This window comes from Mesorhizobium sp. B2-2-3 (genome assembly GCF_006442405.1).
Classification (GTDB): Bacteria; Pseudomonadota; Alphaproteobacteria; order Rhizobiales; family Rhizobiaceae; genus Mesorhizobium.
Map to the genome: position 1 here is coordinate 112,489 of NZ_VFWC01000002.1, position 56,480 is coordinate 168,968.

General features: G+C 64.2%; 54 protein-coding genes (2 of these 54 only partly in view). 32 read left to right on the forward strand and 22 right to left on the reverse strand.

The window, feature by feature from the left end:
* On the reverse strand, positions 1-24 hold the start of the coding sequence (locus FJ951_RS03675) for a putative quinol monooxygenase (RefSeq protein WP_140496239.1). 276 nt of this gene lie to the left of the window's left edge; the window shows 24 of its 300 coding nt (coding positions 1-24); the start codon lies at positions 22-24; the stop codon falls past the left edge of the window.
* 114 nt (positions 25-138) lie between these two features.
* Here FJ951_RS03675 and flhA point away from each other — a divergent pair, with 114 nt between their 5' ends.
* From flhA to FJ951_RS03690, 3 genes are read left to right on the forward strand one after another with little or no spacing between them, the layout of a single operon-like run.
* A complete protein-coding gene (flhA, locus tag FJ951_RS03680; RefSeq protein WP_140496240.1) occupies positions 139-2,226 on the forward strand; it encodes a flagellar biosynthesis protein FlhA in 2,088 nt (695 codons plus the stop codon).
* The gene (gene fliR / locus FJ951_RS03685; RefSeq protein ID WP_140496241.1) at positions 2,223-2,975 is read left to right on the forward strand and encodes a flagellar biosynthetic protein FliR; all 753 of its coding nucleotides are present in this window, start codon (positions 2,223-2,225) and stop codon (positions 2,973-2,975) included. The genes flhA and fliR overlap by 4 nt, the downstream gene beginning before the upstream one ends.
* Position 2,976: 1 nt before the next feature.
* Complete coding sequence (locus FJ951_RS03690; RefSeq protein WP_140496242.1) at positions 2,977-3,360, forward strand: hypothetical protein; 384 nt, start codon at positions 2,977-2,979, stop codon at positions 3,358-3,360.
* A 175-nt stretch (positions 3,361-3,535) separates the two neighbouring features.
* Here FJ951_RS03690 and FJ951_RS03695 read toward each other — a convergent pair whose 3' ends face one another.
* Both FJ951_RS03695 and FJ951_RS03700 read right to left on the reverse strand, forming a co-directional pair.
* Positions 3,536-3,994: a nuclear transport factor 2 family protein gene (locus FJ951_RS03695; RefSeq protein ID WP_140513653.1), complete on the reverse strand. Its 459-nt coding sequence runs from the start codon at positions 3,992-3,994 to the stop codon at positions 3,536-3,538.
* 90 nt (positions 3,995-4,084) lie between these two features.
* Positions 4,085-4,447 carry a hypothetical protein gene (locus FJ951_RS03700; RefSeq protein ID WP_140513654.1) on the reverse strand — a complete coding sequence of 121 codons (363 nt, stop codon included), beginning with the start codon at positions 4,445-4,447 and terminating at the stop codon, positions 4,085-4,087.
* Between the two features lie 79 nt (positions 4,448-4,526).
* On the opposite strand from FJ951_RS03700, the gene FJ951_RS03705 reads away from it, so the two are divergent.
* Entirely contained in the window at positions 4,527-5,105 is a 579-nt protein-coding gene (locus FJ951_RS03705; RefSeq protein WP_140513927.1) for a TetR/AcrR family transcriptional regulator, read from the forward strand.
* Positions 5,106-5,554: 449 nt separating this feature from the next.
* Positions 5,555-6,349, forward strand: a complete 795-nt coding sequence (locus tag FJ951_RS03710) for an SDR family oxidoreductase (RefSeq protein WP_140513655.1) — start codon at positions 5,555-5,557, stop codon at positions 6,347-6,349.
* Positions 6,350-6,691: 342 nt separating this feature from the next.
* Here the strand turns inward: FJ951_RS03710 and FJ951_RS03715 are convergent, their stop codons facing one another.
* The 3 genes from FJ951_RS03715 to FJ951_RS03725 form a co-directional block, all read right to left on the reverse strand.
* Entirely contained in the window at positions 6,692-7,585 is an 894-nt protein-coding gene (locus FJ951_RS03715; protein WP_348642787.1) for a DUF1194 domain-containing protein, read from the reverse strand.
* Positions 7,586-7,619: 34 nt separating this feature from the next.
* Positions 7,620-8,261: a hypothetical protein gene (locus FJ951_RS03720; protein WP_246671678.1), complete on the reverse strand. Its 642-nt coding sequence runs from the start codon at positions 8,259-8,261 to the stop codon at positions 7,620-7,622.
* 111 nt (positions 8,262-8,372) lie between these two features.
* Positions 8,373-9,371 carry a DMT family transporter gene (locus tag FJ951_RS03725; RefSeq protein ID WP_140513657.1) on the reverse strand — a complete coding sequence of 333 codons (999 nt, stop codon included), beginning with the start codon at positions 9,369-9,371 and terminating at the stop codon, positions 8,373-8,375.
* A gap of 151 nt (positions 9,372-9,522) precedes the next feature.
* Between FJ951_RS03725 and FJ951_RS03730 the strand changes: the two genes are divergently transcribed.
* The 5 genes from FJ951_RS03730 to FJ951_RS03750 all read left to right on the forward strand — a co-directional run bounded on the left by FJ951_RS03730 (position 9,523) and on the right by FJ951_RS03750 (position 13,761).
* A complete protein-coding gene (locus FJ951_RS03730) occupies positions 9,523-11,496 on the forward strand; it encodes a BTAD domain-containing putative transcriptional regulator (protein WP_140513658.1) in 1,974 nt (657 codons plus the stop codon).
* A 174-nt stretch (positions 11,497-11,670) separates the two neighbouring features.
* A complete protein-coding gene (locus tag FJ951_RS03735; RefSeq protein WP_181172115.1) occupies positions 11,671-12,270 on the forward strand; it encodes a rod-binding protein in 600 nt (199 codons plus the stop codon).
* A gap of 13 nt (positions 12,271-12,283) precedes the next feature.
* Positions 12,284-12,709 (forward strand): hypothetical protein, encoded by a 426-nt coding sequence (locus FJ951_RS03740; RefSeq protein WP_140496250.1) that lies wholly within the window; start codon positions 12,284-12,286, stop codon positions 12,707-12,709.
* A 30-nt stretch (positions 12,710-12,739) separates the two neighbouring features.
* On the forward strand, positions 12,740-13,261 hold the full coding sequence (locus tag FJ951_RS03745; protein WP_140513659.1) for a hypothetical protein: 522 nt from the start codon (positions 12,740-12,742) through the stop codon (positions 13,259-13,261).
* 215 nt (positions 13,262-13,476) lie between these two features.
* On the forward strand, positions 13,477-13,761 hold the full coding sequence (locus FJ951_RS03750) for an SCP2 sterol-binding domain-containing protein (RefSeq protein WP_140513660.1): 285 nt from the start codon (positions 13,477-13,479) through the stop codon (positions 13,759-13,761).
* Positions 13,762-13,844: 83 nt separating this feature from the next.
* On the opposite strand, the gene FJ951_RS03755 is transcribed toward FJ951_RS03750, so the two are convergent.
* Together FJ951_RS03755 and odc2 are read right to left on the reverse strand one after the other, a co-directional pair.
* Positions 13,845-14,402 (reverse strand): N-acetyltransferase, encoded by a 558-nt coding sequence (locus FJ951_RS03755; protein ID WP_226880593.1) that lies wholly within the window; start codon positions 14,400-14,402, stop codon positions 13,845-13,847.
* 267 nt (positions 14,403-14,669) lie between these two features.
* The gene (gene odc2, locus FJ951_RS03760; RefSeq protein ID WP_140513661.1) at positions 14,670-15,803 is read right to left on the reverse strand and encodes an ornithine/lysine decarboxylase; all 1,134 of its coding nucleotides are present in this window, start codon (positions 15,801-15,803) and stop codon (positions 14,670-14,672) included.
* A 685-nt stretch (positions 15,804-16,488) separates the two neighbouring features.
* On the opposite strand from odc2, the gene FJ951_RS03765 reads away from it, so the two are divergent.
* The 3 genes from FJ951_RS03765 to FJ951_RS03775 all read left to right on the forward strand — a co-directional run bounded on the left by FJ951_RS03765 (position 16,489) and on the right by FJ951_RS03775 (position 19,305).
* Positions 16,489-17,388 carry a LysR family transcriptional regulator gene (locus FJ951_RS03765; RefSeq protein WP_140496254.1) on the forward strand — a complete coding sequence of 300 codons (900 nt, stop codon included), beginning with the start codon at positions 16,489-16,491 and terminating at the stop codon, positions 17,386-17,388.
* Positions 17,389-17,476: 88 nt separating this feature from the next.
* Positions 17,477-18,145 carry a DUF1007 family protein gene (locus FJ951_RS03770; protein WP_140496255.1) on the forward strand — a complete coding sequence of 223 codons (669 nt, stop codon included), beginning with the start codon at positions 17,477-17,479 and terminating at the stop codon, positions 18,143-18,145.
* The gene (locus FJ951_RS03775; protein WP_140513662.1) at positions 18,142-19,305 is read left to right on the forward strand and encodes a nickel/cobalt transporter; all 1,164 of its coding nucleotides are present in this window, start codon (positions 18,142-18,144) and stop codon (positions 19,303-19,305) included. Before FJ951_RS03770 ends, FJ951_RS03775 begins: the two co-directional genes overlap by 4 nt.
* Positions 19,306-19,454: 149 nt before the next feature.
* Here FJ951_RS03775 and denD read toward each other — a convergent pair whose 3' ends face one another.
* Genes denD through FJ951_RS03795 form a run of 4 tightly spaced genes read right to left on the reverse strand, consistent with a single transcriptional unit; the run spans position 19,455 to position 22,442 of the window.
* On the reverse strand, positions 19,455-20,429 hold the full coding sequence (denD, locus tag FJ951_RS03780) for a D-erythronate dehydrogenase (protein WP_140513663.1): 975 nt from the start codon (positions 20,427-20,429) through the stop codon (positions 19,455-19,457).
* A gap of 12 nt (positions 20,430-20,441) precedes the next feature.
* Positions 20,442-20,654: a hypothetical protein gene (locus FJ951_RS03785; RefSeq protein WP_140513664.1), complete on the reverse strand. Its 213-nt coding sequence runs from the start codon at positions 20,652-20,654 to the stop codon at positions 20,442-20,444.
* Between the two features lie 60 nt (positions 20,655-20,714).
* Entirely contained in the window at positions 20,715-21,728 is a 1,014-nt protein-coding gene (locus FJ951_RS03790; RefSeq protein ID WP_140513665.1) for a cation diffusion facilitator family transporter, read from the reverse strand.
* A 27-nt stretch (positions 21,729-21,755) separates the two neighbouring features.
* The gene (locus FJ951_RS03795; protein WP_140513666.1) at positions 21,756-22,442 is read right to left on the reverse strand and encodes a GNAT family protein; all 687 of its coding nucleotides are present in this window, start codon (positions 22,440-22,442) and stop codon (positions 21,756-21,758) included.
* Between the two features lie 83 nt (positions 22,443-22,525).
* Here FJ951_RS03795 and FJ951_RS03800 point away from each other — a divergent pair, with 83 nt between their 5' ends.
* Both FJ951_RS03800 and FJ951_RS03805 read left to right on the forward strand, forming a co-directional pair.
* Positions 22,526-23,710, forward strand: coding sequence for a pyridoxal phosphate-dependent aminotransferase (locus FJ951_RS03800; protein ID WP_140513667.1), 1,185 nt, complete (start codon positions 22,526-22,528; stop codon positions 23,708-23,710).
* A 148-nt stretch (positions 23,711-23,858) separates the two neighbouring features.
* Positions 23,859-24,233 carry a YciI family protein gene (locus FJ951_RS03805; protein ID WP_140496262.1) on the forward strand — a complete coding sequence of 125 codons (375 nt, stop codon included), beginning with the start codon at positions 23,859-23,861 and terminating at the stop codon, positions 24,231-24,233.
* An 84-nt stretch (positions 24,234-24,317) separates the two neighbouring features.
* Here FJ951_RS03805 and FJ951_RS03810 read toward each other — a convergent pair whose 3' ends face one another.
* The 3 genes from FJ951_RS03810 to FJ951_RS03820 form a co-directional block, all read right to left on the reverse strand.
* Positions 24,318-25,070, reverse strand: a complete 753-nt coding sequence (locus FJ951_RS03810) for an SDR family oxidoreductase (RefSeq protein WP_140513668.1) — start codon at positions 25,068-25,070, stop codon at positions 24,318-24,320.
* Positions 25,071-25,552: 482 nt separating this feature from the next.
* On the reverse strand, positions 25,553-26,293 hold the full coding sequence (locus tag FJ951_RS03815) for a tellurite resistance TerB family protein (protein ID WP_140513669.1): 741 nt from the start codon (positions 26,291-26,293) through the stop codon (positions 25,553-25,555).
* A gap of 116 nt (positions 26,294-26,409) precedes the next feature.
* Entirely contained in the window at positions 26,410-27,339 is a 930-nt protein-coding gene (locus FJ951_RS03820) for a rhodanese-related sulfurtransferase (protein WP_140513670.1), read from the reverse strand.
* A gap of 187 nt (positions 27,340-27,526) precedes the next feature.
* On the opposite strand from FJ951_RS03820, the gene FJ951_RS03825 reads away from it, so the two are divergent.
* Positions 27,527-28,165 carry a 2-dehydro-3-deoxy-phosphogluconate aldolase gene (locus tag FJ951_RS03825; RefSeq protein WP_140513671.1) on the forward strand — a complete coding sequence of 213 codons (639 nt, stop codon included), beginning with the start codon at positions 27,527-27,529 and terminating at the stop codon, positions 28,163-28,165.
* Between the two features lie 12 nt (positions 28,166-28,177).
* On the opposite strand, the gene FJ951_RS03830 is transcribed toward FJ951_RS03825, so the two are convergent.
* Complete coding sequence (locus tag FJ951_RS03830) at positions 28,178-28,936, reverse strand: SDR family oxidoreductase (RefSeq protein ID WP_140513672.1); 759 nt, start codon at positions 28,934-28,936, stop codon at positions 28,178-28,180.
* Between the two features lie 219 nt (positions 28,937-29,155).
* On the opposite strand from FJ951_RS03830, the gene FJ951_RS03835 reads away from it, so the two are divergent.
* The gene (locus tag FJ951_RS03835; RefSeq protein ID WP_140513673.1) at positions 29,156-30,049 is read left to right on the forward strand and encodes an AraC family transcriptional regulator; all 894 of its coding nucleotides are present in this window, start codon (positions 29,156-29,158) and stop codon (positions 30,047-30,049) included.
* An 86-nt stretch (positions 30,050-30,135) separates the two neighbouring features.
* Here the strand turns inward: FJ951_RS03835 and FJ951_RS28360 are convergent, their stop codons facing one another.
* From FJ951_RS28360 to FJ951_RS03845, 3 genes are all read right to left on the reverse strand, one after another.
* Positions 30,136-30,312 (reverse strand): hypothetical protein, encoded by a 177-nt coding sequence (locus FJ951_RS28360; protein WP_181165230.1) that lies wholly within the window; start codon positions 30,310-30,312, stop codon positions 30,136-30,138.
* A 195-nt stretch (positions 30,313-30,507) separates the two neighbouring features.
* On the reverse strand, positions 30,508-32,334 hold the full coding sequence (locus FJ951_RS03840; protein WP_181165231.1) for a DUF882 domain-containing protein: 1,827 nt from the start codon (positions 32,332-32,334) through the stop codon (positions 30,508-30,510).
* 469 nt (positions 32,335-32,803) lie between these two features.
* The gene (locus FJ951_RS03845; protein WP_140513675.1) at positions 32,804-34,339 is read right to left on the reverse strand and encodes a sigma-54 dependent transcriptional regulator; all 1,536 of its coding nucleotides are present in this window, start codon (positions 34,337-34,339) and stop codon (positions 32,804-32,806) included.
* A 169-nt stretch (positions 34,340-34,508) separates the two neighbouring features.
* Between FJ951_RS03845 and FJ951_RS03850 the strand changes: the two genes are divergently transcribed.
* The 12 genes from FJ951_RS03850 (at position 34,509) to FJ951_RS03905 (ending at position 48,700) form a co-directional block, all read left to right on the forward strand.
* Positions 34,509-36,347: a M3 family oligoendopeptidase gene (locus FJ951_RS03850; protein ID WP_181172196.1), complete on the forward strand. Its 1,839-nt coding sequence runs from the start codon at positions 34,509-34,511 to the stop codon at positions 36,345-36,347.
* Between the two features lie 376 nt (positions 36,348-36,723).
* On the forward strand, positions 36,724-37,449 hold the full coding sequence (locus FJ951_RS03855) for a proton-conducting membrane transporter (RefSeq protein ID WP_140496270.1): 726 nt from the start codon (positions 36,724-36,726) through the stop codon (positions 37,447-37,449).
* 193 nt (positions 37,450-37,642) lie between these two features.
* Positions 37,643-38,788, forward strand: a complete 1,146-nt coding sequence (locus FJ951_RS03860) for an aminodeoxychorismate synthase component I (RefSeq protein WP_140513676.1) — start codon at positions 37,643-37,645, stop codon at positions 38,786-38,788.
* Complete coding sequence (locus tag FJ951_RS03865) at positions 38,737-39,399, forward strand: aminotransferase class IV family protein (protein WP_140513677.1); 663 nt, start codon at positions 38,737-38,739, stop codon at positions 39,397-39,399. The genes FJ951_RS03860 and FJ951_RS03865 overlap by 52 nt, the downstream gene beginning before the upstream one ends.
* A 3-nt stretch (positions 39,400-39,402) precedes the next feature.
* Positions 39,403-40,326: a DUF3445 domain-containing protein gene (locus FJ951_RS03870; RefSeq protein WP_140513678.1), complete on the forward strand. Its 924-nt coding sequence runs from the start codon at positions 39,403-39,405 to the stop codon at positions 40,324-40,326.
* Between the two features lie 109 nt (positions 40,327-40,435).
* The gene (locus tag FJ951_RS03875; RefSeq protein WP_140513679.1) at positions 40,436-41,881 is read left to right on the forward strand and encodes a homospermidine synthase; all 1,446 of its coding nucleotides are present in this window, start codon (positions 40,436-40,438) and stop codon (positions 41,879-41,881) included.
* 186 nt (positions 41,882-42,067) lie between these two features.
* A complete protein-coding gene (locus FJ951_RS03880; protein ID WP_140496275.1) occupies positions 42,068-42,445 on the forward strand; it encodes a hypothetical protein in 378 nt (125 codons plus the stop codon).
* A 203-nt stretch (positions 42,446-42,648) separates the two neighbouring features.
* On the forward strand, positions 42,649-44,673 hold the full coding sequence (locus tag FJ951_RS03885; protein WP_140513680.1) for a bifunctional metallophosphatase/5'-nucleotidase: 2,025 nt from the start codon (positions 42,649-42,651) through the stop codon (positions 44,671-44,673).
* A 133-nt stretch (positions 44,674-44,806) separates the two neighbouring features.
* Entirely contained in the window at positions 44,807-45,871 is a 1,065-nt protein-coding gene (hemH, locus tag FJ951_RS03890) for a ferrochelatase (RefSeq protein ID WP_140513681.1), read from the forward strand.
* Positions 45,872-45,926: 55 nt separating this feature from the next.
* Positions 45,927-47,171, forward strand: a complete 1,245-nt coding sequence (locus tag FJ951_RS03895; RefSeq protein ID WP_140513682.1) for an FAD-binding oxidoreductase — start codon at positions 45,927-45,929, stop codon at positions 47,169-47,171.
* 89 nt (positions 47,172-47,260) lie between these two features.
* Complete coding sequence (locus FJ951_RS03900) at positions 47,261-48,211, forward strand: SPFH domain-containing protein (RefSeq protein WP_140513683.1); 951 nt, start codon at positions 47,261-47,263, stop codon at positions 48,209-48,211.
* 24 nt (positions 48,212-48,235) lie between these two features.
* Positions 48,236-48,700 (forward strand): NfeD family protein, encoded by a 465-nt coding sequence (locus tag FJ951_RS03905; RefSeq protein ID WP_140496280.1) that lies wholly within the window; start codon positions 48,236-48,238, stop codon positions 48,698-48,700.
* Positions 48,701-48,814: 114 nt separating this feature from the next.
* Here FJ951_RS03905 and FJ951_RS03910 read toward each other — a convergent pair whose 3' ends face one another.
* Entirely contained in the window at positions 48,815-49,816 is a 1,002-nt protein-coding gene (locus tag FJ951_RS03910) for a KpsF/GutQ family sugar-phosphate isomerase (RefSeq protein ID WP_140496281.1), read from the reverse strand.
* A 227-nt stretch (positions 49,817-50,043) separates the two neighbouring features.
* Here FJ951_RS03910 and FJ951_RS03915 point away from each other — a divergent pair, with 227 nt between their 5' ends.
* Entirely contained in the window at positions 50,044-51,831 is a 1,788-nt protein-coding gene (locus FJ951_RS03915) for an outer membrane beta-barrel protein (RefSeq protein ID WP_181167716.1), read from the forward strand.
* Positions 51,832-51,887: 56 nt separating this feature from the next.
* Here the strand turns inward: FJ951_RS03915 and galU are convergent, their stop codons facing one another.
* Complete coding sequence (galU, locus tag FJ951_RS03920) at positions 51,888-52,802, reverse strand: UTP--glucose-1-phosphate uridylyltransferase GalU (RefSeq protein ID WP_181165245.1); 915 nt, start codon at positions 52,800-52,802, stop codon at positions 51,888-51,890.
* 201 nt (positions 52,803-53,003) lie between these two features.
* Between galU and FJ951_RS03925 the strand changes: the two genes are divergently transcribed.
* The gene (locus FJ951_RS03925; protein WP_140513685.1) at positions 53,004-54,227 is read left to right on the forward strand and encodes a lytic murein transglycosylase; all 1,224 of its coding nucleotides are present in this window, start codon (positions 53,004-53,006) and stop codon (positions 54,225-54,227) included.
* A 27-nt stretch (positions 54,228-54,254) separates the two neighbouring features.
* On the forward strand, positions 54,255-55,484 hold the full coding sequence (locus FJ951_RS03930; RefSeq protein ID WP_140513686.1) for a DUF459 domain-containing protein: 1,230 nt from the start codon (positions 54,255-54,257) through the stop codon (positions 55,482-55,484).
* Positions 55,485-55,638: 154 nt separating this feature from the next.
* Here FJ951_RS03930 and FJ951_RS03935 read toward each other — a convergent pair whose 3' ends face one another.
* Positions 55,639-56,480: the 3' portion of a glutamate synthase subunit beta gene (locus FJ951_RS03935; protein ID WP_140496285.1), read on the reverse strand. 613 nt of this gene lie beyond the right edge of the window; only the last 842 of its 1,455 coding nucleotides appear in the window; the start codon falls outside the window, past its right edge; its stop codon occupies positions 55,639-55,641.

A 56,480-nucleotide genomic window follows, 5' to 3' on the forward strand; every position in this document is an offset into this window, starting at 1 on the left:
AACCGTGCCGATGACCAGCAGCATGAGATTTCCTTTCGATGGTTGGGCAGGCCACTCTCCCACCCTCGCGCAAGCTTGGCCAGCTACCCTCGCCGGGCTGTCGCATGCTCGGCAGCCCCACGGTTTTCGAGGACTAGAATGGCGATAAGCGAAAGCATCCAGCCCGGCGCCGTGGCCAAGAACGGCCGCGACGTCTTCTTCGCGCTGGGCATCGTCATCATCCTGGCCGTGCTGTTCCTGCCGATCCCGGCTTTTCTCATCGACGTCGGCCTTGCCTTCTCGATCGCACTTTCGGTGCTGATCCTGATGGTCGCGCTGTGGATCCAGCGGCCGCTCGACTTCTCCTCGTTTCCGACCGTGCTGCTGATCGCAACCATGCTGCGGCTGTCGCTCAACATCGCCACCACGCGCATGATCCTGTCGCACGGCAATGAAGGCACGCATGCCGCCGGCTACGTCATCGCCGGCTTCTCCAAACTGGTCATGGCCAGCGATTTCGTCATCGGCCTGATCGTCTTCATGATCCTGATCGTGGTGAACTTCATCGTCATCACCAAGGGCGCCACCCGTATCGCCGAGGTCGGCGCCCGTTTCACCCTCGATGCCATCCCCGGCAAGCAGATGTCGATCGACGCCGACCTCTCCGCCGGCATGATTGACGACAAGACAGCGCAGTTGCGCCGCCGCGAGCTGGAAGAGGAATCCTCCTTCTTCGGCTCGATGGACGGCGCCTCGAAATTCGTCCGCGGCGACGCCATCGCCGGCCTCATCATCACCGCCATCAACATCGTCGGCGGCATCGCCATCGGCTATATCAGGCACGGCATGGGCATGGGCGAGGCCGCCGACGTGTTCATCAAGCTGTCGGTCGGCGACGGTCTGGTCACCCAGATCCCGGCGCTCATCGTCTCGCTCGCCGCCGGCCTGCTGGTTTCCAAGGGCGGTACGCGCGGTTCGACGAACCAGGCCGTGTTCGGGCAGCTCGGCGCGCATCCGCGCGCGCTCTATGTGGCGGCGGCGCTGCTGGTGCTGCTCGGGCTGATGCCTGGCCTGCCCTTCTTCCCCTTCTTCGCGCTCGCCGGCGGCATGGCCGGCCTCGGCTATGTCATTCCGATGCGCCACAACCGGGCCATGGCCGAGGCCGAGGCGCTGAAGAACCAGGAGAAGGCGACCAAGGCCGAGGAAGAGAAGAACTCGGTCAAGGCCTCGCTGGCCACCGCCGAGATCGAACTTCTGATCGGCAAGCAGCTTTCGACCCGGCTGCTGGTCTCGCATCAGGAGCTGGTCTTCCGCATGGCCAAGATGCGCAAGAAGTTCGCCCAGCAATATGGCTTCGTCGTGCCCGAAGTGCGCGTCGCCGACGATTTCGCCATCCCGCCGAAAAGCTATCAGATCAAGGTGCACGGAACGGTGGTCGCCGAATATTCGATGCGCGTCGGCGAGATCATGGTGCTGCTCGGCAACCGCGACGTTCCCGAAATTCCGGGCGAGGAGATCCGCGAGCCGGCCTTCGGCATGCGTGCCTATTCCGTCATGGAAACATTCGCCGAGGATCTGAAGCGCGAGAACTACACCTTTGCCGACAACATGTCGGTGCTGCTCACCCATCTCTCCGAGGTCATCCGCAACAACCTGCCGCAGCTTCTGTCCTACAAGGACATGAAGGCGCTGCTCGAGCGCCAGGATCAGGAATACCGCAAGCTCGCCGACGAGATCTGCACCACGCACATCTCCTATCCCGGCCTGCAGGCAGTGTTGAAGCTGCTGCTGGCCGAGCGTGTCTCGATCCGCAACCTGCACCTGATCATCGAGGCCATCGCCGAGATCGCGCCGCATGTGCGCCGCACCGAGCAGATCGTCGAGCATGTCCGCATCCGCATGGCGCAGCAGATCTGCGGCGATCTTTCGGAGGGCGGCGTGCTCAAGGTGTTGCGTCTCGGCAACCGCTGGGACCTGGCCTTCCACCAGAGCCTCAAGCGCGACGCCAAGGGCGAGGTGCGCGAGTTCGATATCGATCCGCGCCAGCTGGAAGAATTCGGCCAGGACGCCACCAAGGCGATCAAGAAATTCCTCGAAGCCGGCGAGCGTTTCGTCCTCGTCACCGCGCCCGACGCGCGCCCCTATGTGCGCATGATCATCGAGCGGCTGTTCACCACGCTGCCGGTGCTCTCGCATGTCGAAATCGCCAAGGGCGTCGAGATCAGGGTGCTCGGGACCATATCGTGAGCGTTCTCTCGCAAGCGGTCGTCATCGCGGCGTTCCTCGCCTTCTGCCGCATCGGCGCCTGCTTCATGCTGATGCCCGGCCTGTCCAGCGCCCGCATCCCAGTGCAGGTCAGGCTGTTCGTTGCGGTCGCCGCCACCGGCGGCCTGCTCGCCTTCCTGTGGGACAAGATCTTTCCCTTCGTCGATCCGCGTCCGCAGATCCTGGTGCCGATGATCGTTTCCGAACTCCTGGTCGGCGGCCTGATCGGCGCCATGACCAGGCTCTACATGGAAGCCCTGCGCTTCATGGGGTCGGCCATCGCCATGCTGATCGGCTATGGCGGCTCGGGCGGGCCAGCGATCGAGGAGCCCGAACCGCAGGCGGCGCTCGCCGCCATGATCTCGTTCTCGGCACTGCTGCTGCTGTTCGTCTTCGACTTCGACCATGAGATCATACGCGCGCTGGTGACGTCCTATACGGTCGCGCCGGTCAACGTCTTCTTCAACCCGCAGGCGGCACTGGTCGATGTCGCCGACACGGTGTCGGACACCTTCTTCCTGGTCATCCGCCTCGGCAGCCCTTTCGTCGCCTATGCCATTCTCGTCAACCTGACGATCGGCTTCGTCAACAAGCTGACGCCGCAGATCCCGATCTATTTCATCTCTCAGCCCTTCGTCATCGCCGGCGGCATGCTCATCTTCTATTTCGCCGTCGGCTCCATGCTGTCGCTGTTCGTCGACGGCTTTGTCGACCTGACGCTGGCGAGGTGACATGAGCACGCGCAAGGACCGCCTGAAGAAGCTGGTCAAGGTTCAGGAACAGTTGAAGGCGCTGCACGAGACGCGCCACGCCACCCTCCTCGCCGCCGCAAATGCCGCCGAAGCCGAGGCCAAGGAACTGGTCGAGCATTTCGACAAGGACAATTCCCTCTCCGGCCTTTTCCCCGATCTCTACCACCGCCGCATCGCCCAGGCCGTCGTGCGCCAGGAGGCGAACCTCGAAAGCGCCAGGAAGGAGGCCGGCCTCGTCGCGTCGGCAACCGCGCGCACCAACATGGTCGAGCGCGCCTACAAGGACGTGCGCAACCGCGACGAACGCGAACGCTCCGACCGCGAACGCCTCGATCTGATCGCGCAGAAGCGGGGACAGGAGTAGAGGAGGAGGTCTGGACGCAAAGCAAGCCTTCGCAGCGGAATCCTGACTGACCGCTTTGCGCCTCGTACGGGCTATGGATGCAATTTCGCGTCTACCCAGAAGCCGCCCGTACAGCCTGTCGAAGAATGTGCCGAGCCTCCGCATTGCGGAGGATCGTAAAAAGGCGACGTTTCAGCTAGCTTGTTATCTGTTCGGCGGCAGCTTCTTCGAGGCCCGCTGCCGCTTGGAGGGCAAGACCGCGAGCCGCTGCCTGTGAATCGTAAAATTCCTCCAGCGCATGGACCCTGCCCCACCGCAGGGTAAACACGTGGAGACCTCGGTTGATGTACGACGTGTCGCCGTTGAGCAGGGTCGCGGTGCCATCCCACTGGGCAAACACAGTGGTATGCCATGGCCAGCCCTCCACCCAGATGTGATTGACCGTGAGATGGAGGGTGGGCAGAACACGGCCGAGGCGTTCAAACCAGCGGCGCAGGGCTTCCTTGTCGTGGCGCTCTCCACCAAGCGCGTGGGCGCCGCCAACCCGATGATGGACATGCGGCGCGAGTGCTTTCACCGCCGCATCCCAGCGATGATTGTTGACGTCATCGAAGCTCTTTCGGATCGATTTCTCGACAAAATAACTATATAGCATATCACTCTCCTCCAACTCATTCGGTAGCGCGATCGAAGGTACCTGTGGCGAGCTGTTCGGACGCAGCCGACGCCACGCAGGGTCTGCGCGTCAGCGCATTGTCGCGTCGGCTCGCAGGTATGTGTCGGTCTCGGTCGAGATCGTGACCTCCTCGCCCGACCTTGAGAACGCGTAAAGCGAATCCTGGTGGCCCGGCATGGAAAAGGCCACGGAGTCGCCGTCAGCAAGGCCCATGACGAAGCGCAGCGGATCACCTCCGATCTTCGGCGCGAAGGTGGCGGTGACCTCCAGCAGGCCGCCGTTGACCGGGACGTAGTAGACCACCATGTCGAGCTGTCCCTCGTGCAGGCTGGCAGCTTCGATCGGCCGTCCGATGGTCGCTTCCTCGGCAAAAGCCGGGTTCGCAAGAAACATCGCGGCCAGAACGGACGCACTCAGGGCTTTGCGGATCATCTCATATCTCCTTTTTTGGATTGCGTTCGACCTCTATATAATGTATAGATTACGAATGCAATCTAAAAAGGAGATGGCGATGCGCGTAAGTCGCACTCAGGCCGCGGAAAACCGCGAAACCGTGATCAATGTGGCAAGCCGCCTTTTTCGGGAGCGAGGCTTTGACGGCATTGGCCTCAAGGATCTGATGAAGGGCGCCGGGCTGACCCAGGGCGCCTTTTACAAGCAGTTCGAGTCAAAGGACGACCTGGCGGCGCAGGCATCCAGGCGCGCGATGGAAAGCGCCACCGACAAGTGGTCGGCCGCGACAGCGGCAAACCCTGGGAAACCGCTCGACGGGGTGATCTCATTCTACCTCAGTATGGATCATCGCGCGGAAAAGATGGACGGCTGCCCGGTCGTCGCGCTCGGCTCGGATGCGGCCAGGCAAGGCGCCGAGGTAAAGGCCTCATTCGAGGCCGGCATCAGGGAGTATCTCGAGATGCTCGGCAGTTGGGTTGGCGAGGACGACGGCGAAAAGGGCGGCAACAAGGCAATGGCCGTTCTCTCGACAATGGTCGGCGCGGTCATGCTCTCGCGGGTGGTCAACGACCCGGACCTCGCGCAGGCTTTTCTGGATGCGGCGGCCGATCAGGTTCGCGAGACAGTCGCCATCTGAATGATGCGGGCAGCGGCGCCTGATCCATTGCTCGCCGCTCGGACCGAACCGTCGCGCGCGACTGCGAAGAAGTAACGGATACCGTCCCAGTCGATCATGGAGAAGTTCGCGTCGTCACGTGAAGCCTCCGGTGCGATTTCGCACCACCGTAGTGCGTGTCTTCCGACTGCATGGCGCGCCTGGGCATGCCTACCTCTTGGCGTGGGGCAGCGGCGATGCGTCCGCCCGAAGGAGAAGCGCGATGAGCTATTCCACCATGAGATTTGGGGCTGTTGGCCAGGCATTGGCCCGTATGTTCGGCCGCTAGGCAAGCACCGGGCTCGGCATCCTTCGGCACTAGCATCGGAACGCCTGCGTGCGCTCGCGCGGCTTATCTAGCTGAGCGGCATCAGCTGACCTCCGGGCCATCCGTCCGGTCGTCTGGCCACCTATAATCGGAGATCAAGGGCATGAACATCGAACTCAAGGGCCGAAAGGCCATCGTCACCGGATCGACCGCCGGCATCGGTCGCGCGATCGCCGAAGGGCTGGCGCGCGCAGGCTCCGCCGTCGTCGTCAATGGACGTACTGAAGAGCGGGTCGCCGCGACGCTCCGGGAACTGCGCGCGCTGCTGCCTGGCGCCGACCTCACCGGCATTGCCGCCGATCTCGCGACAGCCGAGGGCTCGGCGGCGCTCGCGGCACAGGCGCCGGATGCCGACATCCTCGTCAACAATGTTGGCACTGCGCGTCCCAATGGCTTCTTCGAGCAGGACGACGCCGCATGGCTCGACCTCTTCCAGCTCAACGTGATGAGCGGCGTGCGCGCCGCGCGCCACTATATGCCGGGTATGGTCGAGCGCGGGTGGGGACGGGTCGTCTTCATCAGCAGCGAGTCCGCGCTCGCTATCCCCAAGGAGATGATCGACTACGGCATGACCAAGACCGCGTTGCTGGCCGTGTCGCGCGGGCTGGCCGAACTTGTCGGTGGCACCGGCGTCACGGTCAACGCTGTCCTGCCGGGGCCGACCGACTCCGAGATTCTCGGCGGCTGGATGAAGGCCACCGCGAAGGAGCAGGGCATCACGCAAACGGACGCCGAGCATAATTTCCTGAAATCGCTGCGTCCGACCACGCTCATCAACCGGTTCGCGACAACCGAGGAAGTCGCGAACATGGTCGTCTACACCTGCTCCGAGCAGGCCTCGGCGACCACCGGCGCCGCACTGCGCGTCGACGGTGGTGTGCTCCGCTCGATCGGATGAGCCGCGTCCCACCGCCGCGGTGGCATGAGGGTCGCCGCGGCTGAGCCAGCCTCAAATCGGCGCCGGCTCGGGTGACTCCTGTCGGCAGCGATTGTCGGATCGTCGAGCCGCCTGGGGTGCGCCGCCGATCGACCGGGCCGAGGTCAAGATCGACGAGGGGCCGTGGATCGCCAAGAAACATACCTGTCGGGAGAGCAACGGACAGGTGACCGCCGTATTCAGGTCAGTTGACGGCTCGGCGCGTCGAGCCGAGCAGCCTGGAAGCTGTGTTTGCTGATGCCAGGAGCCGCCGTCTGCTCTCGGCCCTTACGCGTGCGTGCAGCAATGCGCCACTGTCCGGAATTACGGTTGGGAAGAGCGCTCGTCCGCCGGTTGCGGGAATTGCCCTTCGTTGTTCATGCTTACTTCTGTGACCAGCTTGCGGCGAAGCGCCGTGCTGTAATCGTTTGGCCCTTTCGGCGTCATGACGAAGGCCTGGGAACCGCCAATGACCGATTTGGCAAAATAGGATGCCAGCGAATTGCCGGGATCGTCGCCTTCGGTGGGAATGGCGATCGCGTTGATCGTATATCCCTTGGCAATGGCGTTCAGCCTGCTCGGCTGAACAGGAAGTCCGTCGTTGTTCTCACCATTGGAAGAGATATCGATGACCTTCTTGGCGGCATTTCCAGGAAACTGGTCCAACAGAAGACTGCCAATGTCGATAGCCGAGGAAACCGATGTTCCGGATCGCCCTCGACGGATGACGCCGGTATCCCCTTTCCTGCTGATCTCCGCCGCCGCCGCTCTTGCATCTTCCAGTCCGCAAATGCTTGTCCACGGCAGTATGGTGCGTGCGTGTCCGGGGCTCGACCATTCAAAGTAGGCCACGCCGATGCAGCCGACGTAATTCCGGCCGATGGCGGCGATGATCTCGGGCGACGTGAGTGCCGCGGCATGTCCCTCGCGTTGCAGATCGGCGATCTTTGGATCAATCGATGACGAGAAGTCGACCGCGAACACGATGGCGACGTCGACATTCGCTGCATGCGCCGGGAGATTCCAGAACGCAGAAGCTGCAAGTATCCCCCCCAGTCTCAGGAGTGAATTGGCTCGCCTTGCCAGCCCCCTTCCCGATGGCTTTGTGGGCGAAAAAAGATTGGCCCCGCCTATCGGCTGCACCCGCCCGCGAAAGGAGACCGCTCCAGAAGAGGGACCGGCGTCCTGATACATACCTATAAACATGCCATTCTCCATCGCGACAACCGATCGTTGTCAAAGCCGCCCATTTTCAACATGTGGAAATTTGACGAGGGACCTTGGACCCGACGCCGAACAGCAGCAGATCGGCCTTGGTCCACAAAAGATAACAGCCGAGTAACGTCAGCGGCATGATGAGTGCCGCGAAGGACTCGCCCGACCAGACCACCGGCAAAGCCTGGCCGAGGGCGACGGTTGTCGCCACCACTGCCGGCAACCTGCTGGCGAGCACCGCACTGCGGAACGGATCGGGCCAGGCGGTCGGCCACACCGGAACCGGCCTGCCCGGCCTGTGAAAGGTGCTGCCGAACTTGCCGAGCGCATGCAGCAGGCCGGAGGTCGCCGCAAGCAACGGGTCGCCGAGCAGCAAGAGCGCGATGCCGAGCCCGATTGCGCCTAATCCCGAGAGGAAGTCGCCCAGACGATTGAGGGCGGGATCGGGAACATCCGGCTTTGCCCAAGCCCGGTGGTAGGCTTCGCCGCCCCAGAAAAAGACGAGGGTAGCCAAGGTGAGCGCAACAGTGCCATGGCTGCCCGCGAAATAGTCCATCACCGCCGCGATGACAGCGCTTTCCTCATGCTGGCCGACTGGCGCGGCCGCAATTTGGGTTGCAAGACCTACGATGAGGCCAAGCGCGTTGCCACTGTTGTAATAGCCGCCGGGTCCCTTCATGCGGGCACCAAGGGCCGATCTCAAATGTGCGAGCGGAAGAAGGACTGTCCACGCGTTCATCGCAGCGCACCCGCGGCCTGTCCGGCCGCGCTCGATACGGCGACGTTCGCATCAGCGGCAGTGGTCATCGCATTCCTCCACCGGACCTGAACTGTTGACGCGGCGTTCGCCTGCCCCGCTTGCCGGCGCTGTTGCAAAGGCAGGGGCAATGTCGAAGCGTTGGTTCGAAGCGGTCCGCAAGGACGCACGTGCCTGCGGCGCTCGGTTCGATCGTGCCACGGAAAGGATCGCACCGAGAATGATCGCTGCTCCCAAGGCGCCCGGCCACGAACTCCGCTCGCCCAGAAAGATCGTCGCGCCCAGCGCCCCGAAGACGCTTTCGGCACTGACGATCACGGCGGCGTGGCTGGCCGGCGTGAAGCGGAGGGCAGCCGTCTGTATGCCGAAGGCTATCGCGGTGGAGAAGACGCCGAGTATCGCCAATTCCGGGCCGGCTGCGAATGCGGCGGCCAGCGACAGGTTGCCTTGCATTGCCCCGAGCGGCAGGGCGAAGACTGCGGCGCCGAGGAATTGTGCCGCGGCGGCGGTGAACGGCCGCGCATGGGCCTGCATGTGCCGGCCGAGCTCGACCGCCCAGAGCGCATAGCAGGCAGCCGACAGGATGGCGGTGAGATCGCCGCTGCCGAGGCCGCCGATCCCATCCGACAAAAGCAGGGCTCCGACCAGGGTCAGCCCGGCAGCGATCGTGAGGCCAGCTGTCGGACGCTCGCCGACGAGCAACCAGGCGGCCAGAGGTGTCATTACGGTTGCCGTGCTCACCAGAAAGCTTGCATTGGTGACCGAGGCTCCGACATAGCAAAGCTGCTGAAGCGTGATGGAGATGGCGAACAGCGCGCCCACCCTGGCCAGGCTCGGAAAATAGCCCGCCCCGATCGCCACTCGCCTTTCGGTCAAGACAAAGGGCAGCACCAGCAGCCCGCCGATCAGGCAACGCAGACTTACCGCGCTCATGGCGTCGAGATGGACCAGCACCGTCTTTTGCGAGACGTTGCCGAAGCCCCACAATGCGGCTGCAAAGAGCAGCAGCAAATTGGCTCTTGTTCTGGACACGCGCCCCCCTTGAACCAAGCATTGCGTTGACTTGGCCGCCTAATTTAGCGAAGTCTAAATGACCCGCCGTCACGGGGGCGCTTGAAGCGCGGTGACGGACGATTGCGGAACGTTAGATTTGCGTTAGAATTTCGTCAGGCTGAGGCAGCAGATGCAAAGTGACGACGGCGGCGCTGCAAATAGAATCTCACTCTTCGGCGGCTTCCGTATTGAAACAACTGGCCCGCTTCGACTGGTCGGGAAACGCGGCCCGGCAATCGTTGCTTATCTGGCCCGATGTCCGGGCATGGCAGCAACGCGGGAGAAACTGGCTGACCTGCTATGGGGCGACAGCGATGGCGAACATTCGCGCAACAGTCTTCGCCAAACCCTCAGCGTCCTGCGCCGCGATCTCTCGGGTGTCGATCTTATCCATTCCACCGGAGAGTTGATCCACCTCAGGCCAGAGGCGTTCCGGGTCGATGTGGAGGAGTTCGAGACGGGTTTATCGGCCCGCTCCGCGCAGGAACTCGAAAAGGCTCTGGCGAACTACACCGGCCCGTTCCTCGACGGTCTCCATGTGGGAAGCAATGGCTTCGACGACTGGGTCGCGTCGGAACGCGACAGGTTGCTCGGTCGTGCGCTTGAATCGTTCGAGAAACTGGCTCGCCTCGTCGACGCTGAAGCGGGCCTCGTCCTGGCCGATCGCGTCCTCGCTATGGATCCGGCGCGGGAAGAATCCTATCGGCTCAAGATGGAATTGCTCCTTGCTTGTGGTCAACGCGACAAGGCGCTCAGGACATACGAGGCTTGCAGAAGCATGCTGAAGAAGGAGTTCGGCGTCGAAGCCGGCCCTGAGACGCGGGCACTATGGCAGTCCCTGCTGCTTGCTTCCGACACGGCGTCACACGCACCGTCGGCAAGTGGTGTTGCGGCCAGCCATCGCCTCGGACACCCCTCCATTGGCGTTGCCGACTTCACCAATCTGACCGGAAAACAAGGCGACAATTTTTTCTCCAAGGGACTGGTCCAGGACATCACGACAGCCCTTTCCGAGGTGGCCGACTATGTCGTGCTCTCCGCGGTTCCCCCGACAGATAAGGTCGGCCTGCGCCAAGAAGGTAACGCGCCGGGAGCGCTGCGGGCACAATATGTGCTCAGCGGCAGCATCCAGAGATCCGGCAATGGGTTGAGGGTGAATATCCAGCTTGTCGATGCCGTCGGCGGTCATCATGTCTGGGCCCAGAAGTTCGACGGCCAGTCCGAGAATGCGCTCGAATTCCAGGACAGGATCGCCCAGTCCGTCGTTCTGGCGGTGATCCTCGAACTTCAACTGACCAACTGGAAGGTCCGCGACAAGAGTCCGCCTGGTCCCCCTGAAGTGCGCAGGTTGGTGAACGAGGCGCTCATGAAATATTTTGAGATGACCCACGACTCGCTGCTGGTCGGGATGGAACTTGCGACGAAGGCGCTCTCGACAGGGCCCGACAACGCCCGTGCGAAGCGGACGCTCTCGATCATGATTTCCATGGGCATCGCGTTTGGCGCGCTGCCCCGCGAGCAGGGCAATATCGAGTATACGCTGGCGCTTGCCGAGGCCGCGGTGCGGGCGGTGCCGGACGATGAAATTGCCCGGTGCATCTTGTCATTTGCTCTCGAAAGTTGCGGTCGTATCGACGAGGCGATCGTCGAATGCCGGCACGCGATCAGCCTCAACCCAAATTATCCGAGCGGCCACGGCGATATTGCGATGCTCTTCGCGCTGCGCGGGCAGGTCAGCGAAGCCGTGCGCGAGGCGAACGAGGCGATCCGGCTGGGAACCCATGACGTCATCGACTACTGGCGTCACCACGGGCTCGTTATGGCGCTGTTTGCCGGCGGAGACGATCAGCGGGCGCTCGAGGTCGCGCGCAAGGTGGTCAGGACAAAGCCGGGCTTCGTTCGTGGCGCGCTTTATTGGGCCGCAGCCGCGGCCGCAACCGGCAATCGCGATGAAGCGTCGCGGGCCATCCATCATTGCCTGTCACAACTTCCGCATCTCAATCTGAGCAATGTCTGCCCTGGCTTTGTGCCGCGCTATGTGAAGGATCATCACCATTCCCGGTTCCTTGAAATGCTGTCGAGGGCCGGTCTTCCCCCGTCCTGAAGCCCCTCGCGTTCGAACGGATTCGGGCGAGACGCTTTCTGCAGGTCGTTCTCCCAAAACCGGAAGCCACTTTTTACCCGACATGCGTTGTTGAAAATCTGGCTACGCGGCTGGATACAGAGAACCCTGACCTTGCTCCCTCCCCCCGCAAGCCTGCCACAAGCTTGTTGAGGCATGGTCTGGCCAAGGAAAACCGATAAAAGGCGGACTTTCTTGGCGATCTCTCCACCCAGCGACATCGTGATGGATGTTGTCCGAGCAGCCGAGCCGGCGGATCTCGCGGCCGCGCGCGCCGCACTGACCAGGCATGCGGGCGGCGTTGCCGGCAGCTTTTCGGTCGAGGCCGCTTCGGCCGGGACGATGCTCTCGCGCGCCACCGCCGACCAGGCCCTGGCGGCCGATCCATCCAAGAAGTTCAAGAAATTCGAAGCCATGGTGCTCCAGACCTTCATCCAGAACATGATGCCCAAGGACACCGAGGGCGTGTACGGCAAGGGCCTGGCCGGCGACATGTGGAAATCGCAGCTCGCCGAGCGCGTCGCCGACGTCATGGCCGAGCGTGGTGGCATCGGCATCGCCAAGTCGCTGCTCGCCGACCATTATCTCGAAGGCAAGCGCAAGGTGCCGATCGGCCCGGTCTCCGGCGGGCCTGAAAAGACCGAGATCGACCGGCAGAGCCGTCTGTCCACCTCGCTCGTCCAGGAACTGCAGCGCAAGGCCGCCAGGTCCATGACCGGCGATGAAACGACCACAAAGACAGACATCAAGATCTAGACTGGGAAACGCCATGGCCGACTTTTCGGAATTCACCGCCAACCTGCCGGCGCGCACGGCCACATCGGAAGCCCCGGTCGCACTCGCGCGGCCCGGAAACCTTGCCGCCATCATCGGCCGCATCGAGGAAGTCGTCGAGCAAGAGACGGCCGGGCTGCGCAGCGACACCGGCTACGATCTCAAGGCATCGAACGCGCGCAAGAGCCGCTATCTCTATGAACTGACCCGTGCCATGCGCGGCGGCAGCGAAGCCGAGTTCCTCGAACAGCACCGCGAAGGTCTTGTCCGGCTTCGCCAGAAGCTGGCGAAGAACGAGGCGGCGATCCTGGCGCATCTGAGCGCCGTCAACGAGGTCGCAGGCCTGTTGCGCACCGCCATCCAGCGCGCCGAAACCGACGGCACTTATTCCGCCGGCGAGTTCGGCCGGGCGCGCGGTTAGCGCGCGGTGGTCGCCGGCTCGGGTGCCTGAATGGTCAAGGTCATCGCCATCGCGGTCTGGATCTGCGTCGCCACGCTCGGCGCGGTGTTCTATTCGTTCCAGGCCGCCGGCGACCGCGGCGTCGGCGAAAAGCCGAAGCCGATGCTGGGCGGACTGGACTACGTCAAGACCGAGGTCATCTCTGTGCCGCTGATCCGAAACGCCAGGATCGACGGTTATTTCCTGACCAAGTTGGTCTACACGGTCGAACCCGAGCAGATCAAGAAACTGTCGATCCCGGCCGAGGCGCTGATCACCGATCAGGTCTATTCCTACCTCTATTCCAATCCGCAGATCGACTTCACCAAGAAGGAGACGATCGACCTCGACGCCTTCCGCGCCGCGATCCGCGATACCGTCAACACACGCGTCGGCGCCACACTGGTGCATGAGGTTCTGGTCGATCAGGTCAATTTCCTGAGCAAGGATGAGATTCGCGACAACTGGCTGCGCCGCCGGCAGGAGGCCGGCGCCACGGCATCCGAGATGACCAAGGCGTTCAAGTCGCATTGAGCCATCGGGATACCACTGGCCAGGGACGGTGATCGGCTCCTCGCCCGGCTGCGGCGATAGGAACCAGGCCCTGCAATCCGCGTTGACGTAAACGTCAATCCAAAGCTATATGCGGCAGCGACCGTGGCCCCGAAGATGCATGGGTCTCGGGCGGATCATGCCGGGGCGCGACAGATGCAACCGAACAGGCAGATGCAACCAGACAGGAGAACAGCGTGAGCGTTCAGGAGATTGCCGACAAGATCAGGTCGCGCGTGGCCAGCAGCGGGTTCGATCGTTCCGTGAAATTCGACACCGGCAGCGATGGCGTCATCGTCATCGACGGCGCCGATGTCTCGACCACCGATGGCCCCGCCGACTGCACCATCAAGCTCTCGCTCGACGATCTGGACTCGCTGATATCGGGCGATCTCAACCCGACCATGGCGTTCATGACCGGCAAGATAAAGGTCGAAGGCGACATGTCTGTCGCCATGGCGCTCAGCCAGTTGATCGGCTGAGACAGAAGACCGCCGAGACTGTTCTCGGGACGAAAACGCCGCCGTTTCGGGCGGCGTTTTTCGTTCGTTTGGGGCTCAGCGCCTCAGGCCGCCAGCGTCGGCGCCTTCAGCTTGCGCCCCGCGGCCTTCAGCGTGCCATGGACGCCGTCGAGCGCGCCCTCCACCAGTTCCACCGCGAGCAGCCGATGCCGCTCATACGGGCCCGGCATGGCCAGCGAACCGGTCTTTGCGGCTGAGAAGCCGAAGCGGCCGTAATAGGGCGCGTCGCCGACCAGCAGGATCGCCGCGTGGCCGAGACGCGCGGCTTCGGCGACCGCATGGCGCATCAGCGCCGAGCCGATGCCGGCACTCTTGAGCGAAGGAGCGACCGCCAGGGGCCCAAGCAACAGTGCTGCCGGACCGCCCTCGCCCAGCGTGACGTCCCAGAGCCGCACCGTGCCCATCACGGCGCCCGATGCGTCGCGCGCGACGAAAGCCAGGCCTTCCGAGGGCCGCCGGCCCCGCCGCAGCTTCTCCGACGACTTCGTCTTGCGCTTCGGCCCCATGGCGGCATCGAGCAACGCCTCGCGCGCCGCGATGTCATCAGGCGTTTCGGCAACGATGGCGAAAGCACGGGCACTCTCCCCCCTCGAGGGGGAGATGTCGCCGAAGGCGACAGAGGGGTTCGCCGCGCGTGAAGCGCTAGCCCCATGCGGTCCAAGAGACGTCGAGGCGGCTGAGACAAACCCCTCCGGCCAGTTCGTGACCATCTCCACCTCTGAAGGGGAGATGTCGCGCGCAGCGCCTTCGACAACGAAATTTGCAATGTCCATTTCCGCGATCCATTCACGAGCGGAGACTGTTCCACAGGCGAGCCCGGATGGGCGACAAACGCCCACCTGGGATGATCCGACGGTTCTTTCGAACCGTCAGATCACGTAGGATCGGAGAGGCTCGAAGCCGTTGAAGGCGACCGCCGAATAGGTGGTCGTGTAGGCCCCGGTGCCTTCGATCAGCACCTCGTCGCCGATGGTCAGCGACAGAGGCAGCGGATAGGGCGTCTTCTCATACATCACGTCCGCCGAATCGCAGGTCGGGCCGGCGAGCACGCAAGGCGCGGTTTCCGTGCCGTCATGCGCGGTCACTAGGGGATAGCGGATCGCCTCGTCCATCGTCTCGGCCAGGCCGCCGAATTTGCCGATGTCGAGGAACACCCAGCGCACATTGTCGTTGTCCGCCTTCTTCGAGATCAGCACGACTTCCGACTTGATGACGCCGGCATTGCCGACCATGCCGCGGCCCGGCTCGATGATGGTCTCGGGAATGGCGTTGCCGAAATGCTTGCGCAGCGCCGAGAAGATGGCCTGGCCATAAGCCTGGGCCGCCGGCACGTCGCGCAGGTAGCGCGTCGGGAAGCCGCCGCCCATATTGACCATCTTCAAGACGATGCCTTCCTCGGCGAGCGTCGAAAACACGGTCTTGGCGTCGGCCAGCGCGCGATCCCAGGCCGTCAGGTCGGTCTGCTGCGAGCCGACGTGGAACGACACGCCATAGGCGTCGAGCCCGAGCGCCTTGGCATGGCGCAGCACGTCGACAGCCATCGCAGGCACGCAGCCGAACTTGCGCGACAGCGGCCATTCGGCGCCCTCGCCATCAGTCAGCACGCGGCAGAACACGCGGGCGCCTGGAGCGGCGCGGGCGATCTTCTCGACCTCCTCGACGCAATCGACGGCGAACAGCTTGATACCGAGCTGGTAGGCGCGCGCGATGTCGCGCTCCTTCTTGATGGTGTTGCCGAAGGAGATGCGGTCCGCCGGCGCACCGGCGTCCATCGCCATCTCGACTTCGGCAACGGAAGCGGTGTCGAAGGACGAGCCCATCGCAGCAAGGAGGCGCAGGATTTCCGGCGCCGGGTTTGCTTTCACCGCATAGTAGATCCTGGAATCGGGCAGCGCCTTCTCGAAGGCGCGGAAATTGTCGCGCACGACATCGAGGTCGACGACGAGGCAAGGACCGGTCGGACGTCGGGTGGCGAGGAAGTCGAGGATGCGCTGCGTGGCCATCGGGTTTCTCCATCACGCCTTTCGGCGCGCACAAGGGTGCGGACGCGGGCTGTCGGCCTCGCGAACACGCGGTGGACAAAGGCGGGACGGAAATCCATGGAACCAGCCGGTGGAGACCCCGGAACCATGAAACGCCGTCTCGCGGCGATGAACCTTGGCCTTGCCCGGCTTCGGTTCGCTTTGTCTGCCTTGGCTTGGACTGGGAGAACCCCGTTCCGCACTGCCGGCAATGATGGTGTGCCTCTTCAGTAACCCCGGTCTTTGGACAACCGGCAGAGAACCAGAAAGGCCCGCACCGTCGTTGCTTCAAGGTGTCCTCGGTCTGGCGGTTGGCCGCTAAACCGACTGGAGGGGTTGGCTCCAGTTACCTTACCGATTTCCCTCACCATTCAGAGGGTCGGCGGACACCCACAGGCACGTGCGACTTTGGGCAAGCGCGATATAGGGGCAGAGAGATTCACAATCAATAAAAATCGTATCGCAGGTTGTAAAAATTCCGGCATCGAACAATGTTGGTTTCACCGTATCCGGATATCGAACGATGACAGGCACGCACGCCCCTCTCGACGCCCTTCGGCACCCTCGCAAGCTATCGGTGGTCGGGCCTGTCGCTGGCCCTTCCGGCGGCGACATTGCCCTGATACGGCTCGGCCGAAATCTCGATGCCGCACGAAAGGCCTGATTCATGGACACACTGACCCGCATGCGCGCCTTCATCGACGTGGTCGAGGCCGAGGGCTTTTCGGCGGCGGCGCGCAAGATCGGCCGCTCCAAGGCGCTGCTGTCGAAATATGTGCGCGAGCTGGAGGACGAGCTCGGCGCGCTGCTGCTCAACCGCACCACCCGCCAGTTCTCGATGACCGAGGCCGGCCACACCTATTATCGCCGCGCCTCCGAGATCGTGCGCGAGGTCGACAGTCTTGCCGACGCCGTGCGCGAATCCTCCGGCGATGTGCGCGGCAGGATCAAGCTGTCTGCGCCGCGCACCTTCGCCGACGCGCCGATCGGCCAGTCGCTGATCGACTTCGCCAAGCAATATCCCGACATCGTGCTCGACATCCAGCTGGACGACCGCTTCGTCGACCTCGTCGAGGAAGGCTTCGATCTCGCGGTGCGCATCTCGCGCCTGGAGAACTCGTCGCTGATCGCCAGGCGTCTGGCGCCGTTCTCGACGCGGCTGTGCGCATCTCCCGAACTCATCGCAAAACATGGCATGCCGGTACGGGCGCAGGATCTCGGCCGCATGCCCTGCATCGTCGACACCAATGGCCGCGGCCTGAACAACTGGCAATTCAAGGGAGACGGCGAGGATACGGTGAGCGTCTCGGTCTCCGGCCCGATCGAAGTCAACAGCCCGATGGCGGCGCGGGCTGCTGCCCTGTCGGGGTTGGGATTTGCCATCCTGCCGGATTTCATCGCCGTGCCGGATATTGCGAGCGGCCGGCTGGTGACGGTTCTGGATGACCGCACCCTGTCGGGCGCCGGCATTTTCGCCGTCTATCCGCACCGGCGCTATTTGCCCGCCAAGGTGCGTGTCTTCGTCGATTTCCTGGTCCAGTGGTTCAGGACGCGCGAAACCGCATGACCGCCTTCAATTGCGGCGCGGTCCCATTTTCGCCCCCTTTCTGGTAACTGTCGACTTCTCTCCGAAGCCAAGGGAATCGCGACCGCGAATGCATCTAAGACGGCACGCAATCATGCTGGCTTCGGCCCTGGCGGCGACATTGGCCGCCGTTGGACCGGCAGAGGTGCATCCGCACGTTTTCGCCGAGGCCCGCCTCGACGTGATCCTCTCCCCGGATCACCAAAGCGTGAAAGCGCTGCGCCATCTCTGGCGCTTCGACGATCTGTTTTCCAGTACTGTCATGATGGAGTTCGACAAGAATTCCGACCTGAAGCTTGACGACAAGGAGTTGAAGGAGGTCGCCGACACGGTCCACGCCTCGCTGGCCGAATTCAACTACTTCCAACTCGTCACCCAGGACGGCAAAGACGTGCCGATGACGCCGCCGCCGCATCTGATGGCCAATTTCGACAACGACCAGCTGATCATCCTGTTCGAGTCCGAACCGAAGGCGCCGATCAAGCTCGCCGGCAAGATCGATATCGGCGTCTACGATCCGACCTTCTACACGGCGATCGATTTCACCGAGGACGCCAACATCACGGTCGAGGGCCTGCCCCCGAACTGCACCGACAAGGTGGTCCGCCCCGACCCGGATGAGGCCATCAAGGAAAACCAGAAGACCCTGACGGACGCCTTCTTCAACGACCCGACAGGCACCGACATGAGCAAGATTTTTGCCACCAAGCTCGAACTGACCTGTCAGCCAGAAGGATGAACCCGGTGATGAGACCGTCCCTGCGTTTGGCATTCGGCCTGTTGGCCATCAGCTTCGCGATGGTGCATTTCGCCGGCTCGGCTCATGCCCAGAGCTCGCTCGGCATCGGCGTCAACGATGGCATGGCGCCGACCACCGGCCCGTTCGCCCACATCCTGATGTGGATCAATCTGCGGCAGCAGGAGTTCTATCGCGCGCTCGCCACGGCGATGAAGGCGATGCGCCAGGACAACAGCAAGCTCTGGGTGCTCATCGGCCTGTCCTTCGCCTACGGCATTTTCCACGCCGCCGGCCCCGGCCACGGCAAGGCGGTGATCTCGTCCTACATGGTCGCCAACGAAGTGGCGCTGCGGCGTGGCATCCTGTTGTCGTTTGTCTCGGCCCTGCTGCAGGGCCTGACCGCGGTCGCGGTCATGGCAGTCGCCTATTTCGTCCTGCGCGGTACCGCCGTCTCGATGACCGATGCGGCCTGGTTCATGGAGATCATGAGCTTCGTCTTCGTCACCCTGTTCGGCGCCTGGCTGCTGTGGCGCAAGCTCGGCCCTTCCATCCTGAGCCTGTTCGGCAGAGGTCCCGCTTACAGCCTGTCGGCGGCTCACGCCGGGCATTCTCACGCGAGCCATTCGCATGCCGCTCACAGCCATTCGGCGCACGCGCTGCATCAGCATGATCATCATGACCACGGGCATGACCATTCGCACGATCATCATGACCACGGCGCGCATGACCATCACCACGATCATGGCGCGCACGATCACGCGCACGCGGCGGGCGAGGTCTGCGAGACCTGCGGCCACTCGCATGCGCCAGATCCGGCGCTGCTGTCGGGCGACCGCTTCGACTGGCGCACCGCCTGGACGGCGGTGGCCGCGGTCGGTATCCGCCCCTGCTCCGGCGCGCTGATCGTGCTCAGCTTCGCCCTGCTCAATGGCCTGTGGCTCGGCGGCCTGCTGTCGGTGCTGGCGATGTCGATCGGCACCGCCATAACCGTCTCGGCGCTGGCCACGATCGCGGTGACCGCAAAGAACTGGGCGGTGTATTTCGCCGGCGACGGCCGCATGGGCAACCGCATCCATTCGATCGTCGAGATCGGCGGCGCCGCCTTCGTGTTCCTGTTCGGACTGCTGCTGCTGTCGGCGAGCCTGACGGGCGGCGTTTGACCCGGAAGTAGCGCCCGAAGGTGTGTTGAGATTCAGGTCAGGCCGCGCCGAGAACGGTTGATATCGAGAACCGAAGCGGAGCGTACTTAAAGTACGTGAGCACCGGAAGCGCAGGTATCAGCCGTTCGCAGGCCGGCATCACCTGAATATCAATACACCTTGCCGCCCAGTTCATCCTCGATATGAGCGCGGATAATCTCGTCAAAACTCTTCTCGGCGCTGAAACCTAATTCCCTTGACCGCCGCGCCTCGAACCGCGTCGGCCAGCCCTTGACGATCGCCCAGATCGTCTCGTCCGGCTCCTCGCGGATCAGGCTCACCGCCTTCGGCCCGGCGATGCGTTCCAGCGCCTCGATCTGCTCGCCGACGGTGACGGCGACGCCTGGCATCGTCAGGTTGCGGCGCGGCCCGACGGCGGCGCCGTCGATCCCGGCCGCATGGATCAGGAAATTCACCGCCGAGCGTGGGCTGGCGTGGGTATGGACGACGGTGCGCGGCACCGGCAGGATCGCCTCCTGACCGTTCAGCGGCTCGCGGATGATGCCGGAGAAGAAGCCGGAGGCCGCCTTGTTCGGCTTGCCCGGCCGCACGCAGATGGTCGGCAGCCGGATGCCGATGCCGTCGAAGAAGCCGCGCCTGGAATAGTCGGCCAGCAGCGCCTCGCTCATCTGCTTCTGCGTGCCGTAGGAGGTCAGCGGCGTCGTGTGGAATTCATCGGGAATGACGTCCGGGAACGGCGCGCCGAACACCGCGATCGACGAGGTGAACACGACGCGCGGCGCAAACCCAGCCAGGCGGACGGCATCGAACAAGGCGCGCGTGCCGTCGAGATTGACGCGGTAGCCGAGATCGAAATTGGCTTCCGCCTCGCCCGATACGATGCCGGCGAGATGGAACACGACGTCGGGCCGCGACGCGACCAGCCTCTCGGCGGCGCCCGCCTCGGCGAGATCGCCGGTATGGCTGTGGATGCTGACGCCATCGATGGCCGGCGCCTGTGGCGGTACGATGTCGTGCAGGTCGAGCGCGGAGATCTTCTGGCCGCGCAGCCTGCCGTCCTTTGCCAGCCGTGCAATGAGCTTGCGGCCGACCATGCCGGCGGCGCCCGTGATCAGAATGCGCATGTCGAACTTCCCTTATTTGCTCTGATTTTTGCGTTGGCTGCGCGCGCGCAGCCAGAACACCAAGAAAAACGCCAGCACGAACGCGGTGCCGAAGATGCCGGCGAGCACGGTCGAAAGGCCGCCGAGGGCCAGCATGATGTTTGGCAGGAAATAAACGGCAATGCCGAACAGCAGCATGATCGACAGCGCGGCGATGGCGGCGTTCTTGGTATCGCGATCCATTATGCTGTCCCGGCGTGGCCAGGGGTCGTCGAGCTCGGATTCAAGGCGCTTGGGTTCCCTGCGTCAGTGATGGTGGCCATGATGCAAAGCCGCGTCATGCCCCTGGTGGTGATCATGGTCATGACCATGGTCGTGCTCGTCGCCGTCGTCGGCGCACTGGCCGAATTCAGGTTCCACCGTGGCATGGCTGATGCCATGCTCCGACGCAAGCCGCTTCTTGATCGCGCTGACCGCCTTGTGCGCGTCCACGCCCTCGTTGAGGCAGGCATGCAGCGTCGCCATGCTGCTGGTGCCGTCGATCGACCAGATATGCATGTGGTGCACCTCGCGCACCCCCTGGACCGTCGTCGCGATGTCGCTGGCGATCAGGTCCCGGTCGAGGCTCGGCGGCACCCCTTCGAGCAGGACGTGGGCGGCCGCGCGCATCAGCGACCATGCCGTGGACAGGATCAGCAGCGAGACCAGCACCGACAGGATCGGATCGATCGGGGTCCAGCCGGTCGCCAGAATGACGATCGCCGCCACGATTGCCGCGGCCGAGCCGAGCAGGTCGCCGAGCACATGCAGTATGGCGCCGCGCATGTTGAGGCTCTCACGGTCGCCGCCATGCAGCACCAGGAAGGAGCCGATGTTGACCAGCAGGCCGAGGATCGCCACCACCAGCATCGGCCCGCCCAGCACCGGCGCCGGCGTCTGCAGGCGCTCCCACGCCTCGTAGACGATCCACAGCGCGATGACGAAGATGGCGATGCCGTTGGTGTAGGCCACCAGCGTCTTGACCCGGCCGAAGCCATAGGTCAGGCGGACGGTCGCCGGCCGGTCCGCAAGATGAAACGCGTACCAGGCAAGGCCGAGCGCAATGGCGTCGGCAAGCATGTGGCCGGCATCGGCCAGCAGCGCCAGCGAGCCGGTGAAAAGACCGCCAAGCGCCTCCGCCACCATGAAGCCCGCCGTCAGGCAGGCCGCGATCAAAACGCGCTTCTTGTCGGTCGAGCCATGACTATGCGCGCTGTGGCCGTGCCCGCTGTGGTCGTGCCGGCTGCCGTCGTGCCGGCTGTCGTCGTCACTGTGCGCCAATGGCAAACTCCCATGCCCGGATTCAGCTCAAGCGCCGAATTCCGCGCGAAAATCCTCGAGCCGTCGTTTCTGCTGGCCGGCACCGTCGAAATTGGCCGGATCGAGCCACGCCTCGTAGGCTTTGCGCAAGGCCGGCCATTCCTTGTCGATGATCGAATACCATGCGGTGTCGCGGTTTTCACCCTTGACGATCAGGTGCTGGCGGAAAATGCCCTCGAACTTGAAGCCGAACCGTTCCGCTGCGCGCTTCGACGGCTCGTTGCGGTTGTTGCATTTCCATTCGTAGCGGCGATAGCCGAGCTCGTCGAAAATGTATTTCATGAACAGGAATTGCGCCTCGGTCGCCGCCGGCTTGCGCGCGATGAGCGGCCCCCAATAGATGTTGCCGATCTCGATGACGCCATAGGCCGGATCGATGCGCATCAACGTCTGGCGCCCGGCGACCTTGCCGCTCGGTTTGTCGATGACGGCGAAGAACAGCGGATCCTCGCTCGCCTCCACCTTGTCCAGCCAAGGCTGGAAGGCGGCGCGGGTTTCCGGCGGATAGTCGGGCAGCCAGGCGAAGCGGCCATCGACGTCGGCCACGGAAGACGCTTCATAGAGGCCATCGCCATGCTTCGCGGCGCTCAGCGGCTCAAGCCTGACATAGCGGCCCTCCAGCACCTTGCGCTCCGGGCGCGGACGCGGTTGCCAGTCCTTGAGATTTTCCGACACCGAAAGCTCCAATCCGTTTGACTTTTGCGGGCCGAAGCTCACAAAAACGCAACCGCATAGCAAGAACCACACGGACGGGAAAAATGCTCCACACGATTTCGGCCTTCGATCGTCTCGGCGAGGAAAACGCCTTCGCCGTGCTCGCGAGGGCCACGGCACTCGCCCAACAAGGCCGCGACATCGTCAATCTCGGCATCGGCCAGCCCGACTTCAAGACGCCGCAGCACATTGTCGAGGCGGCGATCAAGGCGCTGCGCGACGGCCACCACGGCTACACGCCGGCGAACGGCCTGTTGGCGACGCGCGAGGCGGTGGTGCGCCGCACGCTGACCACGACCGGGGTCGAGGTATCGCCCGAGGCGGTGATGATCCTGCCCGGCGGCAAGCCGACCATGTTCGCCGCCATCCTGATGTTCGGCGAACCTGGCGCCGAGATCCTCTATCCCGATCCCGGTTTTCCCATCTACCGCTCGATGATCGAGTTCACCGGTGCGGCACCCATCCCCGTGCCGATGCGCGAGGAGAACGGCTTTGCCTTCTCGGCCGATGAGACGCTGGCGCTGATCACCTCGAAGACGCGGCTCCTGATCCTCAATTCGCCGGCCAACCCGACCGGCGGCGTCACGCCGCGGGCCGAGATCGAGAAGCTGGTCAAGGGACTGGAGGCACATCCGCAAGTGGCCATCCTCTCCGACGAAATCTATGACGTGATGACCTATGATGGCGAAAAACACTGCTCGCTGCTCGAGTTTCCCGAAATCCGCGACCGGCTGATCGTGCTCAACGGCTGGTCGAAGACCTGGGCGATGACCGGCTGGCGCATGGGCTGGTCGATCTGGCCGAACGGCGACAAGGGCGCCCATCTCTACGACAAGGTGCGCAAGCTGGCGGTCAATTGCTGGTCCTGCGTTAACGCGCCCAGCCAATTCGCCGGCATCGCCGCCATAGACGGCCCGCAGGACGACGTCGAAAAGATGATGCGCGCCTTCGATCGCCGCAGGAAGATCGTGGTCGAGGGACTGAACGCCCTGCCAAACATATCCTGCATCACGCCCAAGGGCGCCTTCTATGCCTTCCCCAACGTGTCGAAGACCGGCTGGAAGGCGAAGCAACTGGCCTCCGCCCTGCTCGACGACGCCGGCGTGGCACTGATCGGCGGCCCCGATTTCGGCATTCTCGGCGAGGGCTATGTCAGGCTCTCCTACGCCAATTCCGAGGAGAACATTTTGCGCGCGCTGGACAGGATCGGAGCGTTCCTGGCCAAGTGAGGCCTCCGGCGTTCGCCGCGAGTCCGCATCGATTGCCGCTGGCGGCATGGCAATGTCATGATGCGTCGGGAGGCGCAAGGCCAAAGACTGTGCCTGCGTGCGGGGAGCCGCTACGATCGTTGGATCAGGATCGAAATGGGGTGCCTCGATGTTTTATGCAATTCTTGCCTATCACGTGGAAGACGCGATCAAGGCACTGACGCCGCAGGAAGATGCGGCACTGATGACCGACCTGCTCAAGATCCACGACGGGCTCTATGCGAACGGCAGCCTCGGCCCCTCGGCGCGGCTTGGAGCGACCCAGTCGGCCTGCACCTTGCGCGGACCCGGCGACGGGATCGTCATCGACGGCCCCTTCGCCGAGACCAAGGAACAGCTTCTCGGCCTCTATGTCGTCGATTGCGCCAAGCGCGATGACGCGATCGCCATCGCGCGCGATCTGCGCCGCGTCAACCCGACCGCCGTCTACGAGATCCGCCCGATCGCGCTCTATCTGCCGGGCGTGGCGCTGGCGGGGGCCTAAGGCAACTCGAGAAAGCGCGTAGAGGTTTCCCGGGAAAAGCGCGTAGCGCTTTCCCTTGGGAATTGCGCAAAAATAAAGGCTTGGTCAGCCTCTGCCCACGAACGGCATCTTGGTCGCCATCACGGTCATGAACAGCACATTGGCCTCGAGCGGCAGGCTGGCCATGTGGACGACGGCGTCGGCCACGTGCTGGACGTCCATCACCGCTTCGGCGGCAATGGAGCCGTTGGCCTGTGGCACGCCGACCGTCATCGGTTGCGCCATGTCGGTCAGCGCATTGCCGATGTCGATCTGGCCGCAGGCAATGTCGTAGGGGCGGCCGTCGAGCGCCAGCGTCTTGGTCAGCCCAGTGATGGCATGCTTGGTCGCGGTATAGGGCACCGATCCCGGGCGCGGCGCGTAGGCCGAGATGGAGCCGTTGTTGATGATGCGGCCGCCCATCGGTTTCTGCTTGCGCATGGCGCGGAAGGCCGCGCGGGCGCACAGGAACGAACCGGTGAGGTTTACGCCCACAATATCGTTCCACACCTCGACCGGGATCTCGTCGATCGGCGCCGACTTGTAGCCCATGCCGGCATTGTTGAAGAGCAGGTCGACGCGGCCGAACGCCTCCGCCACCGTCTCGAACAAATCATCGACCTCGCCGGGCTTGCTGATGTCGCAGGCGACAGCCAGTGCCTTGGCATCCGTCTGCTCGGCCGCGGCGATCGCCTCGTCCAGCAGCGCCTTCCGGCGTCCGCAGAACACGGTGTTCCAGCCGGCTTTGAGCAGCGCGGTGGCGACGCTCTTGCCGATGCCCGTGCCGGCGCCGGTGACGATGGCGGTTTTTTCGGTCATGGCAGATATCCTCCGGCTGCGCCGCATTTGGCTCGACTGATTTTCAGGTGGTCCAGGGACAAAAGGCATCGCAAATGACGGCGGCGATGGCAAGCGGGACACTGGTATCCAGGGCAACGAATCCAAGCTGACAGGTTTCGTCCGGCCTTCGACCGCGCGCTGTCGAGGGAGCATTGAACGGAAAACCCGCCTGCGGCGAGTCCCTGGCGCAACTCAGCACCATAACCAAATATCTACCATAGTTGCCGTCACCCCGTCAAGGAAAAAATTCCTATCAAGGGTTCGGAGCCTGGCCGGGTACCGAAAAGCGCAATTCGTTTTTGGGAGAAGCACGGAGGGCCGACAAAAAGGGCGGTCATTGGCGACCGCCCTGATCTGGACCGGACTTGGGAGGAGGAAAGCCGATCCGACTGTCTAGAATCGTGCGCTTCCTGGGTTAACGAGAGGTTAACGCCACGAAGGCCCGCCTGTTCCGTTTTGGCCTACCAGCGTGGATTGGGTGAGGTCCCGGCCTTGGCAGCCGGCACTTTGACCGCCGAAACCGTTGCCTCGACATGGTCGATCAGCGCATCCGGCAGGCCGAGCCGGCCCGCGAGCAGATCGAGATAGCCGCGCTCGGCGCGTGTGTCGGGATCGATTGTAAGGCGCGACGCGGTGTAGAGCTCAAGCTTCTGCGCGTCGGTCTTGGCGCCGGCCACCAGCGTGTCGAGGTCGAGCGGGTTCTCCAGCTCCGCCATCAGGAATTTTTCCGCATCGGAACCGATCCCCGCGAGGCTCAGCTTGCCGGCGATCTTCTTGCGCTCCTCATCGTCGACATGGCCGTCGGCCTTGGCCGCCGAGATCATCGCCCGCACCAGGGTCAGCGTGAATTCGTCCTCGCCCTGCGGCGCTTGCGACGGGTGGAACGCAGTGTCCTTCGGCGGCGGCAGCAATTCCGGTTCGCCGGCCGCCGGCGCCTGCTCGGGTGCATTGCCGGCCTTGTAGTTCTGGTAGGCCTTGTAGGCGAGGCCACCGATCGCTGCCAACCCGCCGAGCTTGACGGCGGCACCGGTGACCTGGCGCCCGGCGCCGGTTCCAAGCAGCACCGCGGCCAGCGCGCCCGCCGCAAGAGGATTGTCCTTGGCCATCTGCACCGCCTGTCCGGCCTTGTCGCGGACCGTGCCGCCGGTGCCGGGAATCTGCGAGCCGAGCAGATCGTCGAGAAGCTTCTTGGGATCGAACATCAATGCCTCCAGGATTGCCCGGCCGAACGGGCAGGTTTCGAACGCCGAAGACGTAGGTCCCGAAACCTGGCATTGCAATGACGGGCGGCCGCTTTGCCCCGGCCCAGGCGCCTTGATCAGGACCCGATATGCGGTCCCCTGCCCCGCGCCTGCGCCAGCTCGACCTGCCGCTGGCGCTCGGCATAGCGCTGGCGGTCGTCGTCCGACCGAGCGTCGAAACAATGCGGGCAGGAGACGCCGGCGGCAAATTTCGGCGATGTCAGCTCGTCCAAGGTCATTGGATGCCGGCAGGCGCGGCACAGCTCGGCGTCGCCCTCGGCGAGGCCGTGCGACACCGAAACCCGTTCGTCGAAGACGAAGCATTCGCCTTGCCACAGGCTTTCCTCGGCCGGCACTTCTTCGAGATATTTCAGGATGCCGCCCTTGAGATGGAACACCTCCTCAAGGCCGAGCGACCTGACATAGGCCGTCGCCTTTTCGCAACGTATGCCGCCGGTGCAGAACATGGCGATCTTGCGGCCTTCCAGCTCCGCGCGGTGCTCTTCCACCCAGGCCGGGAATTCGCGAAAGCTCGCGGTCGCCGGATCGATGGCGCCCTTGAAGGTGCCGATCGACACTTCGTAGGCGTTGCGCGTGTCGATGACGATCGTGTCGGGTTGGGAAATCAGCGCGTTCCAGTCGGCCGGCGCGACATAGGTGCCGGCACTCTTCGCCGGGTCGATGTCTTCGACACCCATGGTGACGATCTCGCGCTTCAGCCGCACCTTCATGCGGTGGAAGGGCGTTTGCGCGGCGCTGCTGTATTTCACCTCGAGGCCGGACAGCCCGTCGATGGCTTCGAGATGGTCGATCAGTTCGGCAATCGCCGCATCGCTACCGGCGACCGTGCCGTTGATGCCTTCATGCGCCAGAAGCAGCGTACCCCTGATGCCGCGCCCACAGCAGAAGGCAGCCAGTGGCGCCCGCAGCACCTCGAACGCGTCGAGCCGGGCAAATTTGTAGAGCGCGGCGACGCGGACAGGCTGGGATGGCGCGGACGGTGTCATTGCCAGAGCAACTAGACGCTCGTAAAAGCCGTTTCAAGGTGAAACGGGTTTGACGGCCTGCCATGGCCCTGTTCCGGAAGAGCCCGTAAGCTACCCGGCGTGCGTGACATCACGACACGCCCGGTTGCGTCGACAGGAAAATACCCGTCTGCTAATCGGTTGAATTGACAACGATATGGAGAAGAAGATGCCCAGCAAGACCGAAAAACTCCTGTCGTTGCTCAACGGTCAGCCGGTCATCCCGGTGCTGAAGATCACTGATGTTGCCAATGCGGTGCCGCTGGCCCGCGCTTTGGCGCGCGGCGGCCTGCCGGCGATCGAGATCACGCTCAGGACCGCGGATGCGCTGGAAGCGATCCGGCGCGTGGCCGGCGAGGTCGAGGAAGCCATCGTCGGTGCCGGCACCATTCTGGATGCGCGTCAGTTCGACGAGGCGGCCGCCGCCGGCTCGCAATTCATCGTCAGCCCGGGCATAACCCGCGAGCTTCTGGCAGGCGCCGCCGACAGCGAGGTTCCGCTGCTGCCCGGCGCCATCACCCCCGGCGAGATCATGGCCGCGCGCGAAGCAGGCTTGCGCTTCCTGAAGTTCTTCCCGGCCGAGCAGTCCGGCGGCATCGCCTCGCTGAAGGCATTCGCCTCGCCGCTCGCCGACGTGAAATTCTGCCCGACCGGCGGTATCACCGGCAAGAACGCGGCCGACTATCTCAGCCTGCCCAATGTCATCTGCGTCGGCGGCTCCTGGGTTGCCCCCGACGACATGGTCAAGGCCGGCAGGTGGGACGAGATCGAAGCTCTCGCACGCGCCGCGAGCAAGCTCGCCGGATAAGCGCTTTCGCGTTCACCAGCGCAGCGGGCCGTTCTCGTCGAAATAGCCGGCAGTCGGACCATCGGCATCGAGCGTCGCCAGGCGCACGATGATCTCGGCTGCCTGCCGCACCGTGCGACCGCCCCTGTGCCCGTTGAGATCGGTCGCGGTGTAGCCGGGAGCAGCCGCATTCACCTTGATGCCGCGCGGCGCGAGCTCCCTGGCGAACGCCACCGTGATGGCGTTGAGCGCCGTCTTGGAGCTGCCATAGCCCATGATGTTGGGCGACTGGTTTTCGCCTGTTGCGTCCTGCGCGCGGGCGATCGAGCCGATATAGCTGCTCACCATGACGATGCGGCCGGCGGGCGATGCCAGCAGAAGCGGCAGGAATGCCTGGGTGACGCGGACCGGGCCGAAGACGTTGACATCATAGGTGGCCTTGATGTCGGCGATGTTCTCCCGGCTCGGCGGCAGCTCATACCGCTCGTCGGGGCCGAGCGCGTCGACATATCCAGGAGCAATGCCGGCATTGTTGACCAGCACGTCGAGGCTGGTTGCCCGCGCCGCGACGGTCCTGGCGGCGACCGCCGCGCTTTCGTCATCGACGACGTCGAGTTCGAGCCACTCGACGTCGAGCCCTTCGCTGCGCAGCGCCTGTGCCGCCGCGGTGCCGCGTTCGGCGTCGCGGGCGCCGAGCCAGACCTTGAATCCTGTCGCCGCCAGGCGCCGTGCGGTCTCCAGGCCGATGCCCTTGTTGGCGCCGGTCACCAGTGCGCGCTTCGATGTCGTCATATCCAAATCTCCTTTGTGGAGGCCTGACGCCTGTCGCCTGGAAGTGGCCCGGTCCGGGAAAACGACATGCATAAAACAAAGGCCCAAGACGCGTCGCCAAACGCGACGCGCCTTAGAGATGGCGGATTGCGGCCCGCCTCGCGCGCCGAAAACTCTCTTGCTCTTGCCTGATCCTCTCACCTGGTTGCGCGGCCCACGCGGATCGGCAATGCTGAAACGATGAGAGAGGCGCTGCTGGAATTGGTCGCCATCGCCGGCCGCCATGCGCATGGGCGGCGGACAAGGACGGCGATCCCTCGCGTTACGATCGGCCGCAGCGAGGTCCCGACGCCGCCGATGCCCGAGCTTTGTCAGCCGACGGCGCTGTTCGTGCTGCAAGGCACGAAATCGGTGCTGATCGGCGAGCGCACGCTTCGTTATCAAGCCGGCAGCTATTTCGTCTACGCGGTCGAGACACCCGCCACCAGCCAGCTGATCGAGGCGAGTATCGCGCATCCCTATGTGGCCATCGGTTTCGCCCTCGATGTCAAGGCGATCGCAGCCCTGCTCATCGAGCACGAGCCGGCCGTCGGTGGCGACGATTTCATGACCTACCTGGCCAATGACGACCTGCTCGACGCGTGGCGCCGGATGCTGCGGCTGCTCGACAGGCCCGCCGAGATTCCCGTGCTCGCTCCCCTGCTCGAGCGCGAGATATTGTTTCGCCTGTTGCAAGGCCCGCAAGGCGCGAAGTTGCGCCAGCTCGCCGGCGCCGACAGCCGCTTGTCACAGATCCGCCGGGCGACCGCCTGGATCCGGGCTCACTATGACGAGCCTATCGAGGTGCGGCGGTTGGCCGAGCTCGCCAATATGAGCAGCGCTGCGTTTCATCGCCACTTCAAGGCGGCGACGGCGATGAGCCCGATCCAGTACCAGAAGCAGGTCCGCCTGCTGGAGGCCCGCCACCTGCTGCTGGCCCAGCCGGGAAACGCCGCGCGGGTTGCCTTTACCGTGGGCTATGAAAGCGCTTCGCAGTTCAGCCGGGAGTATGCGCGTCAGTTCGGGTTGCCGCCTGCACGCGATGCCGCGCGGCTTCTGGCGCGGGGCGAAGCGGCCGCGCTGGACATCGACTGAACCATCCCGGGCGGCACGAAAAAGCCCGGCCGGCTTGCGCCGATCGGGCTAGTCTGGTGCCATGATAGTCAGTGGTGTCTTGGCGGTCAGTTGCAGACCCTGACCTTCTCGACCGCCTTGTGGCGATGCTTCCAATGCGTGACCATCTTGGTCCGGCAGTGATGCTTGCCATTTTTGATGATCACGGTTTCGGCTTGCGAGGGAGCAAAAGCCGCCGATGCCGCCACCAGCGCCAGGACGGATGCCAACAGGATCTTCTTCATGAATATCCCCGGGGTTGGAACGCAGCCATTCTAGCCGGGAAACAGGCAGCTTTTACCTTTTCACGAGAAGTTCAGGCACCCGTGATCCCGCGGGGCCGGGGCCGGCTTCATGCATGCCGGTTGTGCCCGCACACAGCCGGCTGACAACGAAAAGCCGCGCCGGTTGCCCGGCGCGGCTTTCGGAATGCCCGGTCTTTACTTCGTCTGGAAGCGCGCGACGGACAGGAATTTTACGGCATTGCCGGTGAAACGGTTGGCATCCGCCATCTGGTCGCCCTGCTGGAAGCCGGCCGTGTAGACCTCGCTCGGCGGCGTGTGGACCACGTTGTAGGCGTAGCCCGGCGCCGTCGTGGCGCTCGAAACCGTCGCGACATTCTCGCCGCTGGTCAGCGCCCAGCGGGCGGCCTGCGGTGCGGCGGCAACCACGATGGCCTTGGGACCGGGTTTGAGGTCGCGGGCGGTGGCTCTGGCCTCCTTGCGGGTCGTCTTCACGCCGGCGCCGATCGCGGCGACCGGATCGGAACCGGCAGCGCGGGCGACGACGGCCTCGCGCGGCGATGCGGCATCGACGCCGGACGGGTCGTTGAAAGCCGAACGAGGCTCGGACAACGACGCAACCCGATAATAGTCAGCCTGCACGGGAAGCGCCTCGGCCTCGTCGAGCACGGCCTTGACCGCATCGGGCTTGACGGCATCGGCCTTGGCCGCATCGATATTGGTCATATCCGGCCGCGCGCTCGGCAGCACCGAGAAGGCATCGGTCGCGGTCTTGCCACGCTCGGCCGTCTCGGCCAGCGCCATCAGCACATCCTTGCTGGGCGCAGGCGCCAGCACCGCCGGCAACGTGTGTTCGGGGCGCCATGTCGGCAAAGGTATGTTGTTGGCGGCAACCTGCGCTGCATCGGCGGCGACCGCCGAGGGATCAGCCTTGCCGAAAGGCATATTCGCCGGCGTCTGCACGGTTGCCACGGTCTGTTCGGTGCTGGCCGTCGCATCCGCCATGCCGAAGGGAACATTCTCAGGCGGCTGCGCGCCGACGTCGACTTTCGGCCGCGGAGCGAAATCGGGCAGCGGGATGCTGCGTGCCGGCAACGCCGCGATGATCGTCTCGGGCGTATCCTTTTCTGGCTCCGGGGCCTGCTCCTCGGCGACCTGCGGGATCTCGGCGCGCTTGGCGTTCTCGGGCGCCACGATCGCTATCCCCGGCAGGGTGCCGCTCTTGGCGGTGCTCGCCGGTGCCGGCTTCACGCTTCTCGGCTTCGGTGCCGGCTCCGCGGATGCGACATCGGCGCTGTCGTCGGCCTCGTCGTCGCCGCCGCCGAAGAAGGCAGCCAGCAGTCCGCCGGACCTCTTGGAACCGCCGCCGGCGCTGGCCAGCTCGATGGCGGCGCCGCCGGAACCCTTGCGTGCCTTATACGAGGCAAGCGCCTGCTCAAAGCCGGGCAGCGGCCGGCCGTCGCTCGGCACGTGCAGCGTCTTGCCGTTCGGGAACAGGCTCACCAGTTCCTGTCGGCTGATGCCGGGCCAATGGCGCACATTGCCGACGTCCATGTGGACGAACGGCGAACCGGATCTCGGATAGTAGCCGACGCCGCCGCCCTGCATCTTGAGCCCGATATTGCGCAGCTTCTTCAGCGGCACGCCCGGAATGTAGAAGTCCATCGCCTTGCCGAGCATGTGCTGGCTCTTCTCGGCGACACCCTTGCTGCGACTGCGCAGCATCGAGTTCGTCGACGGCGAGCGATAGCCGCAAACCACCTGGATATAGTCGGTGGCGCCGCTTTCCCGATAGGCTTCCCAGACCAGGTCCAGCAGGCGCGGGTCCATCTTGGTCGGCTCGTTGCGGCGCCAGTCGCGCAGGATGATGTTGATCTTCCTCAGCCCGGCCTGATCGTAACGGCCGTTGCGCTTGTAGACGATCTCCGCCTTCTCGTGCGTGTGGAGGTGGTAGAGCTTCAGCGAACGCACTTCGGCCCTGGCGCCGGTTGCGGCAGCGGCAAGAAAACCAAATGCGACAATCATGGCCGCCAGCCACTTCGGCCAGACGCTCAAATGATAGTGCCGCCCGTTTGTGTGTCGTTCGATTCTGTTCAAATCAAAAGGCCTTGCAGGCTGCCGTTTGTCCCCGGATTTGCCCAAACGGACGTGTCGTTGTCACATCCGAATATCGATCCTAATGGTTAATCATCGCTTATTGAAGCCGAAATGCGGTAAGACCGTGGCGATATCCCGCCAAAAATTGTCCACAAGGTTTCTTGGTAAACCGCTGGTTTAGATCATGATTCCTCGTTTGGCCGAAACACGATCTGTTACCGTTAGCCTTAATGCGTGAACGGGACCGTCGGGGACGTCGCCATCGGCGCGCCACACTCCGGTCCAGTCAATGCACCGGCGACATGATGGCAGCGCAAGCTGGTCCCGGCCTTGCGTGACCGCACTCGGGCCGACCGCTCTCAGGCCGGACATCGGGCGGCTGTGCGCGATAGCGCCCTCAGGAAGCGAGCCGGTCGAGCCTGCCGGTTTCCGGATCGATGCCGTATTCCTTGAGCTTGCGGTAAAGCGTCGAGCGGCCGATGCCGAGGCGGCGGGCGACTTCGCTCATCTGGCCGTTGTAGTGATCGATGGCGAGCTTGATCATCTCCAGTTCGACATCCGCCAGGGCGCGCACATTGCCGCGTTCGTCGAGCGCGCGCAGCGTGCCGAAGCGTGGCTGAAGCCGCATCGGCGATTCGGGTTCGGCAGCCGAAACGCCCTCGCCGGCCAGCGCCCGCTCATCGCGCGGTTCGACAGCCAAGAGCGGCCCGGCCGGCGCGATGTCCACATCGAGGCGGACCGTGCCCTCCACCTGGGCGCGGATTTGCGGGAAATCCTCGACGCCGAGCACATCGCCTTCGCACAGCACCGAGGCGCGGAAGACGGCATTTTCCAGCTGCCGGATATTGCCGGGCCAGTCATAGGCCTGGAGCACGGCGAGCGCCGCCGCCGAAATGCCCCGCAGGCGATGGCGCGGGTCCGCCGGAGCCACCTTCTCCATGAAATGTGTGACCAGATCGGGAATGTCGTCGCGGCGGTCGCGCAATGGCGGCACATAGATCGGGTAGACGTTGAGCCGGTAGAACAGGTCCTCGCGGAACTTGCCGTCCTTGACCTGCTGCAGGAGATTGCGGTGCGTCGCCGAAATCAGCCTGATGTCGACCCGGACCGTGGCGCGGCCGCCGACCGGATCAACCTCGCCATCCTGGACGGCGCGCAGCAGCTTGACCTGCACGTCGAGCGGCAGGTCGCCGATCTCGTCCAGGAACAGCGTGCCCGAATGCGCTTCGACGAATTTGCCGGTGTGCTTCTCCGTAGCTCCGGTGAACGAGCCCTTCTCATGGCCGAACAGGATCGATTCGACCAGATTGTCGGGAATGGCGCCGCAATTGACGGTGACGAAAGGTTTCGAGCGGCGGTCGCCGCTGCCCTGTATAGCGCGCGCCACCAGTTCCTTGCCGACGCCGGATTCGCCCTCGATCAGGATCGGGATGTTGGATGCCGCCGCTTTCTGGCCGAGGCGGATCACCTTGTCCATGGCGGGACTGTGCGTGATCATGTCCCTGAAGGTCAGCAGCCCGCCGCGCCGGCGCGACGTGCGCTTGACCTCGCCTTCGACAGCCTCGACCTTGAGCGCGTTGGCGATCGAGGCCTGCAGCCTGTCGGGAGAGGCCGGCTTGACGACGAAGTCGAAGGCGCCGTGGCGCATCGCCGAAACCACGGTCTCGATGCCGCCCTGGGCGGTCTGCACGATGACCGGGATGGTGATGCCGCGCTCGCGCATCGCCTTGAGCACGCCGATGCCATCGAGATCGGGCATGACCAGGTCAAGGATGACCACCGACACGTCGCGGGCGCCGGGTCCGTCGAGGGCGTCGAGGCCGGCAGCGCCCCCGTCGACCACGATTGCGGTGTGGCCGAACCGCGTCACCGCCGCCTCGAGCAGCCGGCGCTGCACGGGATCGTCATCGACTATGAGTATGGAACCTGTCATGACTGTCTTGAGCCGCCCGCCTGATATCCCCATGGACCATCTTGGCACAGGGTTCTAAATAAGGTTTCAAAAAACCCGGTGAACGAATTCCTTAGGATTTGACCGGCTTCTCCGTTCTCCTTGATTCTGGCCCTGGCCCGGCCACTTGATTCAAAAGAAGGTATTGTCGATGCGCGTGATGTTTGATCGGCGGCTTGCGGCGCCAGCTTCCGGTCAGGGCGCCGCCGAGCTTGGCGATCTGCCGGAATGGAATCTTACCGACCTCTATGCGGGCATGGAGGCGCCGGAGTTGAAGCGCGACATCGCCAAAGCCGCCGCCGATGCGATCGCCTTCGAGAGCCGCTGGAAGGGCACGCTATCCGCCGAGGCCGAGCGCGGCAGCGCAGGCAGGCTGGGCGAGGCGCTTGTCGCCTATGAGGCTCTGGAAGAGCTGATCGGCCGCATCGTCTCCTATGCCGGCCTCATCTACGCCGGCAACACCGCCGATCCGCAGCGCGCCAAGCTCTATGGCGACATCCAGGAGAAGATGACCGACGCCAGCGCGCATCTTCTGTTCTTCGCGCTCGAACTGAACCTGATCGACGACGCGGCCATCGAGGGCGCGCTCGCCGCCGACCCCGCCTTCGGTCATTACCGGCCCTGGGTGCTCGATCTGCGCCTGGACAAGCCCTATCAGCTCGAGGATCGCGTCGAGCAGCTGTTCCACGAGAAGTCGATCACCGGGCGCGGCGCCTGGAACCGGCTGTTCGACGAGACTATGACGGACCTGCGCTTCGACGTCGACGGCGAGGAGCTGACGCTGGAACCGGCCCTGAACCGATTGCAGGATGCCGACGGCGAGGTGCGACGCCGCGCCTCCGAGGCGCTCGCCCAGACCTTCCGGAGGAATTTGCGCACCTTCACGCTGGTCACCAACACGCTGGCCAAGGACAAGGAAATCTCGGACCGCTGGCGCGGTTTCGAGGACATCGCCGATGCACGCCATCTCGCCAACCGCGTCGAGCGCGGTGTGGTCGATGCGCTGGCTTCGGCGGTGCGCGAGGCCTATCCGCGCCTGTCACACCGCTATTACCGGATGAAGGCGCGCTGGCTGGGCATGGAGGTGATGAACCACTGGGACCGCAACGCGCCGTTGCCGGAGACGCCGCAGGCGGTGATTGGCTGGGACGAGGCCAGGAACACGGTGCTGTCCGCCTATCAGCGCTTCTCGCCCGAGATGGCCGAGATCGCGCGGACTTTCTTCGACCGCAACTGGATCGACGCGCCGGTGCGCCCAGGCAAATCCCCCGGCGCCTTCGCCCATCCGACCGTGCCTTCGGCGCACCCCTACGTACTGCTCAACTACATGGGCAAGCCGCGCGATGTGATGACGCTGGCGCATGAGCTTGGCCATGGCGTGCATCAGGTGCTGGCCGGCGGCCAGGGCGCGCTGATGGCCTCGACGCCGCTAACGCTGGCCGAGACGGCGTCCGTTTTCGGCGAGATGCTGACCTTCCGCTCGTTGCTCGAGCAGACCACCGACAGGCGCGAGCGCAAGGCCATGCTCGCCCAGAAGGTCGAGGACATGATCAACACGGTCGTGCGCCAGATCGCCTTCTACGAATTCGAGCGCAAGGTGCATGCGGAGCGCCGCAACGGCGAACTGACATCCGACAGGCTCGGCCAATTCTGGCTGGAGGTGCAGGCGGAAAGTCTGGGCCCGGCGATAAAGTTGCGCGACGGCTACGAAGTCTTCTGGACCTACATCCCGCACTTCATCCATTCGCCCTTCTACGTCTACGCCTATGCGTTCGGCGACTGTCTGGTGAACTCGCTCTACGCGGTCTACCAGAACGCCGAGCGCGGCTTCCAGGACAAATATTTCGAGATGCTGCGCGCCGGCGGCACCAAGCATCATTCGCAGCTTCTGGCGCCTTTCGGCCTCGATGCCACCGATCCCGCCTTCTGGCAGATCGGGCTTGGCGTGATCAGCGGCTTGATCGACGAGCTGGAAGCGCTCGACAACTGAGGCGTCTTCTGTACGTCGTCCCCACCTGCTCAGAACAGTTTAGCCGGAATGCATATTGGGCCCACACTATTCTTGGTCTAAATATCTGTTCTTGAATAACTCTCTTTCGTAGTTTTCCCATAGCTTTCCATAAGCTCTATGATAGCCTCCCCGCCAAGCTCAGCCGGAGCATGCGGGTCGGGCGGGGAAGTCTCAGCCGATCGCGGCGTTCCGGTGCACGCGACGACGGCCATTGGCCATGGCTTGCAAAGCCGACGCCGACGGCTCGACTGAGGCCGGCTGTTCCGCAGGCGGCCGAACCATCATCGAGTAGTCCTTCGCCGAAGGTCATTAAGTCCAATGCCGCGGCAGACGGATCTGACTGGAGAGAGAGACAATGGGCACTTTTTTCTACATGCTCCTGGCGTTCCTTGTGGGTGTGCTGGTTGGCTGGTTCATCTGGGGACGCCTGCGCGGTGAGCTCGACAGCTTGCGCGGCGACCTCGACCGCACACGCAGCGAGCGCGACCGGCTGCGGGCCGACAGCGATCGCCTGACCGGCGAGTTGGATGCCTGCGGGCGCACCCGCGCCGATCTCGAGCGCCAGCTGCGCGAGGCCTCGACCGGCTCCGGCCCGGCAAAGGCGGCGGCGCCGGCGCCGGCCGCCTTGATGTCGACGCCCACCCCTGCCAAATCCGCTCCGGCGGCCAAGCCGGCGCCCAGGAAGCCGGCTGCGGCCAAGGCCGCTTCCAGCGCCGCGAAGACTGGCGCGCCGAAGGCCGCTGCCGCCAAGGCGGCACCCAAGGCCAGCGTGGCGCCCAGGAAGGCGGCACCGGCGAAGGCCGCGCCGGCCAAGGCGGCTTCCGGCAAACCCGACAATCTGCGCCGGCTGATCGGTATCGGCCCGGTCAACGAGAAACTGCTCAGGGCACAAGGCGTCACCAGCTTTGCCCAGATCGCCGCCTGGACAGCCGCTGATATCAAGCGGATCGAGGACGTCATGAATTTCGACGGCCGTATCGCGCGCGAGCGCTGGATCGAGCAGGCCAAGCTGCTCGCCGCCGGCAACGAGGCGGAATTCGCCAGGCAGTTTCCGTCGGCTGGAACCGCCAGCAACACCTGAGCGACAGGGCAGATCCGACGATTGCGGCCGGCGGCGCGAACGAAGCGCCGCCGGTTTGCTTTTGGCCGCAAGGTCTGCCCACGGATCGGGCGACAGGTCGGGTTTAAGTGGCAAGGTGCCGCTCCCTCGATTGCGCGCGGCTGCCCCCCCATATAGAGCCATCATTGGCTTCATCGATCCACGCCCGAGTTCCATGCCCCTGCCCGCCGCAATTTTCCGCAATGACGAAAGCGCGCGCCAGCTCGTTTTCGACCGACCGGACGACATCATCACGGCGCACGAGGCCCGGGATTTCTCGGCCGCGCTGCAGGCGGCCCAGGCCGCGCATGATGCCGGCAAGTGGCTTGCCGGCTACTTCTCGTACGAGGCGGGCTACCTGCTGGAGCCGAAGCTGGTTCCGTTGCTGCCGGCCGGGCGCCGCGCCCCGCTGGTCTGCCTGGGCGTCTTTGACGCGCCGGTGCAAGAGCCGGTGCCGCCCCGTAAGGCGGCGGCGACCAACGGCCCGATCTTCGATGCAAGGGCGACATGGTCGTTCGAGGATTACGAGAAGCGGTTCTCGCGGCTGCACCGGCACATCAGGCAAGGCGACTGCTACCAGGGCAACCTGACCTTCCCGGTGCATGCGCAATGGTCGGGCGATCCGCTCGCCGCCTTCGACGCGCTGACCGAACGCCAGCCGGTGAAATATGGTGCCCTGGTTTCGCTTGGCGATCCGGTCGTGCTGTCGCGCTCACCCGAACTGTTCTTCGAGATCGACGCCCAGGGCATGGTCGAGACCCATCCGATGAAAGGCACGGCGCCGCGTGGTGCGACGGAAGCCGACGACGAGCGCCAGAAAACCTTCCTGCGCAATGATGAGAAGAACCAGGCCGAGAACCGGATGATCGTCGACCTGCTTCGCAACGACATCTCGCTGATCAGCGAGGTCGGTACGCTGGAAGTGCCAGAGCTGTTCCGCATCGAGACCTATCCGACCGTCCACCAGATGGTGAGCGACGTCAGGGCGAAGCTGCTGCCGGGCCTCACGATCCGCCAGATTTTTGCAGCGCTGTTTCCCTGCGGCTCCATCACCGGCGCGCCGAAAATCCGCGCCATGGAGATCCTGCATGACCTTGAAGGCACGCCCCGCGATGTCTATTGCGGCGCCATCGGCTGGATCGCGCCCGGCGGCACGATGCGCTTTTCCGTGGCGATCCGCACCATCTCGCTCTTTCCCGGCGGCGAGGCCGTCTACAATGTCGGCGGCGGCATCGTCTTCGATTCAACCGCGCAGGAGGAGTATCAGGAGTGTCTCTTGAAAGCCCGCTTCGCGACGGGAACGCCGCCGGTTTCGAATTGATCGAGACCATGCGCTGGGAGCCGCCCATGGGCTTCCTGCGCTTCGAGCGGCATCTGGCGCGCCTCTATGGTTCGGCGGCCGAACTCGGTTTTGCCTGCGACCCGCAAAGGATCGGCGACGTGTTGGGCAAGGCTGTCGACGGCGCGTGCAACGCCTTGCGCACGCGCCTGGCTTTGGCGCGCAGTGGCGACACGGCCGCCTCGGTCCAGCCCTATGAGCCGCTCGCCGCCGATAAGGTCTGGACGCTGCGGCTGGCGCGCACGAGGCTCGATTCGAACGACATGCTGCTGCGCCACAAGACCAGCCACCGGCAGGTCTACGCGCATGCCCGCGCCGAATACCTCATCACCCAGGCCGACGAAGTGCTGTTGGCCAACGAGCGTGGCGAGATGTGCGAAGGCACCATCACCAATGTCTTCGCCGATTTCGGCGACGGCATGCTTTTGACGCCCCGCCTCGATTGCGGGCTGCTGCCTGGCGTATTGCGCGGCGCGCTTCTGGATGAAGGCCGCGCCCGCGAGGCGATCTACAGCTTTGACGACTTGAAATCCGCCAGGGCGCTCTATGTCGGCAATTCACTGCGCGGCTTGATCCCGGCAAAACTGATCTGAAGCATGACATCGCTGCCCACCCACACGCCCTATGATGGCTCGTCCAAGCTGTTCACCATCGGGCTGAAGCCGCTTGCCCTGGCCGACTGGATCGAAGTCGACGAACATCTCCTGCCGTTCCTCGCCGAGAAGCAGCGGCTCTATGCCGAAATGCCCGGCACCGTGTTCGTCGAGGAAGACGGCACGCGCGATGCCCAGCGCGAAGTGCTCGACCTGCTCGAAGCGCACTTGCCGCGGGCATTTCCCGAGACCCATCGGCGTGCCAGTGGCGGGGTCGAGGTGATCGGCGCCGCCGGCAATCCCGAGGGCGACTTCGCCAAGGCGCCGCTTGTCGCGGCCTCGCTGCTCGTCCAGGAAGACCTGATCCTGATGCGCCGCGGCGAAGACGGCTGGCGGCTCGCCGCCGGCTCGCTCTGCTTTCCCTCGTCCTGGTCGCTGCTCGAAAAATTCGGCAAGCCGTTGCAGCAGATCCATGCGCCTGTGCCGGGTTTTGGCCCTGGCACGCGGCCGGCCGAGCTGATCAACCGCATGTTCGACGGCCTCCAGGGCCAGGCCGTGGAGCGCTACAACTGGTCGATTCAATCGGGCGATGCGCTCTACCACCCGCTGTCCAATGTCGAGCGAAACGAGCGCGCCGCCAGCCGCCCGTCGCGATTTGCCGATGGCGACGCCAATGCCCACGCCTTCATCCGCGTCGAGCGGCAGACGCTTCGAAAACTGCCCGTCTCGGGCGACATCCTGTTCACCATCCGCATTCATCTCGACCCGCTGGCGGCGTTGGCGCATCACCCCGACCGGGCGACGCTGGCTCCGGCTTTCGCTGCCCAGCTCGAAGCGCTCGACATCGCCCAGCTCGATTACAAGGGCTTGACATCAGACCGCGACCGGCTGGTCGGCGTCCTTAACCAAATGGCGAACGCCGCCTGACCGGCGGTTGGCGCTTTTCACTGGTTTATGACAATGATCTGTGATGTAGCGCATGCCCGTTGGGCGAGAATGCCCGGGTTTGCACCTGTCTGAAGGAGTGCTCGATAAAATGGCGAATGAAAACTGGCCCGTTTACGGTGAGATCACCGGCCCTGTGGTGATGATCGGCTTCGGCTCGATCGGACGGGGCACGCTGCCGCTGATCGAGCGCCATTTCAAGTTCGACAAATCGCGCATGACGGTCATCGACCCGCTCGGCACCGACCGCGCGCTGCTCGACGAGCGTGGCATCACCTTCATGCAGGATGCGGTGACCGAGAAGAATTACAAGAAGCTCCTGACCCCGCTTCTGACCAATGGCGGCGGCCAGGGTTTTTGCGTCAACCTGTCGGTCGACACCGGCTCGGTGGATCTGATGCGGCTCTGCCGCAAGCTCGGCGTGCTCTACATCGACACGGTCGTCGAGCCATGGCTCGGTTTCTACTTCGATGCCGAGGCCGACAATGCCAGCCGCACCAACTATGCGTTGCGCGAGTCGCTGCTCAAGGAAAAGCACGACAAGCCCGGCGGCACGACGGCGGTCTCCACCTGCGGCGCCAATCCGGGCATGGTCTCGTGGTTCGTCAAGCAGGCATTGGTCAACCTGGCCACCGATCTCGGCCTCGAGTTTTCGGAACCCGCGCAGGAAGACCGCGAGGGCTGGGCGAAGCTCATGAGGAAGGCCGGCGTCAAGGGCATCCATATCGCCGAGCGCGACACCCAGCGCACCAAGAAGCCGAAGCCGATGGACGTGTTCTGGAACACCTGGTCGGTCGAGGGCTTCATCTCCGAGGGCCTGCAGCCCGCCGAACTCGGCTGGGGCACGCATGAGAAATGGATGCCCAAGAACGGCAAGAAACACAAACATGGTTCCAAGGCCGCAATCTATCTGGAGCAGCCCGGCGCCAACACGCGCGTGCGCTCGTGGTGCCCGACGCCAGGTGCCCAATACGGCTTCCTGGTGACCCACAACGAGGCGATCTCGATCGCCGACTTCTTCACCGTGCGGTCCAAAAAGGGCAAGGTTCAGTACCGCCCGACCTGCCACTACGCCTATCATCCCTGCAACGACGCGGTGCTGTCGCTGCATGAAATGTTCGGCGCTGCCGGCAAGGCGCAACCGGTACACCATGTGCTGGACGAAAACGAACTGGTCGACGGCGTAGACGAGCTCGGCGTGCTGCTCTACGGCCATGACAAGAACGCCTACTGGTACGGCTCGCAACTGTCGCTCGCCGAAGCGCGCAAGCTGGCGCCTTACCAGAACGCCACCGGCATGCAGGTCACCTCGGCGGTTCTGGCCGGCATGGTCTGGGCGCTGGAGAACCCCGAGGCCGGCATCGTCGAGGCCGACGAGATGAACTACAAGCGCTGTCTGGACGTGCAGTCGCAATATCTCGGACCGGTGAAGGGCTATTATACCGACTGGACGCCGCTCGATAATCGGCCCGGCCTGTTTCCGGAGGACCTCGACCGGAACGACCCGTGGCAATTCCGCAACATCCTGGTGCGATAGCGTCGCGCCAAGCATGCCTCACTGCCTTGCAATCGCCCGGAAATCGGGCGATTGAAGGATGCGGACGGGAGCAAGCCGCGTCCATCTGGACGCATGAACTACGCTCTTGAAACTTGGATGCATGCACCGTGCTTTCCGAAAGTCGTTTTCCGATTTCGGGCCGACGGGCGAGGAGAGGATTTTTACATGACCATTGCGCGCAAGATTCTTTCGATGAGTGTTGCGGCGGCCACGATGGTGGGGCTGGCCGCTTGTGCAACCAGCGGTCCCGACGAGCCGTCGATAGGGGCCGCGCCGAAGGGCGTCGAAGGCTCCTGGATCGACGCCAAGGGCACCGGTCTTTCGACCTTTGCCGGCGGAACCTTCACCACGGTAGCGACCGATACCGGCCAGAAGCTGTCCGACGGTACCTATACGATGACCGGCGCCACTTCGGTCGAGATCCACGGTACCTCGCTGATCCGGCAGACTCCGGTGAGCTTCAACTGCTTGCTGGTGTCCACCAGCCAGCTCAACTGCACCAGCGGCTCCGGCCAGAATTTCGTGTTGACCCGGCGCGCCTGAACCGCCAGGCATTCAGACATCCAAGGACGGCGGCCAATGGCCGCCGTCCTTTTTTGTGCCCCGCAGAGATCAACGGGGTTTTGCCCCGATTTTCCCTTGCATGCTCCGGAACGCGATGGGAACATGGCTGAAAAAGCCGGCTGTTAGAGACCGGTCAAGCAAGAGCGCTAAACGGCTCTGATCAGCCTATCCGGGAGACGAAGATGAAGAAGCTTGCCGCCATTGCCGCCCTTTCCGCGTCGACGCTGGGCCTGTCGGCCGGCGCATCTTTTGCCGATTACACGCTGAATATCCTGCACATCAACGACTGGCACAGCCGCATCGAAAGCAACAACAAATACGAATCCACCTGCTCGGCGGACGAGGAGACAAAGGGCGAATGCGTCGGCGGTGCCGGCCGGCTGGTCACGGCGATCGCGCAGGAGCGCAAGAAGCTGGAAGGCCAGAACGTGCTGTTGCTCAGCGCCGGCGACAATTTCCAGGGTTCGCTGTTCTACACGACTTACAAGGGCAAGGCCGAAGGCGAGTTCCTCAACGACATGAAGTTCGATGCCATGGCGCTCGGCAACCATGAATTCGACGACGGCGAAACGGCATTGGCGCCGTTCCTCGACATGATCAAGTTCCCCGTGCTCGGCGCCAATGTGAAAGCCAACGCGCAGTCCAAGCTCGGTGACCGCGTCAAGCCGTCCATCGTCGTCGAGGTCGGCGGCCAGAAGATCGGCATCATCGGCGCCGTCACCAACGATACGCCCGAACTCGCCACTCCCGGCCCCAACATCGCCATCGAGGACGACGTCAAGTCGATCACGGCCGAGGTCGAGAAGCTGAAGGGAGAGGGCGTCAACAAGATCATTGCCGTGACCCATATCGGCTACAACAGGGAGCGCGATGTCATAGCGAAGATCCCGGGCGTCGACGTGGTCGTCGGCGGCCACAGCCATACGCTTTTGTCCAACACCGATCCGAAGGCGGCAGGCCCCTATCCGACCATGGTCGACAATCCGGACGGCTACAAGGTGCCGGTCGTGCAGGCGGCGTCCTATTCGAAATATCTCGGAGAGTTCAAGGTCGTGTTCGACGACAATGGCGTCGTCAAGTCGGCGAGCGGCGACCCGATCCTCCTCGACAAGTCGATCACGCCCGATCCCGCCGTGCTCGCCCGCATCAAGGAGCTCGGCGCGCCGATCGAAGCGCTCAAGAACAAGGAAGTGGCCGAGACCACCGACGTCATCGACGGCAGCCGCGAGAGCTGCCGCGCCCGCGAATGCGCGATGGGCAATCTCGTCTCCGACGCCATCCTCGACCGCGTCAAGGGACAGGGCGTCGAGATCGTCATCTCCAATGGCGGCGGCCTGCGCGCCTCGATCGACAAGGGCACCGTCACCATGGGCGAGGTGCTGACCGTGCTGCCCTTCCAGAACACGCTGGCGACCTTCCAGATCTCGGGCAAGGACCTTGTTGCCGGGCTCGAAAGCGGCCTCAGCCAGGTCGAAGACGGCGCCGGCCGCTTCCCGCAGGTGGCCGGCCTGAAATACGCCTTCGACAAATCCGCCCCGGCCAATGCCGGCCGCGTCAAGTCTGTCGAGGTGATGGAGAACGGCGCCTGGACGCCGCTCAATCCCGACAAGGACTATCTGGTCGCCACCAACAACTATGTCCGCCAGGGCGGCGACGGCTACAAGGTTTTCGCCGAAAAGGCCAAGAACGCCTATGATTACGGCCCCGGCCTCGAACAGGTGGTCGCCGACTATCTCGGCGCGCACCGGCCCTACACGCCCAAGCTCGACGGCCGCATCACCGAGATCGCCGCGACGACAGCGGCCGCGCCTGCGGCGGAGCCCGCCAAGCCAGCCGAAGCAATGCCCGATCTGCCTGCCAACTCCGGCGATATCGCCAACACGCCGCCGGCCGTGTCGACCGAGGCCGCGCCTGCGCCCGCACCGGCAACGCCTGCCGCTCCGGCAACGCCAGCACCTGCGGAACCGGCAAAGCCTACCGAAGCCGCCCCTGCCCCGGCAACACCCGCGCCGGCTGAGCCGGCAAAGCCCGCCGAGGCCGCACCGGCCGAAACCAGCCATGTCATCGTCGCCGGCGATACCTATTGGGACCTGGCAAAGAAGGCCTATGGCGACGGCACCAGGTGGAAAGTCATTTCTGAAGCCAACAAGGGCTACGAGCCGCGCCGGCTTCCGGTCGGCGCCACCTTGACCATACCGCCGAGGTAACCGCCTTCGCCTTTGCGCGCAGGGACACCCGCCGAAACAGGGCGGGCGTCCTGTTTTTGGTAAGGTGCGGCCAGACGCTGCATTGAAAAGCAGCGCGGCGTCGCTACTTTCGCGCCGTGTTCGGAGACCCGCAATGCCGCCTTCCATCCCTGTCGACGCCAAGCCCGCGAGGACCGTGGGACCGAGACCGGCCGGACATTCGCCGGCCAAGGCGGGCAAGGTCGGCGTCATGCTGGTCAATCTCGGCACGCCGGACGGCACCGATTTCAGGCCGATGTGGCGCTATCTCCGCGAATTCCTGTCCGACCCGCGCGTCATCGAACTCAACAAGGCGATCTGGTATCCGATCCTCTACGGCCTCGTGCTGACCACGCGACCGAAGAAGTCGGGCGCCAACTATGCCAGGATCTGGAATCGCGAGAACAACGAGTCGCCGCTGCGCACCTATACCCGCGCCCAGGCCGAGAAGCTGACCGTGGCATTGCGCGACCTGCCCGACGTGGTCGTCGGCTGGGCGATGCGCTACGGCAATCCCTCGACCGCGAGCGTCGCCGAAAGCCTGGTCGCGCAGGGCTGCGACCGCATCCTGACCTTTCCGCTCTATCCGCAATATTCGGCCACCACCACGGCGACTGCCAATGACCAGTTGTTCCGGGCGCTGATGAAGATGCGTGCGGCGCCTGCCGTCCGCAGCGTGCCGCCCTACTATGCCGAACCGGTCTATATCGAGGCGCTCGCCCATTCGATCGAACGGCATCTGGCGAGCCTCGACTTCGAACCGGAGGTGGTCATCACCTCCTATCACGGCATCCCGAAACCCTATTCCGACAGAGGCGATCCTTACCGCGCGCATTGCCTCGAGACGACACGGCTGCTGCGCGAGAGGCTCGGCTGGAACGAGAAGAAGCTGATCACCACCTTCCAGTCGCGCTTCGGCGCACAGGAATGGCTGCAGCCCTACACCGACAAGACGGTGGAGAAACTGGCCAAGGACGGCGTGAAATCGATTGCCATCGTCAACCCCGGCTTTTCCGTCGACTGCATCGAAACGTTGGACGAGATCGGCCGCGAGGCGGCGGAAACCTTCCATCATGCCGGCGGCGGAAGATTCGCGCACATCCCCTGCCTCAACGACAGTCCCGAAGGCATGGCGGTGATCGAGGCGATGGTGCGGCGCGAACTGTCCGGCTGGATCTGAAACCGGGAACAATGGACGTTCCGGGGCGTTGAGGCGCGCCCTCCGGAGACCATCGATGCCCCGCAAGCTCGACCTCAGAAGCGGCCGGCCAGTCTGGTCCGCCTATCGGGCACCCGCTGTCCCGACAAGCGCTCTGACCCGTGACGCCAAGGCCGATGTGCTGGTGATAGGCATGGGCATCAGCGGCGCCATGATCGCAGAAGCGCTGACGGCGGACGGCCATTCGGTGGTCTGCATCGACCGGCGCGGCCCGCTGAGAGGGTCGACGTCGGCGACCACCGCCCTGGTGCAGTTCGAGATCGACCAGCCGCTGACGGCACTCGGCAGGATGATCGGCAAGGCCTCGGCGGAACAGGCCTGGCGGCGCTCGCGTCTGGCCGTTTCCAACCTTGCCGGCCGCATAGCCGAGCTCTCCATCAACTGCCGCCTGAGCCGCGCCCCCTCCCTCTATCTGGCCGGTACCGTGCTCGGCCCATCGCAGTTGCGTGACGAGACCGAGGCGCGGCGACAGGCGGGCATCGCCGCGACCTATCTCGCCCCTGCGCCGCTGGCTGCGCGATTCGGCATCGAGCGCGACGGCGCCATCCTCAGCCATGGCAACATCGCGCTCGATCCGCGCAAACTGACCGCCGGATTGCTGCTGAAAGCGCTGGAGCGCAAGGCGCGCCTCTACGCCCCGGTCGAGGCGACCACGATCGAAGACAGCGCCAAGGAGGTCGTCGTCGCCACCAGGGGCGGCCCCACAATCACCGCGCAGCACGTCCTGCTCGCGACCGGCTACGAGTTGACCGACATCGTGCCGGCAGCCGCCCACCGCGTCATCTCGACATGGGCCATCGCCACACGCTCGCAGCCGCGAAAGATCTGGCCGGACGCGGCCCTCATCTGGGAAGCGTCGGACCCCTATCTTTATGCAAGGGCGACAGCCGACGGCAGGGTGATCTGCGGCGGCGAAGACGAGGATTTTATCGACAAGGAACGGCGTGACGCGTTGATCGCCGGCAAGAGCCTGAGACTGGCCAGGAAGCTCGGCCGCCTGTTCCCGGATCTGGACACCAGGCCCGATTTTGCCTGGACCGGCTCCTTCGGCACCACAACCACCGGCCTGCCCTATATCGGCGCCATCCCTGGGCATCCGCGCATCCAGGCCGTGATGGGCTATGGCGGCAACGGCATCGCCTTCTCGCAAATCGCATCCGAAATCGTTTCTGCCGCCATCGCCGGATCGGAAGATACGGACGCAAGCCTGTTCGCCTTCAGCCACCGGCAGCAGCGACACAAACAATCCCTCATCACCTGATTGTAACGTTGTTGAAACACACTTAAGTGTTTGCTGAAGCCGGCTGCGGGAGAATGGCTCCCATGGCTTGCCTCTTGAGGGAGAGCCAAATGGATTTCAGTGGTTTCGATATCGCGATTATTGTTCTGGTCGCTCTTGTCGTGCTGGTGCTGTTCAAAGGCATAAAGACAATCCCGCAAGGCTACAATTATACGGTCGAACGCTTTGGCCGTTACACGAAAACGCTGTCGCCAGGCCTCAACCTCATCGTGCCGTTCATCGATCGCATCGGCGCCAAGTTGAACATGATGGAGCAGGTGCTCGATGTCCCGAGCCAGGAGATCATCACCCGCGACAACGCCATCGTCGGCGTCGACGGCATCGCCTTTTTCCAGATCCTCAACGCGGCGCAGGCGGCCTACCAGGTTTCCGGCCTGCAGAACGCCATCCTCAACCTGACCATGACCAACATCCGCACCGTGATGGGCTCGATGGACCTCGACGAGCTGCTGTCGAACCGCGACGCGATCAACGAGCGCCTGCTGCGCGTGGTCGACGAAGCGGCCCATCCCTGGGGCATCAAGATCACCCGCGTCGAGATCAAGGACATCAATCCGCCCGCCAACCTGATCGAATCGATGGGCCGGCAGATGACGGCCGAACGCAACAAACGCGCGCAGATCCTTGCCGCCGAGGGCCTCAAGCAGTCGCAGATCCTCGAGGCCGAAGGCCGCAAGGAAGCCGCCTTCCGCGATGCCGAGGCACGCGAACGCTCCGCCGAAGCGGAAGCCCGCGCCACGCAAGTGGTGTCGGAAGCGATCTCCAAGGGAGATGTGCAGGCGCTCAACTACTTCGTCGCCCAGAAATACACCGAAGCGCTGGGCAAGATCGGTTCGGCCACCAACAGCAAGATCGTGCTGATGCCTTTCGAAGCGTCGTCGCTGATCGGCTCGCTGGGCGGCATCGGCGAGATCGCCAGGGAAGTGTTCAAGGGCGACGGGCCGTCCGGCACGCAGCGGCAGGTCTCACGACCTCCGGTCGTCAGGCCGAGCGACAACTAATGCCTTTGTGAGTGGATCAAAACCATGATCGACCGCATCGTTTCCGAACTCGGCCCGTGGAACTGGATGGTTCTGGGCTTCGTGCTTTTGGCGATGGAAATCATCGCACCGGGCATCTTCATGTTGTGGACCGGCATCGCCGCGCTGATCGTGGGCGCGGTATCGCTGCTGGTCTGGGATGCGGCCAGCTGGACCTGGCAGGTCCAAGTGCTCGTCTTCCTCGCGCTGTCGCTGGTCTCGGCATTGGTCGGCAAGAAACTCATCGGCGGACGCGACGAGCCGACCGACCAGCCGCTGCTCAACCGCCGTGGGGCGCAGATGATCGGCAGGATGGCGACGCTGGCCGAGCCGATCCGCGACGGCCGCGGCCGCATCAAGCTCGGCGACACGCTGTGGCGCGTCTCTGGCCCTGACCTGCCGGCCGGCACCCAGGTGCGCGTCACCGGAGCCGCCGACACCGATCTCGAACTGACCGTCGAGCGAGTGTGAAACCGGCTCCGCGCTAGCGCAATTCCAGGAAAAGTGTGTACGGTTTTCCGTCCGGAATTGTGCAGAAACAAAGAGATAGAGCAGTTCGCCGTTTCCGTGAAACGGTGAACTGCCCTACGCAGCGCCGATGCGCAAAAGATCGTGCAGGTGGACGAGCCCGACGGGCTTGTTGCCCTCCACCACCATCAGGCTGGTGATGGCTGAATTGTTGATCGTCTGCAGTGCGGTCGCCACCAGCGTGTCCGGCGCCGCGGTCTTGGGAGATCTCGTCATCACCTGATCGACGGTCATCGCCGTCAGGTTGCTGCCTATGTGACGCCTGATGTCGCCATCGGTGACGATGCCGATCAGCGCGCCGTCGGCGGCGGTGACCGCCACGCAGCCGAAGCCCTTGCGCGACAACTCCAGGATCGCGTCCTGCATGCCGGTGCCCGAAACGACCAGCGGCAATCTCTCGCCGACATGCATGATCTCGCGGATCTGCATCAGGTTGGCGCCGAGCTGGCCGCCGGGATGGAAGGTGCGGAAATGATCGGGCGTGAAACCCCGCGCCTCGAGCAGGGCGATCGCCAGTGCGTCGCCCATCACCAGTTGCAGCAGTGCCGATGTCGTCGGCGCCAGGCCATGCGGGCAGGCTTCCGGCGCACGCGGCAGCAAAAGCACGACATCGGCGGCGCGCGCCAGCGCCGATGTCTCACCGGACGTGATTGCAATGAGCGGGATGGAGAAGCGCCTGGAATAGGCGACGATGCCCATCATCTCCTTGCTTTCGCCCGACCATGACATGGCGATGATGGCATCGTCCCTGGCGATCATGCCGAGATCGCCGTGATTGGCTTCAGCGGGGTGGACGAAAAAGGCCGGCGTTCCGGTCGAGGCCAGGGTCGCGGCGATCTTCGAGCCGATATGGCCGCTTTTGCCGACGCCGGTGACGATGACCCGGCCTTCGATCCTCGAGATCATGTCGACCGCTTCGGCAAAGGGCTTCGCCAGCCCGTTTTCGAGCGCCTCGGCCAGCGCTGCCACTCCCGCCTGTTCGGTCGCCACCGTTCTTAGCGCCGAAGCGATCGAGGCCTGTCTGTCCAACGGCTTCTTGTCGAGGGATCGCGCATCCATGGCCGATGCGATTAGCGCTTTGTGCCGCGCCTGTCCAACGGAAATGCCTCCCCCGACCGTCTAGGAGAGCGGTTCGAATGAACGAAGCGCAAGGTCACGAATGTCGAGGCCTGGAACAATGAGCGCTTGGAAAAGCAATCGCCCCCCGCCTCAACCCTCCGTTAACCATCCCCATTTACGGTTCGGTAAGTATGGCGCGCGCTCGCGCCGCGCAAGCAGTGGTGGCGATGTCCGGGGCCCAGTCAGAAAAGACGAGAAGGCGAAAGAGCAAGGCTGCCTGCGCCTTGCTGCTGGCGACCAGCATCTTCGGCCTGCCGCGACCGACGCTGTCCTTCGCCCAGGAAACGGAGCTGCGCGGCGAGGTCTCGGAATCGGCGATCCTGTCCGACCAGCAGCGCAAAGCGAGACTGGCCGCCATAGCCGGTCAGGGTCAACAGCAGCCAGCGAATGCCGCCGGTCAGGACGACACGCCGTCGCGCACCTATCTGCCCGCCAGCGCCGGCGCTGCTCCTGACGATAGCGGTGCCGCCTCGCCCACTGGCAGCATCTTCGACCCGCCGGCGGCCGGTGACGACGTGACCGCCGACAATCCGCCTCCGCCCAAACCACGCCGGCCATCGGCCACCGGGCAGGCCAATGCGGACAAGGCCGCCGACAGGGCGAAGACAAAGAAAAAGAACACCACCGCGACGACCGACGCGACCACGACCGCCAGCACGGCCGACGATGCCGACGCCACCGTCACCGGCACCGGCACCGGCACCGACCAGGAGACCGCCAACCGCCGCGCCGTCACGATCGACAGCGTCGACCGGCAGCAGCTCGATCCGGGCGCCGAACGCACCGCTTCCATCGAAGGGCAGAAGAAGAAAATCGAGGACGATCCGTTCGCCGCTCCAGGCATCAAATGGGGCTCCTTCGTCATAAGGCCGACGCTGGAGCAGGGCCTGACCGCCACCTCGAACGGCGATTCCAGCAGTGCCGGCAAAGCGGCGCTGCTGTCCGAGACGGCACTGCGCTTTTCCGCCGCCTCCGACTGGCGCGAGAACTCCGCGACCATTGATGGTTATGGCCTCTTCCGCGAGACCGTCTCGGGCTACCCGGTTCACAATGAGCAAGGCCGCATCGAAGGCCAGCTCAATGTCGACCTCGACAACGAGCAACGCGCCGTCGCCAAGCTCGGTTACGAGGCCGTGCCGGAATCGGCCTCGTCGCCCGACGCCATTGCAGGCGTCAGCAAGCAACCGCTGCGCCAGACCATCGACGGCAGCCTCGGCATCGAAAAGGACGTCGGCAAGGCGCAATACACTTTGACCGGCGCGGTCTCGCACGACTTCTATGGCGATGCCAAGCTTTCTGACGACACCTCGCTGTCGCAGAAGGATCGTAACTCCACGCTTTATACGGCGACCTTGCGCACCGGCTACGAAATCTCCCCTGCCCTTACGCCTTTCACCGAAATCGAGCTCGGGCGCAGGGCCTATGATCAACGCTTCGACAATGAAGGTTTCGAGCGTTCATCAACGCGGCTTGGTGCCCGCGCCGGCCTCGAGCTCGACATGGGCGAGAAGCTCGCCGGCGAGTTCTCGGCCGGCTGGCTGCGGGAAGCGATCGACGACGACCGCCTGGGGGCGATCGCGGGTGCCACCGTGGACGCCGACCTGAAATGGTCGCCCGAACGCGGCACCACGATCGGCCTGACCGGGCGGACCACGGTCGAGCCCACGACCACCGCAGGTGAAAGCGGCGACATCCTCTATTCCGGCCGCCTCACGGCCGAACGCCAGATCCGCGCCAACCTGACCGGCAATGCCGCGCTGGGCCTGGACTGGCGCGATTATATCGGCATAGACGGCCATGACAGGGTGCTGAGCGCCGAAGCCGGGCTGACATGGTGGCTGAACCGCTATGCCGGCCTCACCACCCGCGCCAGGACCGAGAAGCTCACCAGCAACCTGCCTGGCCGCGACTACACCGCCAACAGCATCTATCTCGGCTTGAAGGTGCAGCGGTAAGCGCGGGCCGCTAAGCTGCGTGCCGCATCCGAGACATCGGCCAGACAGCGCCTCCCTTAAAGCGCCGCCACAACGTCCTCCGAAGGCGCCATCTCGTCGAGAAGCCTGCGGATAACGCCGGCCATGCTCTGGTTCATGTCGTTGCGCCAGAGCGCGAAGGCCACATTGGCCTCGACGAACCCTTCCGGCGATCCGCAATCGAAGGTGCGGCCCTGAAAGTGGTAGCCGTAGAAGGGCTGCTGCTTCTCCAGCTTCAGCATTGCGTCCGTGAGCTGGATCTCGTTTCCGGCGCCCTTCTCCTGGCCTTCGAGGATTTTGAAAATCTCGGGCTGCAATATGTAGCGGCCATTGATGTAGAGATTGGAGGGCGCGGTGCCGGTCTTCGGCTTTTCCACCATCTCGGTGATGCGGAAGCCATGATGGGTGGCTTCGCCCCGGCCGACGATGCCGTATTTATGGGTCTCGGCGGGATCGCATTCCTGAACCGCGATGATGTTGTTGCCGGTCTCGGCATAGAGGTCGACCATGTCCCTCATGCAGCTCTTTTCCGACTGCATGATCATGTCGGGCAACAACAGCGCGAACGGCTCGTCGCCGACCAGTTCGCGCGCGCACCAGACGGCATGGCCAAGTCCGAGCGGCACCTGCTGGCGAGTGAAGCTGGTCTGTCCCGGCCCGGGCTGCAGCCGCTGCAGCCTGGCGAGCTGGTCGTCCTTGCCGCGCTGGGCGAGCGTGTCATAGAGCTCGAACTGGATATCGAAGTGATCCTCGATGACCGCCTTGTTGCGCCCGGTGACGAAGATGAAATGCTCGATGCCTGCCTCGCGCGCCTCGTCCACCACGTATTGGATGACGGGCCGGTCGACGACGGTAAGCATTTCCTTGGGGACGGCCTTGGTGGCCGGGAGAAACCGCGTGCCGAGACCTGCGACCGGGAAAACTGCCTTGCGAACTCTCTTCATGCCTTCAATTATCCGTTTGCAGGCCGGCTCCGCAATCCCGCGCCGCGACATTTTCACGCCGGAATTCAGGATTATCGGGCGAATGAAGGGAAACTTGCACCGGTAGAAGCATCGAGGCGCCTTTTCGTTCCAGGGGCGGCCTATGGTAAACCAATTCCTAACCTGGTTCGGCGATGAATGGTCTTTCCCAAGACGGAGAAGGAGGAAAAGATGTCCGTTCGCAATGCCGCAAAGCGTTTAACGAGCGTCATGACGGCCGCCAGCCTCTCGCTCGCCATGCTGATGCCTGCCGGGCCGGCCTTCGCCGATGCCGGCTTCCGGCAATGGGTCGCCGGCTTCCGCGCCACCGCGGTGCAGGGGGGCGTTTCCGGCGCCGTCTATGACCGCGCCTTCAGGGGCATCGACGAACCCGATCCGGTGGTGCTGGAAAAAGCCCGAACCCAGCCGGAATTCACCGCGCCCGCCTGGGATTATTTCGACAACCGCGTCCACGACCAGTCGGTCGCGGTCGGCCAGCAGATGGCCAGGAAATGGAAGCCGTGGCTGGACAGGATCGAGGCGAGGTTCGGCGTTGACCGCAACGTCCTGCTGGCCATCTGGTCGATGGAATCCAACTATGGCGAGATCCTCAAGCGCGACGACATCATGCGCAATGTCGTCCGCTCGCTGGCGACCCTGGCCTATGGCGATCAGAAGCGGTCGAAATATGCCCGCACGCAACTGGTCGCCGCACTGAAGATCCTCCAGACCGGCGACATCGACGAGAGCCACCTCATGGGTTCCTGGGCGGGCGCCATGGGCCAGACCCAGTTCATCCCGACCAGCTACCAGCACTATGCCGTGGACATGGACGGCAACGGCAAGCGCGACATCTGGAATTCCATTCCCGATGCGCTGGCGACATCAGCCAATCTGCTCAAGAAGAATGGCTGGCAGGCCGGCAAGACCTGGGGCTACGAGGTGGCCTTGCCGGCCGGCAAGCTGCCCGCAGGCTCCAGGACGCTGGCGCAATGGCAGGCGCTCGGCGTGGTCAGGGCGAGCGGCAAGCCGTTCAGGAACCTCAGCGACAAGGCGACGTTGAAAGTACCGGATGGCCGCGGCGGCCCCGCTTTCCTGATGATCAGGAATTTCTCGGTCATCAAGGCCTACAACAATGCCGACAAATACGCGCTCGCCGTTGGCCTTCTTGCGGACGAGATCGCCGGTTCCAGCGGCCTCGTACAGGATTGGAAACGGCCTTTCACCAAGCTGACGTTCGAGGAAAGGCAGGAATTGCAGAAGCGGCTTTCCCAGCACGGCCTTTATGATGGCAAATTCGACGGCAAGATCGGCGACGGGTCGAAGTCGGCCATCATGGCCTATCAGGCAAAGGTCGGCTTGACCCAGGACGGCTATCCGAGCATGGAAGTGCTCAAATGGCTCAGGCAAAAATAGGGCCTGTCATGAACTGAGGAGGAGCGATTGGCTTGGGCTGCGCGCATCGGGACGTTCGTTCCCCGCATGCTGGTGCTGTTCCTGGCCGTCGCCGTGCTCGCCGTCGCCATGGCAGGCGCCTTCCATGCGCCCGCCATGGCGCAGGAGCAGCAAGGCCGCGGCTGGTCATTGCGTGACCTTCTGTTCCCGCGCCGCAGCGAGCGGATCGAGCCGCCGCTGGACATCCAGAAACCAAGGCCCAGGCCCAAGGCAAAAAAGCCGCGCGCGCCGCGTCCGCCCGCGGAACCGGAAATCCCGATCGCCGAGAAGGCGCCGGACGCCCGGGTCGTCCTGGTGGTCGGCGATTTCATGGCGGCCGGGCTCGCCGAAGGTCTCGACACCGCCTTTGCCGAGAATACCGGCGTCAGGATCGTCGTTCGCTCCAATGGCTCGTCGGGCTTCGTGCGCGATGATTTCTACAATTGGCCAGAACAGATCAAGTCATTGGTAGAGACAGAAAAACCCGCCGCCGTGGTCGTGATGCTGGGTTCCAACGACCGCCAGCCGATGAAGGTGGGGGATGTGCGCGAGCAGCCCCGTTCCGAGACCTGGACCAAGGAATACGAGCGTCGCACCGAAGCGTTCGGCAAGGCCATCGCCACGACCAAGGTACCTTTCCTGTGGGTCGGCATGCCGGCGTTCAGGGTTTCGAAGATGACATCCGACATGCTCGCCTTCAACGACATCTACCGTCAGGTGGCCGAAAGCCATGGCGGCGAATTTGTCGATATCTGGGATGGATTCGTCGATGAGAACGGCGCCTTCGTCACCAGTGGCCCCGACATCAACGGCCAGCCCGTGCGGCTGCGCTCCGATGACGGCATCAACATGTCGAAGGCCGGCAAGCGCAAGCTCGCCTTCTATACCGAAAAGCCGTTGATGAAGGTCCTGGGCCTGGCCGCGCCGGGAAGCGTCGCCCCGACCGCTGCTCCTGCCGGCGCGCCGGTCGAGGCGCCGGCGCCGGCCGCCGCTCCCATCGTCATTGACCGCACCGCGCCGATGCTGCTCAGCGATCCGGCGCTCGACGGCGGCACGGAACTGCTCGGCGCCGGACCGCCCGCGAAGGCCAACCCGGGCCTGCCCGGCGAAAAACTGGTAGTCGAGGGCAAGGCGCCGGTGGCTTCGCCCGGCCGCGCCGACGATTTCGCCTGGCCGCCGAAGACAAATCCGGCAGCCGCGGCCGCCAGGGCTGGCACGACGACGGCCATCACTCCTTAGCAACGCGGAGGGCCCGAAACCGTTTTCGGAACTCGCTGCTGCGAGCCATAGGATGGCGTTTTCGAGAACCGGAGCGAGCGTACTTTTTGGGTACGGGAGCACCGGAAGCGCAGAAAACGCCTTATGGCCGCAGCAGTAGAGTTTCCAAACGGGCTCAGCGGGGCAGGACGCTCGAACCCATCAATGCCTCGTCGATCGAACGCGCCGCCTGCCGACCCTCGCGGATCGCCCAGACCACCAGCGACTGGCCGCGGCGCACGTCACCCGCGGCATAGAGCCTGTCGACGCTGGTCCGGTAGTCGCGGTCATTGGCCTCGACATTGCGGGAGCGTCGGCTGTCGGTGACGATCTTCATATCCCCTTCGAGCTCCGACACCACGCCGGCCATGGCCGGCCCGGCAAAGCCGATGGCGATGAAGGCGAGATCGGCGCGGATGACGAACTCGGTGCCGACGATCGGTCGGCGCTTATCGTCGACCTCGCAGCATTTGACACCGGTCAGCTGGCCTTCCTCGCCGATGAATTCGAGTGTCGCCACCTGGAATTCGCGCTCGGCGCCCTCGGCCTGCGAGGAGGAGGTGCGCATCTTGGTCGCCCAGTAGGGCCAGACGGCGAGCTTGTCTTCCTTCTCCGGCGGCTGCGGACGGATGTCGAGCTGCGTGACGCGCACGGCGCCTTGGCGGAAGGCGGTGCCGACGCAGTCGGAAGCGGTATCGCCGCCGCCGACGACGACGACATGCTGGCCGCTGGCGATGATCGGGTGCGACGGCCACGCCACCGACTGGATCGGCTCGCCGCCGACACGCCGGTTCTGCTGCACGAGATAGGGCATCGCGTCATAGACGCCGCCGAGATCGTCGCCGGGGATATTGGCCGCGCGCGGGGTCTCGGATCCGCCGCAATAGAGCACCGCGTCATGCTCGGCGAGCAGTTCGGCCACGGGCTTGTCGATGCCGACATTGACGCCGCAATGGAAGGTCACGCCTTCGCCCTGCA

What these genes read in the sequence shown, in the direction of transcription:
- flhA (WP_140496240.1), top strand. Translation starts at nt 139, where the DNA reads ATGGCGATAAGCGAAAGCATCCAGCCCGGCGCCGTGGCCAAGAACGGC.
- FJ951_RS03690 (WP_140496242.1), top strand. Translation starts at nt 2,977, where the DNA reads ATGAGCACGCGCAAGGACCGCCTGAAGAAGCTGGTCAAGGTTCAGGAA.
- FJ951_RS03695 (WP_140513653.1), bottom strand. Translation starts at nt 3,994, where the DNA reads ATGCTATATAGTTATTTTGTCGAGAAATCGATCCGAAAGAGCTTCGAT.
- FJ951_RS03700 (WP_140513654.1), bottom strand. Translation starts at nt 4,447, where the DNA reads ATGATCCGCAAAGCCCTGAGTGCGTCCGTTCTGGCCGCGATGTTTCTT.
- FJ951_RS03705 (WP_140513927.1), top strand. Translation starts at nt 4,527, where the DNA reads ATGCGCGTAAGTCGCACTCAGGCCGCGGAAAACCGCGAAACCGTGATC.
- FJ951_RS03710 (WP_140513655.1), top strand. Translation starts at nt 5,555, where the DNA reads ATGAACATCGAACTCAAGGGCCGAAAGGCCATCGTCACCGGATCGACC.
- FJ951_RS03715 (WP_348642787.1), bottom strand. Translation starts at nt 7,585, where the DNA reads ATGGAGAATGGCATGTTTATAGGTATGTATCAGGACGCCGGTCCCTCT.
- FJ951_RS03720 (WP_246671678.1), bottom strand. Translation starts at nt 8,261, where the DNA reads ATGAAGGGACCCGGCGGCTATTACAACAGTGGCAACGCGCTTGGCCTC.
- FJ951_RS03730 (WP_140513658.1), top strand. Translation starts at nt 9,523, where the DNA reads ATGCAAAGTGACGACGGCGGCGCTGCAAATAGAATCTCACTCTTCGGC.
- FJ951_RS03735 (WP_181172115.1), top strand. Translation starts at nt 11,671, where the DNA reads ATGGTCTGGCCAAGGAAAACCGATAAAAGGCGGACTTTCTTGGCGATC.
- FJ951_RS03740 (WP_140496250.1), top strand. Translation starts at nt 12,284, where the DNA reads ATGGCCGACTTTTCGGAATTCACCGCCAACCTGCCGGCGCGCACGGCC.
- FJ951_RS03745 (WP_140513659.1), top strand. Translation starts at nt 12,740, where the DNA reads ATGGTCAAGGTCATCGCCATCGCGGTCTGGATCTGCGTCGCCACGCTC.
- odc2 (WP_140513661.1), bottom strand. Translation starts at nt 15,803, where the DNA reads ATGGCCACGCAGCGCATCCTCGACTTCCTCGCCACCCGACGTCCGACC.
- FJ951_RS03765 (WP_140496254.1), top strand. Translation starts at nt 16,489, where the DNA reads ATGGACACACTGACCCGCATGCGCGCCTTCATCGACGTGGTCGAGGCC.
- FJ951_RS03770 (WP_140496255.1), top strand. Translation starts at nt 17,477, where the DNA reads ATGCATCTAAGACGGCACGCAATCATGCTGGCTTCGGCCCTGGCGGCG.
- FJ951_RS03775 (WP_140513662.1), top strand. Translation starts at nt 18,142, where the DNA reads ATGAACCCGGTGATGAGACCGTCCCTGCGTTTGGCATTCGGCCTGTTG.
- denD (WP_140513663.1), bottom strand. Translation starts at nt 20,429, where the DNA reads ATGCGCATTCTGATCACGGGCGCCGCCGGCATGGTCGGCCGCAAGCTC.
- FJ951_RS03800 (WP_140513667.1), top strand. Translation starts at nt 22,526, where the DNA reads ATGCTCCACACGATTTCGGCCTTCGATCGTCTCGGCGAGGAAAACGCC.
- FJ951_RS03805 (WP_140496262.1), top strand. Translation starts at nt 23,859, where the DNA reads ATGTTTTATGCAATTCTTGCCTATCACGTGGAAGACGCGATCAAGGCA.
- FJ951_RS03810 (WP_140513668.1), bottom strand. Translation starts at nt 25,070, where the DNA reads ATGACCGAAAAAACCGCCATCGTCACCGGCGCCGGCACGGGCATCGGC.
- FJ951_RS03815 (WP_140513669.1), bottom strand. Translation starts at nt 26,293, where the DNA reads ATGTTCGATCCCAAGAAGCTTCTCGACGATCTGCTCGGCTCGCAGATT.
- FJ951_RS03820 (WP_140513670.1), bottom strand. Translation starts at nt 27,339, where the DNA reads ATGACACCGTCCGCGCCATCCCAGCCTGTCCGCGTCGCCGCGCTCTAC.
- FJ951_RS03825 (WP_140513671.1), top strand. Translation starts at nt 27,527, where the DNA reads ATGCCCAGCAAGACCGAAAAACTCCTGTCGTTGCTCAACGGTCAGCCG.
- FJ951_RS03830 (WP_140513672.1), bottom strand. Translation starts at nt 28,936, where the DNA reads ATGACGACATCGAAGCGCGCACTGGTGACCGGCGCCAACAAGGGCATC.
- FJ951_RS03835 (WP_140513673.1), top strand. Translation starts at nt 29,156, where the DNA reads ATGAGAGAGGCGCTGCTGGAATTGGTCGCCATCGCCGGCCGCCATGCG.
- FJ951_RS28360 (WP_181165230.1), bottom strand. Translation starts at nt 30,312, where the DNA reads ATGAAGAAGATCCTGTTGGCATCCGTCCTGGCGCTGGTGGCGGCATCG.
- FJ951_RS03840 (WP_181165231.1), bottom strand. Translation starts at nt 32,334, where the DNA reads ATGATTGTCGCATTTGGTTTTCTTGCCGCTGCCGCAACCGGCGCCAGG.
- FJ951_RS03845 (WP_140513675.1), bottom strand. Translation starts at nt 34,339, where the DNA reads ATGACAGGTTCCATACTCATAGTCGATGACGATCCCGTGCAGCGCCGG.
- FJ951_RS03850 (WP_181172196.1), top strand. Translation starts at nt 34,509, where the DNA reads ATGCGCGTGATGTTTGATCGGCGGCTTGCGGCGCCAGCTTCCGGTCAG.
- FJ951_RS03855 (WP_140496270.1), top strand. Translation starts at nt 36,724, where the DNA reads ATGGGCACTTTTTTCTACATGCTCCTGGCGTTCCTTGTGGGTGTGCTG.
- FJ951_RS03860 (WP_140513676.1), top strand. Translation starts at nt 37,643, where the DNA reads ATGCCCCTGCCCGCCGCAATTTTCCGCAATGACGAAAGCGCGCGCCAG.
- FJ951_RS03870 (WP_140513678.1), top strand. Translation starts at nt 39,403, where the DNA reads ATGACATCGCTGCCCACCCACACGCCCTATGATGGCTCGTCCAAGCTG.
- FJ951_RS03875 (WP_140513679.1), top strand. Translation starts at nt 40,436, where the DNA reads ATGGCGAATGAAAACTGGCCCGTTTACGGTGAGATCACCGGCCCTGTG.
- FJ951_RS03880 (WP_140496275.1), top strand. Translation starts at nt 42,068, where the DNA reads ATGACCATTGCGCGCAAGATTCTTTCGATGAGTGTTGCGGCGGCCACG.
- FJ951_RS03885 (WP_140513680.1), top strand. Translation starts at nt 42,649, where the DNA reads ATGAAGAAGCTTGCCGCCATTGCCGCCCTTTCCGCGTCGACGCTGGGC.
- hemH (WP_140513681.1), top strand. Translation starts at nt 44,807, where the DNA reads ATGCCGCCTTCCATCCCTGTCGACGCCAAGCCCGCGAGGACCGTGGGA.
- FJ951_RS03895 (WP_140513682.1), top strand. Translation starts at nt 45,927, where the DNA reads ATGCCCCGCAAGCTCGACCTCAGAAGCGGCCGGCCAGTCTGGTCCGCC.
- FJ951_RS03900 (WP_140513683.1), top strand. Translation starts at nt 47,261, where the DNA reads ATGGATTTCAGTGGTTTCGATATCGCGATTATTGTTCTGGTCGCTCTT.
- FJ951_RS03905 (WP_140496280.1), top strand. Translation starts at nt 48,236, where the DNA reads ATGATCGACCGCATCGTTTCCGAACTCGGCCCGTGGAACTGGATGGTT.
- FJ951_RS03910 (WP_140496281.1), bottom strand. Translation starts at nt 49,816, where the DNA reads ATGGATGCGCGATCCCTCGACAAGAAGCCGTTGGACAGACAGGCCTCG.
- FJ951_RS03915 (WP_181167716.1), top strand. Translation starts at nt 50,044, where the DNA reads ATGTCCGGGGCCCAGTCAGAAAAGACGAGAAGGCGAAAGAGCAAGGCT.
- FJ951_RS03925 (WP_140513685.1), top strand. Translation starts at nt 53,004, where the DNA reads ATGTCCGTTCGCAATGCCGCAAAGCGTTTAACGAGCGTCATGACGGCC.